Source organism: Rhodococcus sp. IEGM 1372 (assembly GCF_030056835.1).
Lineage (GTDB): Bacteria > Actinomycetota > Actinomycetes > Mycobacteriales > Mycobacteriaceae > Rhodococcoides.
This window is the reverse complement of sequence record NZ_JASHKS010000004.1, coordinates 287,336-345,006: the sequence shown is the minus strand read 5'-3', so window position 1 is coordinate 345,006 and position 57,671 is coordinate 287,336. Positions and strand designations below refer to the sequence as shown.

The 57,671-nt window shown below is 65.4% G+C and carries 52 protein-coding genes and 1 riboswitch (2 of these 53 running past the window's edge); of the genes, 15 read left to right on the top strand and 37 right to left on the bottom strand.

Annotated elements, in window-relative coordinates:
- Together QM590_RS07955 and QM590_RS07950 are read right to left on the bottom strand one after the other, a co-directional pair.
- Positions 1–589: the 5' portion of a response regulator transcription factor gene (locus QM590_RS07955; protein ID WP_269596793.1), read on the bottom strand. 86 nt of this gene lie to the left of the window's left edge; 589 of the gene's 675 nt are visible here — the first part of the coding sequence; its start codon is at positions 587–589; its stop codon lies off the left edge, out of view.
- 133 nt (positions 590–722) lie between these two features.
- On the bottom strand, positions 723–1,862 hold the full coding sequence (locus QM590_RS07950) for an MFS transporter (RefSeq protein ID WP_269596799.1): 1,140 nt from the start codon (positions 1,860–1,862) through the stop codon (positions 723–725).
- A 355-nt stretch (positions 1,863–2,217) separates the two neighbouring features.
- Positions 2,218–2,340: riboswitch (SAM riboswitch) on the top strand.
- A 172-nt stretch (positions 2,341–2,512) separates the two neighbouring features.
- On the opposite strand from QM590_RS07950, the gene QM590_RS07945 reads away from it, so the two are divergent.
- Together QM590_RS07945 and metX are read left to right on the top strand one after the other, a co-directional pair.
- Positions 2,513–3,862: a bifunctional o-acetylhomoserine/o-acetylserine sulfhydrylase gene (locus QM590_RS07945; protein ID WP_269596794.1), complete on the top strand. Its 1,350-nt coding sequence runs from the start codon at positions 2,513–2,515 to the stop codon at positions 3,860–3,862.
- Positions 3,856–5,004 carry a homoserine O-acetyltransferase MetX gene (gene metX / locus QM590_RS07940; protein WP_373557636.1) on the top strand — a complete coding sequence of 383 codons (1,149 nt, stop codon included), beginning with the start codon at positions 3,856–3,858 and terminating at the stop codon, positions 5,002–5,004. The genes QM590_RS07945 and metX overlap by 7 nt, the downstream gene beginning before the upstream one ends.
- Positions 5,005–5,040: 36 nt before the next feature.
- Here metX and QM590_RS07935 read toward each other — a convergent pair whose 3' ends face one another.
- The 3 genes from QM590_RS07935 to QM590_RS07925 are packed head-to-tail and all read right to left on the bottom strand — an operon-like array spanning position 5,041 to position 6,892.
- Positions 5,041–5,358: a DUF3017 domain-containing protein gene (locus QM590_RS07935; RefSeq protein WP_068051743.1), complete on the bottom strand. Its 318-nt coding sequence runs from the start codon at positions 5,356–5,358 to the stop codon at positions 5,041–5,043.
- An 11-nt stretch (positions 5,359–5,369) separates the two neighbouring features.
- Entirely contained in the window at positions 5,370–6,227 is an 858-nt protein-coding gene (locus QM590_RS07930) for a bifunctional methylenetetrahydrofolate dehydrogenase/methenyltetrahydrofolate cyclohydrolase (RefSeq protein WP_269596795.1), read from the bottom strand.
- 56 nt (positions 6,228–6,283) lie between these two features.
- The gene (locus QM590_RS07925; RefSeq protein WP_269596796.1) at positions 6,284–6,892 is read right to left on the bottom strand and encodes a pentapeptide repeat-containing protein; all 609 of its coding nucleotides are present in this window, start codon (positions 6,890–6,892) and stop codon (positions 6,284–6,286) included.
- Between the two features lie 33 nt (positions 6,893–6,925).
- Here QM590_RS07925 and QM590_RS07920 point away from each other — a divergent pair, with 33 nt between their 5' ends.
- Positions 6,926–7,390 (top strand): tRNA (cytidine(34)-2'-O)-methyltransferase, encoded by a 465-nt coding sequence (locus QM590_RS07920; protein WP_188078563.1) that lies wholly within the window; start codon positions 6,926–6,928, stop codon positions 7,388–7,390.
- A 104-nt stretch (positions 7,391–7,494) separates the two neighbouring features.
- On the opposite strand, the gene QM590_RS25930 is transcribed toward QM590_RS07920, so the two are convergent.
- Positions 7,495–7,725 carry a DUF4349 domain-containing protein gene (locus tag QM590_RS25930; protein ID WP_411741304.1) on the bottom strand — a complete coding sequence of 77 codons (231 nt, stop codon included), beginning with the start codon at positions 7,723–7,725 and terminating at the stop codon, positions 7,495–7,497.
- A 329-nt stretch (positions 7,726–8,054) separates the two neighbouring features.
- Between QM590_RS25930 and QM590_RS07915 the strand changes: the two genes are divergently transcribed.
- The 3 genes from QM590_RS07915 (at position 8,055) to QM590_RS07905 (ending at position 12,415) form a co-directional block, all read left to right on the top strand.
- Positions 8,055–8,609, top strand: coding sequence for a DUF6764 family protein (locus QM590_RS07915; RefSeq protein WP_269596797.1), 555 nt, complete (start codon positions 8,055–8,057; stop codon positions 8,607–8,609).
- 395 nt (positions 8,610–9,004) lie between these two features.
- Positions 9,005–11,293, top strand: coding sequence for a DUF222 domain-containing protein (locus QM590_RS07910; protein ID WP_283279008.1), 2,289 nt, complete (start codon positions 9,005–9,007; stop codon positions 11,291–11,293).
- Positions 11,294–11,461: 168 nt separating this feature from the next.
- Positions 11,462–12,415, top strand: a complete 954-nt coding sequence (locus QM590_RS07905) for a methyl-accepting chemotaxis protein (RefSeq protein WP_269594444.1) — start codon at positions 11,462–11,464, stop codon at positions 12,413–12,415.
- Positions 12,416–12,428: 13 nt separating this feature from the next.
- On the opposite strand, the gene QM590_RS07900 is transcribed toward QM590_RS07905, so the two are convergent.
- Both QM590_RS07900 and QM590_RS07895 read right to left on the bottom strand, forming a co-directional pair.
- Positions 12,429–13,358, bottom strand: coding sequence for an SDR family oxidoreductase (locus QM590_RS07900; protein WP_269594443.1), 930 nt, complete (start codon positions 13,356–13,358; stop codon positions 12,429–12,431).
- Positions 13,359–13,478: 120 nt separating this feature from the next.
- Positions 13,479–14,318 (bottom strand): helix-turn-helix transcriptional regulator, encoded by an 840-nt coding sequence (locus QM590_RS07895; RefSeq protein ID WP_269594442.1) that lies wholly within the window; start codon positions 14,316–14,318, stop codon positions 13,479–13,481.
- Positions 14,319–14,396: 78 nt separating this feature from the next.
- On the opposite strand from QM590_RS07895, the gene QM590_RS07890 reads away from it, so the two are divergent.
- Positions 14,397–15,122 (top strand): SDR family NAD(P)-dependent oxidoreductase, encoded by a 726-nt coding sequence (locus QM590_RS07890; RefSeq protein WP_068051766.1) that lies wholly within the window; start codon positions 14,397–14,399, stop codon positions 15,120–15,122.
- Between the two features lie 14 nt (positions 15,123–15,136).
- Here QM590_RS07890 and QM590_RS07885 read toward each other — a convergent pair whose 3' ends face one another.
- From QM590_RS07885 to QM590_RS07860, 6 genes are all read right to left on the bottom strand, one after another.
- Positions 15,137–15,637, bottom strand: a complete 501-nt coding sequence (locus QM590_RS07885) for a metallophosphoesterase family protein (RefSeq protein ID WP_068051769.1) — start codon at positions 15,635–15,637, stop codon at positions 15,137–15,139.
- Between the two features lie 27 nt (positions 15,638–15,664).
- Positions 15,665–16,423: an iron ABC transporter ATP-binding protein gene (locus tag QM590_RS07880; protein ID WP_269594441.1), complete on the bottom strand. Its 759-nt coding sequence runs from the start codon at positions 16,421–16,423 to the stop codon at positions 15,665–15,667.
- Entirely contained in the window at positions 16,420–17,439 is a 1,020-nt protein-coding gene (locus tag QM590_RS07875; RefSeq protein ID WP_269594440.1) for an iron chelate uptake ABC transporter family permease subunit, read from the bottom strand. Before QM590_RS07875 ends, QM590_RS07880 begins: the two co-directional genes overlap by 4 nt.
- Positions 17,426–18,394, bottom strand: coding sequence for an ABC transporter permease (locus QM590_RS07870; protein ID WP_269594439.1), 969 nt, complete (start codon positions 18,392–18,394; stop codon positions 17,426–17,428). The genes QM590_RS07875 and QM590_RS07870 overlap by 14 nt, the downstream gene beginning before the upstream one ends.
- Before the next feature lie 33 nt (positions 18,395–18,427).
- The gene (locus QM590_RS07865) at positions 18,428–19,396 is read right to left on the bottom strand and encodes a siderophore ABC transporter substrate-binding protein (RefSeq protein ID WP_269594438.1); all 969 of its coding nucleotides are present in this window, start codon (positions 19,394–19,396) and stop codon (positions 18,428–18,430) included.
- 77 nt (positions 19,397–19,473) lie between these two features.
- A complete protein-coding gene (locus QM590_RS07860) occupies positions 19,474–22,749 on the bottom strand; it encodes an error-prone DNA polymerase (protein ID WP_269594437.1) in 3,276 nt (1,091 codons plus the stop codon).
- Between the two features lie 124 nt (positions 22,750–22,873).
- On the opposite strand from QM590_RS07860, the gene QM590_RS07855 reads away from it, so the two are divergent.
- Both QM590_RS07855 and QM590_RS07850 read left to right on the top strand, forming a co-directional pair.
- Positions 22,874–25,003 (top strand): MMPL family transporter, encoded by a 2,130-nt coding sequence (locus QM590_RS07855; RefSeq protein ID WP_269594436.1) that lies wholly within the window; start codon positions 22,874–22,876, stop codon positions 25,001–25,003.
- A gap of 34 nt (positions 25,004–25,037) precedes the next feature.
- The gene (locus QM590_RS07850) at positions 25,038–27,038 is read left to right on the top strand and encodes an SDR family oxidoreductase (RefSeq protein WP_269594435.1); all 2,001 of its coding nucleotides are present in this window, start codon (positions 25,038–25,040) and stop codon (positions 27,036–27,038) included.
- A gap of 9 nt (positions 27,039–27,047) precedes the next feature.
- On the opposite strand, the gene QM590_RS07845 is transcribed toward QM590_RS07850, so the two are convergent.
- From QM590_RS07845 to imuA', 4 genes are read right to left on the bottom strand one after another with little or no spacing between them, the layout of a single operon-like run.
- The gene (locus tag QM590_RS07845) at positions 27,048–27,557 is read right to left on the bottom strand and encodes a hypothetical protein (protein ID WP_269594434.1); all 510 of its coding nucleotides are present in this window, start codon (positions 27,555–27,557) and stop codon (positions 27,048–27,050) included.
- A gap of 11 nt (positions 27,558–27,568) precedes the next feature.
- Complete coding sequence (locus tag QM590_RS07840; RefSeq protein ID WP_411741300.1) at positions 27,569–28,333, bottom strand: alpha/beta fold hydrolase; 765 nt, start codon at positions 28,331–28,333, stop codon at positions 27,569–27,571.
- Between the two features lie 22 nt (positions 28,334–28,355).
- A complete protein-coding gene (locus QM590_RS07835; protein WP_269594433.1) occupies positions 28,356–29,945 on the bottom strand; it encodes a DNA polymerase Y family protein in 1,590 nt (529 codons plus the stop codon).
- Complete coding sequence (imuA', locus tag QM590_RS07830) at positions 29,942–30,754, bottom strand: DnaE2-dependent mutagenesis accessory factor ImuA' (RefSeq protein WP_269594431.1); 813 nt, start codon at positions 30,752–30,754, stop codon at positions 29,942–29,944. The genes QM590_RS07835 and imuA' overlap by 4 nt, the downstream gene beginning before the upstream one ends.
- A gap of 205 nt (positions 30,755–30,959) precedes the next feature.
- Here imuA' and QM590_RS07825 point away from each other — a divergent pair, with 205 nt between their 5' ends.
- Positions 30,960–32,183: a serine/threonine-protein kinase gene (locus QM590_RS07825; RefSeq protein WP_269594429.1), complete on the top strand. Its 1,224-nt coding sequence runs from the start codon at positions 30,960–30,962 to the stop codon at positions 32,181–32,183.
- 134 nt (positions 32,184–32,317) lie between these two features.
- Here the strand turns inward: QM590_RS07825 and QM590_RS07820 are convergent, their stop codons facing one another.
- From QM590_RS07820 to QM590_RS07810, 3 genes are read right to left on the bottom strand one after another with little or no spacing between them, the layout of a single operon-like run.
- On the bottom strand, positions 32,318–33,325 hold the full coding sequence (locus QM590_RS07820; protein ID WP_269594428.1) for a DNA polymerase III subunit beta family protein: 1,008 nt from the start codon (positions 33,323–33,325) through the stop codon (positions 32,318–32,320).
- Between the two features lie 51 nt (positions 33,326–33,376).
- On the bottom strand, positions 33,377–34,024 hold the full coding sequence (locus QM590_RS07815; RefSeq protein ID WP_068051262.1) for a response regulator: 648 nt from the start codon (positions 34,022–34,024) through the stop codon (positions 33,377–33,379).
- Positions 34,021–35,373: a sensor histidine kinase gene (locus QM590_RS07810; protein WP_269594427.1), complete on the bottom strand. Its 1,353-nt coding sequence runs from the start codon at positions 35,371–35,373 to the stop codon at positions 34,021–34,023. Before QM590_RS07810 ends, QM590_RS07815 begins: the two co-directional genes overlap by 4 nt.
- A 147-nt stretch (positions 35,374–35,520) precedes the next feature.
- Between QM590_RS07810 and QM590_RS07805 the strand changes: the two genes are divergently transcribed.
- Together QM590_RS07805 and QM590_RS07800 are read left to right on the top strand one after the other, a co-directional pair.
- Positions 35,521–36,909, top strand: coding sequence for a PspC domain-containing protein (locus QM590_RS07805; RefSeq protein ID WP_269594426.1), 1,389 nt, complete (start codon positions 35,521–35,523; stop codon positions 36,907–36,909).
- Positions 36,906–37,160 carry a hypothetical protein gene (locus QM590_RS07800; RefSeq protein WP_317813155.1) on the top strand — a complete coding sequence of 85 codons (255 nt, stop codon included), beginning with the start codon at positions 36,906–36,908 and terminating at the stop codon, positions 37,158–37,160. The genes QM590_RS07805 and QM590_RS07800 overlap by 4 nt, the downstream gene beginning before the upstream one ends.
- Before the next feature lie 5 nt (positions 37,161–37,165).
- Here QM590_RS07800 and guaA read toward each other — a convergent pair whose 3' ends face one another.
- From guaA to guaB, 4 genes are all read right to left on the bottom strand, one after another.
- Positions 37,166–38,755 carry a glutamine-hydrolyzing GMP synthase gene (gene guaA, locus QM590_RS07795; protein WP_032397497.1) on the bottom strand — a complete coding sequence of 530 codons (1,590 nt, stop codon included), beginning with the start codon at positions 38,753–38,755 and terminating at the stop codon, positions 37,166–37,168.
- Between the two features lie 30 nt (positions 38,756–38,785).
- Positions 38,786–40,540, bottom strand: coding sequence for an FAD-dependent oxidoreductase (locus QM590_RS07790; protein WP_269594425.1), 1,755 nt, complete (start codon positions 40,538–40,540; stop codon positions 38,786–38,788).
- A 186-nt stretch (positions 40,541–40,726) separates the two neighbouring features.
- Positions 40,727–41,866 (bottom strand): GuaB3 family IMP dehydrogenase-related protein, encoded by a 1,140-nt coding sequence (locus QM590_RS07785; RefSeq protein WP_037188243.1) that lies wholly within the window; start codon positions 41,864–41,866, stop codon positions 40,727–40,729.
- A gap of 57 nt (positions 41,867–41,923) precedes the next feature.
- A complete protein-coding gene (gene guaB, locus QM590_RS07780; RefSeq protein WP_188078559.1) occupies positions 41,924–43,447 on the bottom strand; it encodes an IMP dehydrogenase in 1,524 nt (507 codons plus the stop codon).
- Between the two features lie 299 nt (positions 43,448–43,746).
- On the opposite strand from guaB, the gene QM590_RS07775 reads away from it, so the two are divergent.
- Positions 43,747–44,151, top strand: a complete 405-nt coding sequence (locus QM590_RS07775) for a DUF5319 domain-containing protein (protein WP_032378069.1) — start codon at positions 43,747–43,749, stop codon at positions 44,149–44,151.
- Between the two features lie 80 nt (positions 44,152–44,231).
- Here QM590_RS07775 and QM590_RS07770 read toward each other — a convergent pair whose 3' ends face one another.
- The 3 genes from QM590_RS07770 to QM590_RS07760 all read right to left on the bottom strand — a co-directional run bounded on the left by QM590_RS07770 (position 44,232) and on the right by QM590_RS07760 (position 46,783).
- Positions 44,232–45,248 carry an anti-sigma-D factor RsdA gene (locus QM590_RS07770; RefSeq protein ID WP_269594424.1) on the bottom strand — a complete coding sequence of 339 codons (1,017 nt, stop codon included), beginning with the start codon at positions 45,246–45,248 and terminating at the stop codon, positions 44,232–44,234.
- Complete coding sequence (locus QM590_RS07765; protein WP_032397500.1) at positions 45,241–45,819, bottom strand: sigma-70 family RNA polymerase sigma factor; 579 nt, start codon at positions 45,817–45,819, stop codon at positions 45,241–45,243. Before QM590_RS07765 ends, QM590_RS07770 begins: the two co-directional genes overlap by 8 nt.
- Positions 45,820–45,955: 136 nt before the next feature.
- Positions 45,956–46,783: a hypothetical protein gene (locus QM590_RS07760; protein WP_269594423.1), complete on the bottom strand. Its 828-nt coding sequence runs from the start codon at positions 46,781–46,783 to the stop codon at positions 45,956–45,958.
- Between the two features lie 720 nt (positions 46,784–47,503).
- Here QM590_RS07760 and QM590_RS07755 point away from each other — a divergent pair.
- The gene (locus QM590_RS07755; protein WP_027496361.1) at positions 47,504–47,797 is read left to right on the top strand and encodes a WhiB family transcriptional regulator; all 294 of its coding nucleotides are present in this window, start codon (positions 47,504–47,506) and stop codon (positions 47,795–47,797) included.
- A 65-nt stretch (positions 47,798–47,862) separates the two neighbouring features.
- Here QM590_RS07755 and groL read toward each other — a convergent pair whose 3' ends face one another.
- Positions 47,863–49,476, bottom strand: coding sequence for a chaperonin GroEL (gene groL, locus QM590_RS07750; protein WP_149405362.1), 1,614 nt, complete (start codon positions 49,474–49,476; stop codon positions 47,863–47,865).
- A 98-nt stretch (positions 49,477–49,574) separates the two neighbouring features.
- Positions 49,575–49,874, bottom strand: coding sequence for a co-chaperone GroES (gene groES / locus QM590_RS07745; RefSeq protein ID WP_008718149.1), 300 nt, complete (start codon positions 49,872–49,874; stop codon positions 49,575–49,577).
- 521 nt (positions 49,875–50,395) lie between these two features.
- On the opposite strand from groES, the gene QM590_RS07740 reads away from it, so the two are divergent.
- Positions 50,396–52,060, top strand: coding sequence for an Hsp70 family protein (locus QM590_RS07740; RefSeq protein ID WP_269594422.1), 1,665 nt, complete (start codon positions 50,396–50,398; stop codon positions 52,058–52,060).
- Here the strand turns inward: QM590_RS07740 and tsaD are convergent.
- The 7 genes from tsaD to QM590_RS07705 form a co-directional block, all read right to left on the bottom strand.
- Positions 52,045–53,082, bottom strand: a complete 1,038-nt coding sequence (tsaD, locus tag QM590_RS07735) for a tRNA (adenosine(37)-N6)-threonylcarbamoyltransferase complex transferase subunit TsaD (protein WP_269594421.1) — start codon at positions 53,080–53,082, stop codon at positions 52,045–52,047. The two genes, QM590_RS07740 and tsaD, sit on opposite strands and share 16 nt — an antisense overlap.
- Positions 53,079–53,570 (bottom strand): ribosomal protein S18-alanine N-acetyltransferase, encoded by a 492-nt coding sequence (rimI, locus tag QM590_RS07730; RefSeq protein ID WP_269594420.1) that lies wholly within the window; start codon positions 53,568–53,570, stop codon positions 53,079–53,081. The genes tsaD and rimI overlap by 4 nt, the downstream gene beginning before the upstream one ends.
- Positions 53,567–54,238: a tRNA (adenosine(37)-N6)-threonylcarbamoyltransferase complex dimerization subunit type 1 TsaB gene (gene tsaB, locus QM590_RS07725; RefSeq protein ID WP_269594419.1), complete on the bottom strand. Its 672-nt coding sequence runs from the start codon at positions 54,236–54,238 to the stop codon at positions 53,567–53,569. Before tsaB ends, rimI begins: the two co-directional genes overlap by 4 nt.
- Before the next feature lie 64 nt (positions 54,239–54,302).
- Positions 54,303–54,806: a tRNA (adenosine(37)-N6)-threonylcarbamoyltransferase complex ATPase subunit type 1 TsaE gene (gene tsaE / locus QM590_RS07720; protein WP_149405357.1), complete on the bottom strand. Its 504-nt coding sequence runs from the start codon at positions 54,804–54,806 to the stop codon at positions 54,303–54,305.
- Positions 54,799–55,818, bottom strand: coding sequence for an alpha/beta fold hydrolase (locus QM590_RS07715; RefSeq protein WP_269594418.1), 1,020 nt, complete (start codon positions 55,816–55,818; stop codon positions 54,799–54,801). Before QM590_RS07715 ends, tsaE begins: the two co-directional genes overlap by 8 nt.
- A gap of 3 nt (positions 55,819–55,821) precedes the next feature.
- Positions 55,822–57,024: an alanine racemase gene (gene alr, locus QM590_RS07710; RefSeq protein ID WP_411741301.1), complete on the bottom strand. Its 1,203-nt coding sequence runs from the start codon at positions 57,022–57,024 to the stop codon at positions 55,822–55,824.
- 80 nt (positions 57,025–57,104) lie between these two features.
- Positions 57,105–57,671, bottom strand: the final stretch of a protein-coding gene (locus tag QM590_RS07705) for an NAD(P)H-hydrate dehydratase (RefSeq protein ID WP_269594417.1). The gene runs 867 nt beyond the window's last position; 567 of the gene's 1,434 nt are visible here — the last part of the coding sequence; the start codon falls outside the window, past its right edge; its stop codon occupies positions 57,105–57,107.

Here is a 57,671-nt window from a genome sequence, read left to right as displayed (position 1 = left end):
GAGAATCGACCGTCCTGCTGCTGGCTGAATCGTCCCAGCCCCAGAGTTCGGACAACAGGGTCTCCCGCGAGACCGCAGTGCGCGGCCGAGCAGCCAGATAGGCGAGGATGTCGAATTCCGTTCTGGTCAAGTGGATGTCACCGGAGGAAGTGGTCACCCGCCGTTCCCGGTGATCGATCTGCACGTCACCGACTCGAACCGCTTGCGGTTCGGCTTCCACCGCTCGCTCGGCACGCCGAACCAGGGCGTGCACGCGAGCGACCAACTCGCGCATACTGAACGGCTTGCCGAGGTAGTCGTCTGCGCCGACGCCCAGGCCCACGAGCATGTCCGTCTCGTCGGACTTGGCCGTCAACATCAACACCGGGACCGGGCGGGACGCCTGAATACGGCGGCACACCTCGAGCCCGTCGAACCCGGGCAGCATCAGATCGAGCACCACCACGTCGGGATCGATCCTGGCGCACGCGTCGACGGCAGCCGGACCGTCGGCGGCAGTGACGACCTCGTACCCTTCGCCGCGCAGCCGAGCGGCAACGGCGTCGGAGATCGTGGGCTCGTCGTCGACGACGAGAACTGTGCGGCTCATGAGAACTGACCCTAGAGGGCGCACGTGGAGGAGCCCGTCGGGAAATGTGGAGGTTCGGTGAAGGTTGAGCCAGGCGTTTCACATCGCACTCGGTGGAACGCCGGTAACGATCACCGGCTGATCCTGGGCGCTCCTACGCGGCGGAACGCTTGTCCATCCACATGGCGGTGGCCAGTACACCGAGACCGGCCACCGCCAGGCCCGAGCCGACGGCGGCGGGTGCCGTGTACCCGAATCCTGCGGCGATCACGGCACCACCGACTGCCGCTCCGATGGCGTTGGCGAGGTTGAACGCGGCATGGTTGAGCGATGCGGCGAGCGTCTGAGCGTCCTCGGCCACGTCCATCAACCTCGTCTGCAGACCGGGGACCACAGAAGAGCCGGACGCGCCGATGAGGAACACCAGCAAGAGTGCGGTGATCGGATTGTGTGCGGCCACGACGAACACCGCAAGAGTTACCGCAGTAGCGGCCAGACCGACGAAGGTGCCCTTGAGCTGGTACCGGTCGGCGAGCCAGCCGCCGGCGTAGTTTCCAACGACCATTCCGAGTCCGTAGATCATCAGGGCGACCGGAACGAGTGCGCGGGCGAGACCGGCAACGTCGGTCAGCGTCGACGCGATGTAGGTGTAGACCGCGAACATGCCGCCGAATCCGACGATGCCCACGAACAATGTCATCCATACCTGGCTGCGGCGCAGTGCGCCCAGCTCGGTGATGGGGCTGGTGGTCGGCATCGCGTCGAGTCGTGGCATCCAGAGGACGAGCGCGGCGACCGTGAGGGCACCGATGACAGCCACGAGGGTGAATGCACTGCGCCATCCCAACGCCTGCCCGATCCAGGTCGCCATCGGGACGCCGACGACGTTCGCGACCGAGAGTCCCATCATCACCATCGCGACGGCCTTGGCTCGCTTGCCCGGTTCGGCGAGGTGAGCAGCCACCAGGGCCGCGACACCGAAGTACGCACCGTGCGGTAGGCCGGCAACGAAGCGCGAGGCGACGAGTTCGTTGAAGCTGGGCGCGAACACCGTGCCGAGGTTGCCGAGCGTGAAGGCCACCATCAGCGCCAGCAGCAACATCCGCCGGGGCACGCGAGCAGCCAGGGCTGCGATGGTCGGCGCACCGACCACGACGCCGAGCGCATACGCGGAGATCATGTGGCCGGCCGAGGGCTCGGAGATCCCCATCGTCGTGGCGATGTCCGGCAACAGCCCCATCGACGCGAACTCCGTGGTGCCGATCCCGAAGCCGCCGATGGACAGTGCCAGCATCGCGAGCTTGCGGCGGGTGGAGTGCGGTCGGTGACTGACACTCAGGCCACTCGACACCTTGCCGCGCACAGCGCTGACTCGGGCAAGAGCGGAATCGGTGACAGTCACAGCAGTACAACCTTCGTGTGCAAATCGGGGGCAGAGGAAGCGGCCGGAATTCGAGCCTGCGGTCGGGGACCCACCGGGTCCGACCCAGAAGGCAACGTCGCTCCCGTCAATTGTCTTCCCGAGGGCAGATTGTTTCGCGCAGATGCACGGTGATTGTCCTCACCCGAACATCTGCGCGAGCTCGCCCCGATCGGACGCCATGCCCTCGTTCCGGTGGGGTGGCCGTTACCCGCTACGATGTTCGCCAGGTCATGAGTGCCAGCATCGAGCCCCGGCTTGCTGGCCGGCAACCCTCCAACCGCGGTGGGGTGCCCCGGGTGAACGACCAGGCCGATACGGCACGCGAGTGCCGTTTCGACAAGCGCGGGTCCGCAGGAAGCGGACCCACTGAACCTTCGGTCCCCAGGGGCCGAAGCCTGTCAGGAGGTTCTTCCATGTGTTGCTGTACCGATACGCCCCGTAGCGCTCGACTTCTCGAGCTCGATTCGACATTCGATTCGTCTCAGACACACTCGTCTCAATAAAACGGAGTATCACCAGCCATGACCGATTCCACCCCCGACGTCGTCGACGCCACCGGAGTACCCACCGAGGATCCGTTCACCGATCCCGCAGCCGACTGGAGCTTCGAGACCAAGCAGATCCATTCGGGTCAGACACCGGACGGCACCACCAGGGCTCGTGCGTTGCCCATCTACCAGACCACCTCGTACACGTTCGACAACACCGATCACGCCGCCGCCTTGTTCGGTCTGGCCGAGCCCGGCAACATCTACACCCGGATCATCAACCCGACACAGGATGTCGTCGAGCAGCGCATCGCGGCCCTCGAAGGTGGCGTCGCGGCATTGCTGCTCGCGTCGGGGCAGGCCGCCGAGACGTTCGCGATTCTCAACCTCGCCGAGGCGGGCGACCACATCGTGTCGAGTCCGCGGCTCTACGGCGGCACGTACAACCTGTTCCACTACACGCTCCCCAAGCTGGGTATCACCGTCTCGTTCGTCGACGATCCCGACGACCTCGAGCAGTGGCGTGCCGCGATCACTCCGTCGACCAAGGCGTTCTACGGCGAGTCGATCTCGAACCCCAAGAACGACATCCTCGATATCCCGGGGATCTCGGCAGTGGCCCACGAGAACGGCATCCCGCTGATCGTGGACAACACCGTGGCGACGCCGTACCTGCTGCAGCCGTTGAAGCACGGTGCCGACATCGTGGTGCACTCGGCGACGAAGTACCTCGGCGGACACGGAACAGCCATCGCGGGCGTCATCGTCGACGGTGGCACCTTCGATTGGACGCAGGGCCGTCATCCCAACTTCACCACCGCGGATCCGAGCTACCACGGCGTCGTGTTCGCCGATCTGGGCGCGCCCGCGTTCGCATTGAAGGCACGCGTCCAACTGCTGCGTGACATCGGTGCTGCAGTCTCGCCGTTCAACGCCTTCCTCATCAGTCAGGGTCTGGAGACGTTGAGCCTTCGGATCGAGCGGCATGTGGCGAATGCGCAGAAGGTCGCTGCCTTCCTCGCCGGTCGCGACGACGTCGTCTCGATCAACTACGCCGGACTCGAATCGTCGCCGTGGTACCAGCGTGGGCAGGAATTGTTGCCGAAGGGGCAGGGCGCGATCATCGCGTTCGAGCTGAAGGGCGGTGTGGACGCGGGCACGAAGTTCGTCAACGCTCTCACTCTGCACAGCCACGTCGCTAACATCGGAGACGTGCGCTCACTCGTCATCCACCCGGCATCCACCACGCATTCCCAGCTGACTCCAGAGGAGCAGCTGGCATCGGGCGTCACTCCCGGCCTGGTCCGTCTCGCCGTGGGCATCGAGGGGATCGACGACATCATCGCCGATCTCGAGGTCGGATTCAGCGCGGCGGCATCTTGAGCAACAGCTGCGACACAGGCGTTCGTCCGGAGGCGGTTCTTCCGTCTCCGGACGGGCGGTTGGGCACCATCGACATCGGTGGTCTCGATCTCGAGAACGGCGAGCGAATCCCCCAGGTGACCGTCGCGGTGCAGCGGTGGGGTGAACTCGCCACCGACCGCAGCAACGTCGTGCTCGTCGAACACGCCCTCACCGGGGACTCGCACGTGTCCGGTCCGCCGGACGCAGATCACGCCCTGCCCGGGTGGTGGAACGGAATGGTCGGTCCCGGTTGCCCTATCGACACCGACGAGTGGTGCGTCGTGGCGACGAACGTGCTCGGCGGGTGCGGCGGGACCACGGGCCCGAGCAGCGTCTCGCCCGACGGAACCCCCTACGGGTCTCGCTTCCCGGACATCTCCATCCGCGATCAGGTCGCTGCCGAGGCGGCCGTGGCCGACGTCCTCGGAATCGAGCGGTTCGCAGCCGTCGTCGGCGGCTCGATGGGCGGTATGCGCACCCTGGAATGGATCGTGGGACATCCCGACCGAGTGGCGGCGGCGTTGGTCCTCGCGGTCGGTGCCAGGGCGACCGCCGACCAGATCGGCACCCAGACAACACAGATCGCCGCGATCAAAGCCGATCCGGGATGGCTCGGCGGCAACTATCACGACACCGGCACCTCACCGTCGGCCGGACTCGGCATCGCGCGGCGCATCGCGCATCTGACGTACCGGACCGAGAGCGAACTCGATATCAGGTTCGGAAACTCACCGCAGAACGACGAAGACCCGTGGGCCGGTGGCAGGTACTCCGCGCAGAGCTACCTCGAGCATCAGGCTGCCAAGCTCGTCAACCGGTTCGACGCGGCGACGTACGTCCTGCTCAGCGAAGCGATGAACCGACACGACGTAGGCCGTGGCCGCGGCGGAGTGGCCGACGCTCTTGCGTCCACATCTGTCCCGACCATCGTCGGCGGAGTCGACTCCGATCGCCTGTATCCGCTTCGACTGCAGAAGGAGATCGCTCGCGAACTCCCCCAGTGCCGCGGACTCGAAGTGATCCAGTCGCGTGACGGACACGACGGCTTCCTCACCGAGGCCGATTCGGTGGCCAAGCTGCTCGCCGAGACGATGGAGCTGGCCCGCCTCGGTCGGCGCTGACACCGCACTCGTTCACCGGGTGCTTCAGCGCCGAGGTCAGTCGGTTCCCAGCGGATCGATCGACAGCGACAGAAAGACAATGGCTCCGCCGACGCCACCCAGCGCCAACACATCGAACACGCGACTGCGCACTTGCAGTGTGCCGACACGTGTTTCGGGCAGACACAGCCGCAGGACGGCCGCCAGCAGCGCTGCGCATCCGAAGATGAACGCGCCGCGCCGCCAGCGATCGGCCAGCACCAGAATCAGCGCGGCGAGGACGACGACCGAGACTGCGACGATCGGTAGGTTGCGCGCGACTGCCGCGCGAAATCCCGGATCAGGCTCGCTTCGCTCGTCCTCTGCATCGTTCACGTCGGGTCCGCTCAGCTCTCGGCGGCGACGCGTTCGGCGCGCTCGACGACATTGGTGAGCAGGAAGGCCCGCGTCAGCGGTCCGACACCACCGGGGTTGGGCGAGAGGAACCCTGCCACCTCCGCGACACCGTCGGCGACATCGCCGCGCAATCCGTCCTCGGTGCGGGTCACCCCGACATCGAGCACAGCAGCACCAGGCTTGACCATGTCCGCAGTGATCAATCCGGGCACTCCGGCAGCGGCGATGACGATGTCCGCACGTGAGACCTCGGCGGCCAGATCACTAGTTCCGGTGTGGCACAGAGTAACGGTCGAGTTCTCCGAACGCCTCGTGAGCAGCAGGCCGATGGGTCGCCCGACCGTCACACCGCGGCCGATGACCACCGCATGCGCGCCGTCGAGAGCAACGTCGTAGCGGCGCAGCAGATGCACGATCCCGCGAGGTGTGCACGGCAGTGCGGCGTCCTTGCCCAGCACCAGACGGCCGAGGTTGATCGGGTGCAGACCGTCGGCGTCCTTGTCCGGATCGATTCGCTCGAGCGCAGCGTTCTCGTCGAGATGCTTCGGCAACGGCAATTGGACGATGTAGCCGGTGCATTCGGGGTTGGCATTGAGTTCGTCGATCACGGCCTCGAGATCTGCCTGGGTGATGTCCGCGGGTAGGTCGCGACGAATCGACGTGATGCCTACCTTGGCGCAGTCGTTGTGCTTGCCCCGGACGTACGCAGCCGAACCCGGATCGTCGCCCACCAACACGGTCGCCAGACCTGGGGTGATGCCCTTCTCACGCAGCGTTGCCACGCGGGCGGTGAGATCGACGAATATCTCGTCACGGGTCGCTTTGCCATCGAGAATCGTTGCAGTCACCCGGTCATTGTTCCAGGTTCTGCGTCAGCAGCGGCGCACCGGTCCAATCACCGCCGTCAGCCCTCGACCACGAGCCCGTGCGCTCCTGCATATGCGACGGCCTGCATCAGCTCGATCTTCGTGTTGCGCACGCTCGCGCTGACCCACAGCGATGCGTCGGCGACGGCTCCGCGCAGATCTGCCTCGTCGAACTTCGCGTCGACGGTGCGGGCACCGGTGAAATCGACCGAGCGCACCGTGGCCTTGCGGAAGTCTGCGGATACGAGGTTGGCCTCCCGCATTCGGCACCCCGTCAGATCGAGGCCGCGAAGGTCGGCCCTGCCCAATGACGCGAGCGTGAAGTCGACCTCGTCGTACGTCGCGGGACGCATACGACTGTCGACGAACATCGATCCCATCAGAGTCGAATGGCGAAAAGTGCTGTGCTGCAGATTGGTACGAGTGAAAGTGCAGGATCGAAATGCGGAGTTCGTGTGAATCGATTCGGTGAGGTCCGTGCCGGTGAAGTCGCATTCGGTGAACACCACCGAGTCGGTTCGGACGCCGCTCATGTCCGCATCACGAAAGGTGCACCGAACGAACTGTCTACCGGTCCACTCCTGCCCGTCCAGTCGCGTGTCGGAAAAGTCCTCGCCGATCGTCTGTTCGTCGTCCACCTGCCCCATACTTCCCGGGCTGGAGATGGCAGAGTGAACCGGGTGTTTCGACTCATGTTCTTCGAGCCCCGCATCCCGCAGAACACCGGCAACGCGATTCGCCTGGTCGCCGGGACCGGTTGCGAACTGCACCTGGTGGGTCCGCTCGGCTTCGACATGTCCGAGCCGAAGCTCAAGCGGGCAGGCTTGGACTACCACGACCTGGCGTCGGTGACGGTGCACGATGACCTGCCCTCGGCGTGGGCCGCGCTGGCACCGACTCGCGTGTTCGCCTACACCGCCCACGCGGCCCGGTCCTACGCCGACGTCGCATACGAACCCGGTGACGTCCTCCTGTTCGGACCGGAACCCACTGGATTGCCCGACGACGTTCTGGACGACCCGCACGTGACCGATCGACTGCGAATCCCGATGATTCCCGGCCGCCGATCGTTGAATCTGGCGAACGCGGCAGCAGTGACGATGTACGAGGCATGGCGCCAGCACGGATACGAAGGCAGCGTCTGACGGGTTTGCGTTCGACCGCGCTCGAACGCCCTAGCTGTCGGAGCGCGCACTGACCGAAGGTGCGTTGGCGGCGGGCGAAACTCTGGTCGCGTCGGTTCGTGAGGTCAGGTCTTCGACCATCGACGCAGACGGCCAGCATCTTCGGCCTCGGAGGTGAAACTGATTGTGAGCGTCGACAAATCGATCCGGTACGCGAGGTAGTTCTTCTGTGACACCGACCTGTCTAGTTCGCCCTGTCGGCTCGACCGTGTCGATTCCACCTCGACGAGATCGGCAGTATTCGACGCGGCCGCGGTCGGATCGTCGGCTCTCGTCGAGAGCCGTCCGGTAACGATTTCCTTGCATTAGATCGGCGCCGGGGCCCGCTGCCGTGCGGAGTCGCCTGCCATCTCGTGCGCGAGCGCCGGCCCTGCCAGAGAAGCCGAACAGTCAAGTGGTGGAGGCACATTCGATGGATCGGAAGCGGAGCACAACAGCAACACGAACGCGCATCCGGGTACCGCGACCGCTGCAGTCAGGGTGCGGAGAACCGGACTTCTACGACGATTCATCCCCGGATGCCAGCGGCACCGTTACACAAACCTCACCGGCTTGCTGCCATGGACTCGCGGGGCGGGGTACCGTGTGCCGCACCGGCCCGTTTCGCTCGTGAAGGAGCTTTCTTTTGTTCTCTGTTTCCCTCCCCCGTCTCTCGTCCTCCACCTCCTCCTCCGCGCGCACGTCCAGTCGGTTCGGTAGTCGAATTGCCCGCACCGCAGCAATATTCGCCATGGGCTCGGGATTGACGGTTGCAGCCCTGTCGGGCACGGCCACTGCGTCGGCAGCCCCCGTCAACTGTGTGTCTCCGCCCTCGGCCAACGACATCCAGGTCGACGACACCGCGAGCTGCGGAGCAACCTCGAACGGAACCGGACGGGCCACCGCAGGTGCTGCCGACAGCGGCACCGCAGTCAGCGTCAACGACGGCCCGGGCGCGACGACCACCTACGCCAACGGATACGGCGTCGCCCTCGGAGCGAGCAAGAATGCAGGGACGGCGTACGCACTGGCACTCGGCGGCGGAATCGCTCATTCGTGGGCAGACGCCGGACAGACGACACTCGCTGTCGCCGGGTGGGGATCGGGCGCTACCTCCGAGGCTCAGGGCGTCGACTGCGTCGGCCCCCTGTCACTGGCACTGAACCTCACGAGCGGCCAGTTCTGCGTCCTCGGTAGCTGATCGCCCGGTTGCAGACACAAATCCGGTCTACGGAGCCGATTACCCCGACACGAACTTGTCGAGGTAATCGGCTCCTCCTACATACACGGTGTGACCGGACCGCCTGGGCCGCTCCGCACATCCCTCGGGGAGCCGCGGCGCGGCCCGTTCGGTTTGCTCGAGGACTCCGACGGGCACCTGTTGCCTCCTCGAGACTTGGCAATGATTTGGGGCCGGCCACTCGAACCAGTCTGGCGATGGGCGCAACGATGGAACGAGGGTGCCGGCCCCGATCACCAGCTCTGACCAGCAAGCCAGCTGCCCCGAAGCGCCTTTCCGTTCTTGTCGGTGGGTCGAGATAGTCTTCTTTCAGTTCGAACGCACGTTCTGAATGTTGCTCACCGGGGGGTGAAAAGATGGGTGCAGTACCGACCGTGTCACTGGAGGCGTTGACCGCTGCCGCGCGTGAAGAGAATCGGCAGGCGGCCCGCAAGATCACCGCCTGCTATCGCGTGCACTGCGACTGGATCACCCGCGACACCAAACACAAGCATTACAGCCGATACGGGCGCACGGAAATGTCAGTGGCGTTGGGCTGCTCGGCGACCGTCGCCGAAGCGTATGTCTCCGTCGGCGTTGCTCTGCACACCCGGATGCCGCTGCTACGGGCAGCGTTCGAGACCGGTGAGATAGACCTTCCCCGTGTGCGGACGGTATGCCGGATCCTCGACAACCTCTCCGACGACATCGTCACCCGCGTCGAAGCCGAGGTGGTCGAAGCGGCGCGGAGATCGTCCCCGGGCCCGCTCGAACAGGCCATCTGGGACATCCTGCTGCGCGTCGCACCCGAGGAAGCCGCAGCGCTGCGGGAGTTCGCGAAGAAATTCCGCACCGTCACCTACAGTCCCGCCGGCGAACTCGCCCGCATCCGAGCAGAGCTGACCGCACCCGAAGCCGCCGCCGCATGGCAACTCCTCGAAGAGATGGCCGACACCCTCTGCCCGAAAGACCCGCGCGGGAAGAAAGAACGACTGTGCGATGCATTCATGGCCCGCATGCACGGCGAACCCCGACTGAGCTGCCTGTGCCAACGCACCGACTGCCCCAAAACCGAGGCAGTGCTGCCGGATCGGCGGGTGCCGCTCACGATGATCACCGTCGACATCGCCACCCTCATCGGGCTACTCGCCAACCCGGCCTATCTGGCCGGGCACGGTTCCATCGACCCCGACCTCGCACGAGAGTTGGCACGCAACAGTCACTGGCAGATCCTGCTCACCGAAGCAGTGACGCTGGCGGAGAAACTCGGGCTCGCTGTACAGAACCCAGACACCGGGGAATGGGAACGAACACCGAAAAACCCCACGCCGGAAACAGAAGAAGATACGGATCCGCCGACGAACACCGACCCGGCAGCATCAACGGCAGCGTCATCGGCATCGGTAGCGAGCACCGGCTCGGCAGCACGCGGGAACAGGACTCGTAGAGACACAGCATCGGCAACGGACTCCGAGACCGGATCCGGCACTTCCACCGATACCGATGCGACCACTGCACCGGAAACGGAACCGGCGAACGAATCCGCCGCAAGCAATGACCCCGACACCGAATCAACCACCGCACCATCACCCACCCCGGCTTCTTCGCCGACACGCGTGACGGCAACGGCCACTGCGCCAGCACCGGCGACAGCAGCGGACTCGGCCTCCGGCCCGGGGACAAATCCCGGCCGTGGCTCCGATGCAGCACAAGTACCTGCGCCGATTGCGGAGACGGCACCCAACGTTGCGTCCGATACACGTTCAGCTGCAACACAACACGAACGGTCCGACACCGCAACGGCGGCACCGACGGATGAAACTTCAACAGCAATGGAGGACGGACCATCGAGTCCGAGCGCTGACACATCCCCACACACAGCCGACAGCCGCGACAACCAGCGTCGCCCGCAATCGCTGACCTCCGCCGCAGCCCTGTTCTGCACCCACACCCCCCTCGCCCGGGGCACACGGCACAGCTCTGCCCTCGACCTGGACGACATCAGACATCCCGCCCACAACATGAGAGCACTCGACCTACGCTCGGCAATCCGGCCGAACAACCGAACGATCCCCACTGCAGGCCACACACCCGCAAACCGCACACCCTCAGGCATCTACCTCGGCAACGCCTCCCTCGCCGCAGCACTCGAAGCCGCCATCGCCGCAGACCCCACCCTCGGCAAATCCGTACCCCGCGACCCACTCACCGACCGCGCCCTGATCTACCGACCCGACGCCCTCACCACCGCAGCCGTCCGCCTGCGAGACAAACACTGCCGCTTCCCCGGCTGCCACCGACCCGCCGCACGCTGCCAACTCGACCACATCGTGGCCTTCGACCACGCCAACCCACGCGGCGGCGGCTGGACCACCGTCAACAACCTCCAATGCCTCTGCGACTACCACCACTCCGTCAAAACCGCCGGCTACTGGACAGCCGTCATGCTCCCCGGCGGAGCGATCCTGTGGACATCGACATCCAAGACCACCCGAATCACCCTGCCCACCAACGCAACATCCGTACCCATCCTCGGCAACGACCTCAGACCACACATCCCCACCACACCGAAACGATCCGGCCACATCGCCTACCCCAACCCACCCGACAACCTTGAGCCCGAAACAGAACCAACAGCCGAAGACACCGACACCCCGCCCTTCTGAAGATCGGAGTTTCACGGAAGTACGGCGGACCCATGCCGCGCGTGCACCAGGGCCGGGGAGCCGAACCCCGCTGCACGAACCCGCTCGGCCCCGACCGTCGCCGAACGTCGACGTCGGCCCACGCGGCCTGCAGAGTGGCCCTCGCTGATCGACCGGCATACTCGAGAAATGAGCAATCCACGTGCAACCGCTCGCCCCAGAGCACTGACGTTGCACGGCCGCATCCGAGTGTTGACGATGAGCGTGGCAGCCCTGGCGGTCGCAGTGAGTGCTCTCGCGATCTATCTCGTCGCGGAGCAGGCCCTCCGCTCACAGATCGCGGACCGCGTGGAACGCAACAGCGACGCCATCATCGCCAGCGCGGCAACGGGGGTTCCGGCCAATCTGCTCGGCTTCGCCATCGGAGACACCGAGGGCACCGCAGTGAAGGTCGCCTTCGCGACGACTGACGGCGCATTGGTGACGTCGACGAACGGCTCCGAGCCGTTCACCAATTCCGACGGCGTTCTGGACGCCGCGGAAAGATCGGTCATCGACGGCGACACCGATCAGTCCCTGCGCGAGGCGCGGGGCTATTACATTTCGGCCAAGCGCACCGACACCGGCGAAACGATCCTGGTGGCCGAATCGCTCACGTCGGCGTCACCGCTACTCGGCAAACTCACGCTGGCTCTCGTACTCGTCGGGGCGTTTCTCGTCGCACTGGCAGGTGTCGCTGGCGCGGCCGTGGCACGCACCGGACTCCGCCCGGTCAGGCGACTGCGGGCCGGTACCGAACGTGTTGCCCGCACGGGAGCTTTCGAGCCCATCGACGTCAACGGGGACGACGAACTGGCATCACTTGCCAACAGCTTCAACGAGATGTTGGCTTCCCTGTCTCGTTCACGAGCGCGGCAGGGTCAGCTGATCATCGATGCCGGTGCGGAACTGATGGAGCCGCTGACGGCGTTACGCACCAACATCGATCTACTGATGTCACTCGACCGGCCGGATACTCCGGATATGCCGGAGGACCAGCAGGACCGATTGCGCGTCGAAGTCATCGCTCAGATGGACGTCATCATCGGGCTGGTGCACGACTTGGTCGACCATGCCCGGGAGCCCTCGCCGACCCCTCGGTGACGACCGAGAACTTTCAGGACGAGAGCCGCACGCCGGTCAGGTGTTCCGAGGCGTCCCAGAGGCGACGCGCATCGTCCATCCTGCGCATCGGCTTCCACATGCCGACCTCGGTCGGTGGCCCGCCGATGACTCGCTTGGGGCCGAAGAACTGATCCCCACCTGCGTCGCTACGAGCGGCCGCAACGAATCCCGGCTGCGCTGCGCTGTCCACAGTGCCGGCAATGCCGAGGCGGGCAAGAACGCCGATCAATCGTCGGCCGGCAGAATCCTTCGGTCGCCCCAATCCCGGTTGTGCCGCAAGCAGATTGGTCGGCGAAATCCCCGGGTGAGCGATATTGCTGGTGATTCCCCAGCCGCCTGCCCTACTACGAGCCTCGAGTTCACGTGCGAACAGAGCCACCGCGAGCTTGGATTGGCTGTAGGCCTTCATGACGTCGTAGGAACGCTCCCAATTGAGGTCGTCCCAATTGATGGTCGCCGATCGCGCCGCAATGCTCGTCTGATGGGTGACCCGCGCACCACCCTTCCGCAGCAGCGGCAGCAGACCGAGGGTGAGCGCGAAATGGCCGAGGTGATTGGTACCGAACTGCAGCTCGAACCCATCCCGGGTGACCTGACGCTCGGGCGGCTGCATGACGCCGGCGTTGTTGACGAGAATGTCGATCGACCGGCCTTCCGAGACGAGTTCGCTCGCCAACGCTGCCACCGAGTTCAGTGACGACAGATCCAACGTGCGGGTGCTGATCTGTGCGCCGGGTACTGCAGTCCGGATCGACTTCGCAGCACGCTCCCCCTTGGCGGCGGAGCGGACCGGCATGACGACCTCGGCTCCGGAGCGGGCGAGTTGCGTGGCGATGACCGTTCCGATCCCGTCGCTTGCTCCCGTGACGACGGCAATCTTCCCCGTCAGATCGGGAAGTGAGGTGTGTGTTTCGCGGCCCATGACAAGCTCCTGTGCTGGTGTCGATCTGCGGATTCGATCTGCAGAACCCATGTTCGACGATCACTCCGAGCTCATCCAGGACTTCCCGATCCACTGATACGGCCGAGACCGTGGATCACGTCAGGACAGAACCTGGGTTCCCACCACCGCGAGCAGCTCCAACTTGGCGTAGCTTTCGCTGCCGGGGACTGCCGTGTACACCAGCAGCCGATGCGCTTGCTCGGGGTCCAGAAGGGTCTGACAGTTCAGCTCCAGCAGACCGACCGTCGGGTGCAGAAATCGCTTGAAATCGGGCGGGCGAACCCCCACTTCGCGCTTCGCCCACAGTGTTCGAAATTCCTCGCTGACCTCGAGGAGCTCTGTGGAAAGCTGAGCAGCTGTCGACTCGGGCCCGCGAAGAGTGACGATTTCGCGCAGACCCGACGCGTACACCCGAGACAGCGCTGCACGCTCCTCGGGCGGATACGACCGCCGGGCCTCGGGGTCGGTGAACCAGCGATACCCCAGACTTCGCTCGGGGCCGGTGCGCTGCGAGGCATCGCCGGTCAGCGCCGCACCCAGCGGCGTCTGACGGAGCGTCTCTCCGAGTTCGGACACGATCTCGGCGGGCGTGTCGTTCAGTCGATCCAGAATGCGTAGTAGTCCTGGGCTGATGTGGTCGCTCGACGACCCACGCACAGGAGGATTGTGCCCGGCGAGCCGGAACACGTGATCACGCTCGCCGAGCGACAGATGCAATCCCTGCGCGATGGAGGCGATCATCTGAGTCGACGGGGCAGGTCCGCTGGCCCGTTCGAGTCGTGCGTAATAGTCGGTCGACATGTGGCACAGTTCTGCGACCTCCTCGCGGCGGAGGCCTTGCGTGCGTCTGCGCTGCCCCCGTGGCAGACCGACGTCCTCCGGCTGCAACGACTGCCGTCGCTGCCGGAGAAACGCCGCCAATTCCGGTCGATCGATCACGTCGGTTCCTCCTTTCCCGCGTGTGCGTATCGCGTCTGCAGTGCATTGTGCCTGCTGCGCGATGGTTATTGTCGAGAGATGAATGCTCCCTTGACCGTCGTCACCGGCGGTAGTCGCGGAATCGGCGCGGCGGTGTCCAGGCGGCTGGTGGCCGACGGGCACGATGTGGTGATCGGCTATCGCTCCGACGCCACTGCCGCGGAAGCGTTGGCCGCCGAATTGTCGACCGACGGCCGAACGGTGATCGCCGTGCAAGCCGATACCACCGACGAGCAGGCGGTGATCGATCTGTTCACCGCAGCCGCCGAGATCGGCGCAGTCACCGGTCTGGTGAACAACGCCGGTTCGGCGCGCGCCGTGGGCGCGCTGGTGGACAACGACATCGAGACCATCAGAGCGGATCTCGACGTCAACCTCGTCGGGGTTCTCACCTGCTGCAAGTACGCGATCGCGGCGATGGCCGAATCAGGTGGCTCTATCGTCAACATCTCCTCCGCCGCCGCGACACTGGGCAGTCCGGGCATGTACGTCCACTACGCGGCAGCCAAGGCCGCCGTCGATACACTGACGGTCGGACTGTCGAAAGAAGTTGCCGCGCAGAACATCCGCGTCAACGCAGTGGCACCCGGGATCATCGAGACCGACTTCCACCGAGATCGTGAGCGGCCACAGAAGATGGCGTCGAGCATTCCCCTCGGTCGCCCCGGTGTGCCGGACGAGATCGGCGGTGCGGTGTCGTGGTTGTTGTCCGAGGATGCGCGATACGCGACCGGAACCGTCATCAGGGTGGCCGGCGGAATGTGAGTACGTCGACTCCTCTATCGAGGGGCGATGCGGTGCAGCTCCACATCCGTCAGCGCACCACCTTCGGCCGTGGCCGTCATGTACGTACAGAACGGTTGCCGACGCCGATCCGTCGGCGATCCCGGGTTGAGCAGCCGTAGGCCGTTGTCCGCGACCGTGTCCCACGGTATGTGACTGTGGCCGAACACGAGCACGTCCGTCTCCGGGTACGCCGCTGCCATTCGTCGTTCACGTCCCGTCGCGGCACCGGTCTCGTGCACCACGCTGAATCGGACTCCGCCGAGCACGACGTCGGCGCGTTCGGGCATCAGAGCCCGCAACTCTTCGCCGTCGTTGTTGCCCCAGCATGCAACCAGTCGACGCGACCGCTGCGAGAGTTGCTCGAACGCAGCCAGGTTCACCCAGTCGCCTGCATGGATCACCACATCGGCGTCGTCCACAGCCGACCACACCTCGGCGGGGAGATCACGAGCGCGCTTCGGGAGATGAGTGTCGGCAATCAGCAGCAACTTCACCACTCGATTGTGCACGTCGGCGATCCACTACCGCACATAGACAGCAGTGCGGTGCCCCTCGACGACGTGGACGCGAACCGGGGTATCGAACACCTCGGTCAGCACGTCGTCCTGCATCATCTCCTCGGCGGTGCCCGTGTTCACGATGCCGCCGTCACGCATCGCAACGATACTGTCGGAGTAGGCAGCTGCGAAGTTGATGTCGTGCACTACGAGCACGATCGTCTTGCCCAGTTCGTCTGCAGCACGACGCAATTGCTTCATCATCAACACCGAATGCTTGAGATCGAGATTGTTCAGGGGCTCGTCGAGCAGAAGATATTCGGTGTCCTGAGCCAGCACCATCGCCACGAACGCTCGTTGCCGCTGCCCACCGGAGAGTTGATCCAGAAATCGCGCTTCGAGGGCCTTCAGGTTCAAGAATTCCAAGGCGTCGTCGACGTGCGCCTCGTCCTCGGGACCGAGCTTGCCCTTCGAGTGCGGGAACCGGCCGAACCCGACCAGCTCACGGACCGTCAACCGCGCGGTGATGTGGTTCTCTTGACGCAGGATCGACAGGTGTTTGGCGAGTTCCCGAGACTTCGTGACGCGAACATCCATCCCGCCCACGGTGATCGTGCCCGAGGTCGGATCGAGCAATCGCCCGATGATCGTCAGCAAGGTGGATTTTCCTGCACCGTTCGGTCCGACGAGCGAGGTGATCCCGCCCTCGGCAATGGCGCCGGTGACAGGACCGAGGACGACCACGTCCTGATAGGACTTGGTCACATCACGAAAGTCGATCACAGCGTGCCCCTACGAAGAATCATGATCAAGAACAGGATGCCACCGGCGAATTCGATGATGACAGTGAGGAATCCGCCGGCGTAGAAGATGTGCTGCATGACGAACTGCCCGAGCAACAACGTCAGGAAGCCCAGCAGGAACGCCATCGGGAGGACGTAGATGTGCTTGTAGCTGCCGGTGACCTGGTAGGCCAGCGTCGCCACGATGAAACCGAAGAACGTCATCGGTCCCACGAGCGCCGTCGAGAACGCCACCAGTAGAGCGATCAACATCAGCATCGACGTCAGTTCGCGCTTGTACGACACCCCGATCCCCATGGCTGCCTCCCGCCCGAGAAGCAGTGCGTCCAGGTGGTGTCGTCGCTTCCACAGCACGATTCCGGCGAACAGGCACACCCCGAACGCCAACGGCAGGTAGTCCCCCTTCACCGCGCTCAGTCGGCCGAACAGCTCGACCGAGAGCATGTCGTATTCGGTGGGTGAGAGCAGGCGTTGCAGAAACGTCGAGATACTGTCGAACGCCAACCCGAGCACGACGCCGACCAGCAGCATCAGGAACAGGCTGCCGAGCTTTCCGGAGAACAGCCAGCCGTACAGCACGGTGGCCAGTGCCACCATCAATGCCGTCTGTGCCAACAGCTTCGGGATCCCTTCGGTGTCGGCGATGACGGTGCCGCCGAAGACGAACACCATCAGTGTCTGCATCAGCGTGTAGAGCGAATCGAACCCGATGATGGACGGTGTCAGAATGCGGTTGTCGGTGACGGTATGAAAGACCACCGTGCCGAGGCCGTGCGTGAACGCCGCAACGGCCATGGCTCCCACCATGTTCAGCCGCCGAGGGAACGCGAATGCGAACGATCCGCGCACGAACAGGAACAGAAAGCACACGATGGCGATCGCCACGATCACCGAGAGCACCGCCAACCGCATCCTCGGAGTGAAGCGCGAGGCCTTGGGTCCGTCCAGAACCGGGCCGGCGATGCGCGGGGCCACTCGGGAACTAAGCACTGACATACCGGCGCTGCCTCACGATCAGAACGACGAACACGACTGCCCCCAGAACTCCGAGAACGACCGATGCGGGAATTTCCATGGGTGCCACAACTGTTCGACCGACGAGATCGCATGCCAGCAGCAGACCGGCGCCGACGAGCGCCACCCAGGGGAGGTTCTTGCGAACGTCGTCGCCGAGCATCATCGACACCAGGTTGGGCACGATGAGTCCGAGAAACGGAATGAACCCGACGACGACCGTGGTGACGCCGGTCGCCACGGCAACCATGGCGACTCCGACCAGAACGATCTGCTCGTACCTGATACCGACGTTGGTCGCGAGCTCCTTACCGAGCCCGGCAACTGTGAAGCGATGCGCCAGCAGGTATGCCAGCACCGCAATGACGATCACCGCCCACATCGGTTCGTAGAACCCGCGCACGATGCCACTGAACCCTCCGGACCGCCAGGCCGACATCGCCTGCAGCAGATCGAAAGTCCCGGCGAGGAACGTGGTGACGGCCCCGACGACGGCCCCGAGCATGATGCCGACGAGCGGCACCACCAACGTCGTCCGGACCGACAGTCGCCGGAGCACGCCGACGAACAGCAGCGTGCCGACCAGAGCGAACACCGTGGCGATGAGCATCTTGGTCATCGGCGGGGCGTCGGGCAACACGATCAATGTGGCCAGAACGCCGAGGCCGGCCCACTGCGCCGTACCGGCGGTGGTGGGCTCGACGAACTTGTTCTGGGTGATCATCTGCATGATCACCCCTGAGATGCTCATGGCCATGGCTGCGAAGATCAACGCCAGCGTGCGCGGAACCCGCGAGATCAGGAACATGTTTCTGGCCGCGGGATCGTCGACCATCGAAGCGACGGTGATGTCGTATCCACCGACGAGTAGCGACGCGACGGTCAACAGCGTCACGACCACCACGATCGCGGCAAGCAGGAGTCTCTTGTTCGTCATGTCGGCAATGCGTCGAACGGTGTTCGCCGGGGCCTACGCGGCGTTCTCGAACGCGTCCGAAATCGATTGGAATGCTTCGGTGTACGCCTGGATTCCCTCGCGGGTGTAGAAGAACGGATCGAGGTAGATGATCTGGTCCTCGGTGGTGAAGGTGGTGTCGGCGAAGGCTTCCTGTGCATCGAAGACGGCCTTGGCGGGGGACGAACCGGGCTCACCCGCTGCGGCGTCGCGGTCCAGAACGATCACCCAATCAGGGTTGGCCTGAGCGATGGTCTCCGGTGCCAGACCCGAGTCACCATGGACATCGCCTGCCTGCCCTGCGAATACGTCGGTCAATGTGAGGGGTTCGAGGAGACGACCGATGCGCGCTGCACCGTTGTCGATCTTGCCGCCGTTGACGTTGGCAAGAAACACCGTCTGCCCGGTGGTCTGCGCCGCGGCGGAAGCCTCCGCAGCGTCGAGGGCCGCGATGATCTCGGCCGCCCGGTCCTCCTTGTCGAAGATGACGCCGAGTGTCTCGGTCTGGGTCTTCAGAGTGTCGACGAAGTTCTCCTCGTCGGGCGAGATGTCGATGGTCGGCGCGATCTGGCCGAGCTCGTCGGTGTACTCCTGAAATCGGTAGCCACCGATGATGAGATCGGGTTCTGCTTCGCTGACCACTTCGAGGTTCGGTTCGCGATGAGTTCCGACGTCGAGAATGGCATCGTTGTCGATCCACTCCTCGAAGCCCGTCGACGGCATGATGGGTTTGGGCAGAGCGACCGGCTCGATACCGAACGCCCGAAGCGTCTCGAACGAGGTGTTGTCCAGTGCTGCCACGCGCACCGGATTCGCGGGAACCTCCATGCTGCCGTTGTTCGTCTCGATGGTGACGGTTGCGGCGTCGGTCGACTCACCTGTGGCCGAGTCGGTGCTGCACGCACCGAGCACGAGCAGCGAGGTCGCGGCGGCTGCGACAAGCAGGCGGGGGGCGCGGAACGTTCTCACTTCGGTGTACTCCATTGCTCGATCTTTACTGGAACTTTGGTTGAGCAGTAAAGTAGCACTTAGGCAAGGCTATGCAAATTTTAGCTCGAGAATCAGCGAAAGTCCCTGGATCTGGATGCGACTCGAAGATCCATCAGTTGCAGATGATCGGCCACCACGGTCACCGCACCCTCGGCGTTCTGCACCTTTCCCCGAATCAGCAGCGCCGGAGCCGTGATCGCCAGCTTGCGGTACTTGGCCCACAACCCGACCGAGCACACCACGTTGACCATTCCGGTCTCGTCCTCGAGGTTGATGAACGTGACACCTCCGGCAGTTGCCGGCCGCTGGCGATGCGTCACCGCTCCGCCGACCAGCACTCGGTCTCCGTCCGGAATCTGCAGCAGCCGGTTCGCGGGAATCACGCCGAGCGAATCGAGCCGATCTCGAAAGAACTGCGTGGGATAGGAATCCGGTGACACACCTGTTGCCCAGACATCGGCCGAGGCCAGGTCGAGATCCGACATTCCCGGTAGCGCAGGCGCTTTCGTCGACGCACCGATGCCGGGGAGCAGTCCCGGACGCTCCCCCGCCGCTGCACCCGCAGCCCACAGTGCTTCTCGGCGAGTGATGCCGAAACACCCGAGTGCGCCTGCCGTTGCCAGCGACTCCGCCTGCGCCACCGACAGTTCGACGCGTCCTGTCAGGTCCAGGAACGAGGTGTAGGGCCCGTGTGCGTCTCGTGCGTCGACGATCTTCTGGGCCACTGCGGTCCCGATGAACTTCACATCGGCCAACCCCATGCGAATCTCGAGGCCATCCGCCTCGAGATTCGCATGGCCGAGACTGGCGTTCACGTCTGCACCGTGGACGAGCACACCGTGCCGCCTGGCGTCGGCGACCAGGGATTGCGGTGAGTAGAAACCCATCGGTTGAGCGCGCAGCAGGCCGGCACAGAATGCCGCCGGGTGGTGCAGCTTGAACCACGAGGAGTAGAACACCAGTGAGGCGAAACTCTGCGAATGGCTCTCGGGGAAGCCGAAATTGGCGAATGCGGACAGCTTTTCGTAGATTCGGTCTGCCGCCGCGCCGGTGATGCCGTGAAGATCGCGCATCCCGTCGTAGAACCGCCCACGCAGCAGTTCCATCTTCTCCGGTGATCGCTTCGACCCCATCGCACGACGCAGTTGATCGGCATCGGCGGCACTGAAGCCGGCGACGTCGATGGCCATCTGCATCAGCTGTTCCTGGAACAGCGGAACTCCGAGTGTTCGATCGAGTGCCTTCTTGAGCGACGGATGCTCGAAGATCACCGGCTCGAGTCCGTTGCGGCGCTTGATGTACGGGTGCACCGAACCACCCTGGATCGGACCGGGACGGATCAGCGCGACCTCGACCACCAGATCGTAGAAGTTGCGCGGCTTGAGCCGCGGCAGAGTGGCCATCTGCGCGCGAGACTCGACCTGGAACACCCCGACCGAATCGGCTCGCTGGAGCATCTCGTACACCGCAGGCTCGGACAGGTCGATCGAGGCGAGTTCGATATCGATGCCATTGTGCTCGGCGATCAGGTCCATCATGTAGTGCAGCGCCGAGAGCATGCCGAGCCCGAGCATGTCGAACTTCACCAAACCCACTGCGGCACAGTCGTCCTTGTCCCACTGGAGCACACTGCGATTCTCCATCGTCGCCCATTCCACCGGGCAGACGTCCGCGATCGGCCGATCGCAGATCACCATGCCACCGGAGTGAATGCCGAGGTGCCGGGGGAAGCCCTCGATCTGCCGCGCGAGTTCGAGAACCGATTCGGGAATACCGTCGCCCTCCTGATCACCGATTCCGGACCAGCGGGTGATCTGCTTGCTCCATGCGTCCTGCTGCCCCTGCGAGAAGCCGAGCGCACGGGCCATGTCTCGCACGGACGACTTGCCGCGGTAGGTGATGACGTTGGCCACCTGAGCGGCATGAGTGCGGCCGTACTTGGCGTAGACGTGTTGGATCGCCTCTTCTCGACGATCGGATTCGATGTCGATGTCGATGTCCGGAGGCCCGTCGCGCTCGGGTGCGAGGAACCGCTCGAACAGCAGCTTGTTCGCCACCGGGTCGACGTTGGTGATGCCGATCGCGAAGCAGACAGCCGAGTTGGCCGCCGAACCTCTTCCCTGACAGAGGATGTCGTGTGTCTTGCAGAAGTGGACGATGTCGTGGACCACCAGGAAATAGCCGGGGAATTCGAGCCTCTCGATGATGTCGAGCTCGTACTCGAGCTGCGAGTAGGCCGCCGGGTTCGCCGACTGCGAGCCGTACCGACGGGCGGCCCCCTCGAACGTGAGTCGACGCAGATAGCTGATCTCGGTGTACCCGTCGGGCACCTCGAAGGGCGGGAGGCGTGGCGCGATCAGCTTCAGATCGAACGAACACTCACGACCGAGCTCGACGGCACCGCGCACCGCGCCCGGATAGTGCTCGAACAGTTCCGCCATCTCCGCTCCGGACCGTAGATGTCCGCCGCCGGTCGGTGCCAACCAACCGGCGGCCTCGTCCAAACTGCTCCGAGCGCGCACAGCGGCCATCGCCATGGCCAATCTCCTGCTGCGCGGACTGGCGTAGTGCGCGGCCGTGGTCGCGATCGTCGGAAGACCGTACTTTCGAGCCAGCATCGCCAGCGCATCGTTGCGCTCGTCGTCGTCGGCAATTCCGTGCCGGGTGAGTTCGACGGTGACGCGATCGGCCCCGAAGCGATCGACGAGAGTGCGCAGCGCGGACTCGGCCGCCTCCGGACCACCGCGCGAGAGTGCCTGCCGAACATGGCCCTTCCGACAACCGGTGAGAATCTGCCAGTGCCCGCCCGCTGATTCGGTGAGTTCGTCGATGTCGTACTGCGGCTTGCCTTTGACCCCACCGGCCAGGTGTGCGGCCGCGATCCGACGCGAGAGCCGGCGATACCCCTCCTGGCCGCGAGCGAGCACCAGTAGATGAGTGCCGTCGGGATTGGTCTCCCCGGCTCGGGATCGATGCGTGTCCAGTGAGAGTTCGGCACCGAACACGGTTCCGATGCCGAGAGCTCTGGCCGCCTCGGCGAAGCGCACGACCCCGTAGAAACCGTCGTGATCGGTGATGGCGATGGACTCGAGGCCCAGGCGTACCGCCTCCTCGACCATCTCCTCGGGCTGCGAGGCACCGTCGAGAAAGCTGAACGCCGAGTGCGCATGCAATTCTGCATACGGCGTCGTGGACAGCACGGGCTTGTCGATGGTGCGGTCGTAGACGTCCCGCTTTCGCGACCAAGCCGGGCTGTCGCCACCGTCGCCCTCGGCCGCCGGCTTGGGACGTCCGGACAGGACGCGCTCCATCTCCGACCACGTGGGTGGTCCGTCGTTCCATCCCATCGAGCCCTCCCCTCACCGCATCGCCGTTGCATCGAACACTTGTTCTAATGAGAGCACGAGGGTCCGACACGATCAACTACAGTCGAGTCGCCACTGACCCCTTCCACAGAGCCGGAGCACCGTCGTGACCCGTTGGGCCTCGTTCGTCGTATCGCACAAACGATGGGTACTGGCTGTCGTCGTCGCCGTCGTCACCGTCGGCGGGGTGTTGGGACTGAGCGTCTTCTCGAAACTGAGCGAGGGCGGCTACGCAGACGCCGGCAGCGAATCGTCCGAGGTGGCACGGCTCGTACAGGGCATCGGCCAACCGACTCCCGACATCGTGGCGATCTACACCGCACCCGAGGGCGAGACGATCGACGACATCGGCCCCCGAGTGCAAGCGACGATCGACGAGTTCACCGGTCGATACACCCTCGGCAACGTCAACTCGTACTGGACCGCAGACCCGGTCAGCAGAGAATTTCTGATCTCGAAAGACCGAACCAAGGCCTTGGCGACGGTATCCCTGGGGGCGAACTCTGGCGTCACGTTCAACACCTTCGGCGACCTGCCGCCCCAGCTCGAAGTACCCGGCATCGAATCGCAGTTCGCCGGCGCATCGGTGGTCGGGGTATCGCTCAGCGAGACCCTCGAACGCGACCTCGTCCGCTCCGAGATCATCGCTGTTCCCATCACGTTGCTGCTGCTGATATTCATCTTCGGCGGCGTCGTCGCCGCAGCGGTCCCGGTGTTCGTCGGCATCCTCAGCGTGCTCAGTTCACTGGCCATCCTGCGGGTGCTCACCGAGTTCACCGAAGTCAGCTCGTTCTCCATCAATGTCGCGTCGCTTCTGGGGCTCGGCCTTGCCATCGACTACGGACTGTTCATCGTCAGCAGATTCCGCGAGGAACTACGCGGCGGGTCGACGCCGTTCGACGCGACCGTCCGCACGGTGTCCACCGCAGGCAAGACCGTCGTCTTCTCCGGACTGCTGCTGATCTGCGCATTCGCGGGCATGCTCGTCTTCCCGCAGGCGGTGATCCGATCCCTCGGGTTCGGGGCCATGGCGGCGGTGGCGAGCGCGGCCGTCCTGTCCCTGACCGTGATTCCGGCGCTGCTCGTAATCCTCGGCCCCCGCATCAACTCCTGGACGTGGTCGCGTACCGCGTCCGATCGCAGCGATGCACGGGCACACAAGTTCTGGGGCGGCGTCGTCACCCGCGTGATGAAGCATCCGGGAATCGTCGCGGCCGTCATCGTCGCCGGGTTGCTGATCATCGCCACCCCGATCCTCAAGGTCTCGCTCGGCGAGGTCGACTACACGGCGCTGCCGAAGGACAATCCTGCGCGCATGGCGTTCGAGACGCTCGGCACCGACTTCGAATCCACCGGCGAGGGTGCCACCGTGGTTCTTCGCGGCCTGGACGGCGTCAAGCCTCAGGGCGCACCCATCGCAGCCCTCACCTCGGCTGTGGAATCCACACCGGGTATCGCTCGCGCCGAATTCCTGGGCTCCAAGGACGATTTCGTGACACTTCAGGCGTCCTACAGCGAGCCGAGCGGCGGCCTGACCGAGGCCGAATCTCAATCCGAGGCAGTGTCTGCACTGCGCTCGATCGCCCCTCCCGACGGCACCGAGATCCTCGTCGGCGGCGGACGAGCCAACGTCGACGACGGCAATGCTGCCATCGCGAAGTGGCTACCGGTGATGATCGCCATCATGGTCGTCTCGACGCTGGTGTTGCTGTTCCTCGCGTTCGGCTCGATCGTGCTGCCCGTCAAGGCCGTACTGATGGCCGGACTGAGCCTGGGCGCAACCTTCGGCGCACTCACGTGGGTGTTCCAGGAAGGCCACGGAGCCTCCCTGCTCGGCGTCACCCCAGGACCGCTCGAGTCGACGTTCGTCGTTCTCATCCTCGCGGTCATCTTCGGCTTGTCGACCGACTACGAGGTGTTCCTGATGTCGCGCATGGTCGAGGCCCGCGCGGCGGGAGCGACTACCGAGGAAGCGGTGATCTTCGGTGCCCAACGCACCGGACGCATCGTCACTGCGGCGGCGTTGATTCTGATCGTCGTCACCGGTGCCTTCACCATCTCGGGTCTGTCGATCATGAAGTTCCTCGGCGTCGGAGTCATTCTGGCTCTGATCATCGACGCGACGATCATCCGTATGTTGCTGGTTCCGTCCTTGGTCAAACTCATGGGCGAGGCCAATTGGTGGGCACCCGCCTGGATGAAGAAAGTGCACGAAAAAGCCGGTATCGGGCACTAGCACCGGAACTTACTTCAGAGTAGGGTCGGCTCGCATGGCGAACTTCATCGTAACCGGCGGTACCGGGTTTCTCGGGAAGAACGTGCTGCCCCGATTGCTCGAACGCGATGCACTCGCGGCAATCCACGTGCTGGTGCGTCCGAGTTCGGTGGCACGACTCGAGCGACTGGCACAGCACCTCGACGGCGGCGACCGAATTCATCCGCTGGTCGGCGACCTCACCGAGCCGGAGCTCGGACTCCGAGACGTGCCTTCCGACATCGACCACATCCTCCACCTCGGAGCCGTCTACGATCTGACCGCGGGCGACGAGCAGACCCCGACCAACGTCGCCGGAACGGCCTCGGTGATTCGTCTCGCCAAGAAGACGGGGGCTCGCCTGCACCACATCTCGTCGATCGCCGTCGCGGGCGACCACCGAGGAACGTTCTCGGAGAACGACTTCGACCTCGGGCAAGCCTTTCCGACGGCGTATCACCGCACCAAATTCGAGTCCGAGAAGCTGGTGCGAGACAGCGCTGTGGACTGGCGGGTCTACCGGCCCGCCGCGATCATCGGCCACTCGGAGACCGGTGCGATCGACAAAGTGGACGGGCCGTACTACTTCTTCCCGTTCTTCGCCGAACTTGCCAAGCTGCCTTCTGCCATACCGATCACGGTGCCGAAGATGGGCTCCACCAACCTCGTTCCGGTCGATTACGTCGCTGACGCCATCGTCGAGCTCGTACATCGAGACACCTCTTCCGGCAGCGTGTTCCATCTGGTGAACACGAGTCCGCAATCCATGGCCGAGGTGTATTCCGCATTCTCGTCGGCAGCCGGATCGCGAGCGAAGATCGTCGACGTGCCGGGTGCACTGGTCGCTCCGGTCGTCTCCCCCAAGTACCGAGCCGTACGCAAGCAACGCGACGCCGCCCTCCGTGATCTCGGCGTACCTCCGGTGATGCTCGAGCACTTGACCCTGCCCACGGTGTTCGAGTCGGCAGCGACACAGAAAGCATTGCAGGGCAGCTCGATTGCACCGCCTCCACTGCGCACGTACGCCGATCGCGTGTGGACCTACTGGCGGGAGAACTTCGATCCCAAGCGCAATCGCCGAAACGATCCGCGCGGACCACTGTTCGGTCGTCACATCATCATCACCGGCGGCTCCTCCGGCATCGGCCGGGCCAGTGCCGAGGCGGCCGCACGCAAGGGCGCAGTGGTCATTCTTCTCGCACGCGGGCAGGATCAACTCGACGACGTGGTCGAAAGAATCCGCGAATCAGGTGGCACCGCATACGGTTACCCGTGCGACGTGACCGACAGCGAGTCGGTCGAGCACACCGTGAAAACCGTTCTGAGCGAACACGGTCATGTCGACATGCTGGTCAACAATGCCGGGCGATCCATCCGCCGCTCGCTCTATCGGTCCACCGATCGGTTGCACGATTACGAGCGCACCATGGCCGTCAACTACTTCGGGGCAATTCGGTTGGTGCTGGCGCTGCTGCCACACATGCGCGAACGTCAGTTCGGGCACGTGGTCAACATCTCCAGCGCTGCCGTCCTGGGACACCCCCCGCGGTTCTCCGCCTATGTGGCCAGCAAGGCAGCGCTCGACGGGTTCACCGATGTTGCTGCGGCAGAAACACTCTCGGACGGAATTACGTACACCACGATCCACATGCCGCTGGTGGACACTCCGATGATCACCCCGACGGGCGACAAGAACGTCGGCCCGGTGTTCTCACCGGAGAAGGCCGCGGCCATGGTGATCCGCGCATTGAGCGACAAGCCCAAACGCATCGATACGCCGCTGGGAACGCTCGGACAGTTCGGAGCCATCTTCGCCCCCAAGGGCAAGGACCGCACGATGCACCAGCACTACCGCACGTTCACCGAGTCCGCGGCTGCCAAAGGAGAAGCGCAGGTACCCCTCGAGGACGGAAAGGTGCCCTACCGAGTCCGGCCGTACGATCCGAAAGCTCCGAGCGCACGCATCGGCAAAGTGATCCGTCGCGCCGGCAGATTGGTTCCCGGCACCAGCTGGTGACCGGCGGGGTCAGCGCAGCAGTGCCTTTCCCCAGACTCGCAGGAATCCCTGACTCAGGTATGCGAGAGTGGCGATGGCCAGCACCCATTTGACGGTGCTGACCACGGTGGTGGCGCGAACGACGGTGTCGGTGATCTGTTCACGGTTGTCGACCAGTATCAATCCGACGATGTTCTCGATGTAGTCGCCGGCGGCAGAGGCCACGGGTGCGACGGCCAATGCCGTCGTCGCTGCAGGGCTCAGCGGCGTCTTGTCCGCCAGGCTCCTCGCGCCGGCACGCAATGCAACGGCGTAGATCGCCGGATGGACGAAATCGGGCAGATAGTGGCTGCGGAACCGGGCGATCTCGGTCTCGTCCATGCTCGCCAGGATCTGCCGATAACGCTCGGCGGACCACGCCGTCTGCACGGCAAGCACTTTCGGAGCTGCTGGGCCGAGCAGTCGGGCGATGTTGGCCTGGGATACGACGAACAGTGCCGACCAGCCCAGCATCCTGCGATCGAGCGCACCGATAGTCATGTCCGAAGACACTAGTGCTTCAGAAACGGGAGGACGGTGGCCTCGAACGCCGAGTAGCCGTCGCGATGAATGCTGTGTCCGGTGCGAAACGCCTCGACGCGGCAGGTCGAGATCTCGGAGACCATCGCGTCCAGTCGTTCCGGATCGACCATGCCGCCGGGACCGCCGCGAAGCACCAACGTCGGAGCAGCGATGTCGGCCAACGACTCCCACCACTGCGGATTCGGCCGACGGAACTGCTCGAGAGCAGTGGCGGTCATCGAGCGATCGAAGGCGAGTACCGCGCGGGGATGCAGAACGACGCTGCTCGCTGCGTGCCAGAGCTCGGTGATCGACGGCATCTTGCCGGTCAGCGTCGGCGGAGCGTCCCCCGGCCTGATCGGTATCGGGAGCTCTTCGAGTACCAGACGCCGAACGAGCTCCGGGCGACGTTGCGCGACGAGCGAGACCGCGTATCCACCGAGGGAATGGCCGACGAGATCGACTTCGTTCAGCCCGAGGTGGTCGATCAGGGCCAGCAGGTCTGCCCCGAAGGAATCGAACTCGTACGTGGACGTGTGCGCACTCTTGCCGTGTCCGCGCAGATCGACGGTGATCACCCGGCGGCCCAGCGCGGTGAGTGCCCGGGTGAACCGATCCCAGGTTGTGCTGTCACCGCCCATGCCGTGCACCAGCATCACCGGTGCCGATTCCGAGTTCGCATGCCCCAGCGGGGTGAACGACCGATACGCGATATCGACGCCATCGAGGTCGACCGTCTCCGACATCATCTGCATTCCCTCGACGGTAGCGGTGCCGCTATTCGTAGATTCCTTCCACCCGCCACCGACCCTCGTCGAACACCAGCAGCAGGGCCCTCTCGTCGTCGAGCACCACCTGGGCTCGCGCCGTCGGACCCGTCGCCGCGTGGCCACTGTCCCACCATCGCTCGTCCACCGGCCACGGTCCCGCCAAACCCGTCAACTCCCATTCCTTGGTGCCCCAGCGCAACCGCGACGGGGGCGCATCGAACACACCACGATCGGTGACGCCGATTCCGGTTCCCGCTCGATTCATCAACGTCACTGTCGGACGTGTCTCGATCACTGCCGCCGGAGCAGGCTCGGGTAGCCGTCCCGGCCAAGGAGCCGACGGGTCGGATATCGGCACCAATTCGTCGCCGAGCGGACGCAACGTGATCCGCTCGGCCGGCCCACGACCCCCACTGAGCACACCACCGAGCACCGATTCGCCACCGAGCAGACCCTGCACGCGCACCAACGCCCGGCGCGCCCTCTCGTCCTCGTCGCCGACACTGCCCCACAACCCCAATTGCAGCTCACTTGCGGCCACCACTTCGATCGGTTCGAGCCGCAGCACGGTGATCGCGGACGTCGGCTTGTTCTCGCTGCGCCCGGTGATCCAGCCGTCCAGTTGCCACCGCACACGATCGGCTGTTCCTTCCGGCGTCAACGGCTCCGCGCAGCGCCAGATCCGCGACAGGTTCTCACCGTTACCGGTACTGGCATGCACCAGCAGCCGAGTGCACGCAACGGCAGCGGCGGCAAGCTTGGTGTGCAGCTGCTCGGCCAGGCCGCGCCCGGCGAAGGCAGCGGCGTCGACCCGATCGATCGGTGGGTCGCACAGGTACTCCACATCCAGGTCGGGTGGAAGAGCCCTGGCCGACGGCGGACGCTCGGGCTCGCCTCGTGCACTGCGATGCGCCAACACCGCGTCGGTACCGAACCGGGACGCCACATCCCCCGGAGACAGCGCAGCGAAGTCGCCGATGGTTCGTAGACCCAAGCGCCGCAACAGATCCACCAGCTCGCCGCGATCGGCAGCGGACATGCTCGGTTCCGCCGAGAGTTCCGCCACCGGCAACGGCGCGAGGAAGCCTGCACCCCCGCCGCGCGGCACCACCTGCGCATACCGCGCGGCGACGACCGCGGTGGACAGCTCGTCGGCGATACCGATCTGACATTCCACTCCGGCAGCCGACGCTTCGTCGATCAGCCGTTCCGCGGCCCGATGCTCGGTACCGAAATACCGTCCGACGCCGCGGGCAGAAAGAACAAGCAGGCCAGGTCGCAGTACTTCGACTCCCGGTGCGATGGCGGCGATCGCCGAGACCACGGGCTCGAACAGCCGCGCATCACGATCGGTATCGGCCAGAGCGACATGCACTTCCGGGCACCGCGCCTGCGCTTCCCGACGGCGCAGGCCGCGCTTGATGCCCGATGCCCGTGCCGTCGCCGAGCAGGCGACGACCCGATTGGCCGAGGTGACGACCACCGGATGCGTTGCAGGGAGATCGGCCTGGGCAGCAGCTGCAACTGCAGGCCAATCGGGGCACCACAGTGCCAGAACACGGTTGGCATGAACACGGCTGGAGCGGTCGATGCTCATGTCGAGACCGCGATCGACAACGGATTCTGTTCGCGCCCCTCGGCATGCCACTCGATGCGGCCGTTCTCCGAACGCAGGTCGAGTCGAACGGTGCGGGGCCGCATAGCCTTGCCGCGAGCGCACACCGACAAACGGACGCCGCGCAGTCGGCCGCGACCCAGCTCCCGGCCCGTGCCGAGACCGTCGTATCCGTGGACCGATGCGTCCAGTCGTAACTCTGCCCCGTCCCAGTGCCCATCGGTCACCAGCAGCGTCGAGCCCTTGCTACGCGCTCTGGCCACCACGGCCCTGGCCCGAGTGGGCGATACCGACAGACCACCGAGACCGAGCACGACGAGGTCGACACCGTCGAGCAGAATTGCCGCCACTTCCACCGGATCGGAACCGGGATCGGGAATCAAGGCCAGCTTGCTCAGCTGTGCACCCATCTCGACCGCGGCCAGAATCCCGAAACGGGGCTGCCCGATGACGGCGACATGCCCACCGGCACCGGTCACCGCAGCCACCAACCCGATCAGGAGCGAGCCTGCACCGGATACCGAGGCCACCGTTCCACGCACCAGGCCGCCGTGCGGTAGTACCTCGATCAGCGCGGACGGCACCGGGAGAACGGGCCGCTGACGGGTTGGACGCTGCGTCGACGGTTCCTGAATCACGGGCTCGACAGGGTCCGAATTCTCGATGCGCACCGATGCCGTTTCGCCCCGAGAAGGCACGGCAGCCATCCGGCTACGCAGCAACGCCACGCGCTCCGGCAGCGACAACCCGTCGAGCGCATCCGGCGTGACAGAAGCTCCCGATACAGTCATGTCACTCCCCTTCGCGGCGTAGAAAATCGAGCCGAAACTTCGGTGTTCGACGGACGCGGGAAGTGGCGCATTCGAACACAATTTCGATCTGCACTCAGTAAAGCCGCTCGGACGGCAACTCGTCAAGGTGATGCCGAAGCCCCTGGTAGATGCCTCCGTTCCGTGGCTGCAGGCACGTCCCGCCATCGTCAACTAACCTGTGGACGTGACGGATCAGCAGCGTGTTCGACGGGGCGTCGGGCCCGACTACCTCCTGGCAGGCAGATACCGCCTGGCCGGCAAACTCGGCGGTGGAGGCATGGGCGCGGTATGGCTCGCCACCGACACACTTCTGCACCGTCAGGTGGCCGTCAAGCAGGTCACGTCCACCACTCGACTGACCCCTCAGCAGGCCGAGGAAGTACGCAACCGGGCCATGCGCGAGGGTCGCATCGCTGCCCGACTCTCCAGCCCGCACGCCATCGCGATGCACGACGTCGCTCTCGTCGACGGTGAGCCGTGGTTGGTCATGGAATACCTGTCCTCGCGCAGTCTCGCGCAGGCCCTCGGCACCACCGATTCGCTACCACCGTTCGAGGTAGCACAGATCGGCGCACAGATCGCCGATGCACTGACCGAGGCGCACGAGGCCGGAATCGTGCACCGCGATATCAAGCCGGGCAACATTCTGATCGCCGATCGCGGCAAGGATCTGGGCATCGTCAAGATCAGCGACTTCGGTATCTCCCGCGCCAAGGGAGACGTCGAAGAAGCCGACGACAGCGTGATCACCGGTACCCCCGCTTATTTCGCCCCCGAGGTCGCGCGCGGACAGGACCCCACCGCGGCCAGCGACGTGTTCTCCCTCGGCGCAACGCTGTACACGGCCATCGAAGGCAAACCGCCGTTCGACATCGATCACGATTCGATCGCACTGCTGCACCGAGTTGCCAAGGGGCAGATCATTGCTCCCACCCGCAGCGGCGATCTCACGGGACCGTTGCTGCACATGCTCGAGCCCGATCCTGCCCGACGCCCCACCATGGCGCAGGCGCGCGACGAGATCATCGTCGCCGCGATCAGCAAGCGCGGCACCATAGCTCAACTGCGCGGGGCACCGCTGACATCTGCGGACGGTGTGGTCCCGGCATGGGCCAGGCGCTCGACACCGGTCTCAGAATCTCGCCGCCCGTCGCGGGAGTTCGGAAGAACCATCGCGGGCCTACCGGCCGTGCAACCCGGTGAGAGCCAAGCCAATCCGGTCCCGTCCACGTATTCGCCACCACCGTTCGACCTGCCGAAAAAGAAGAAGAACCCGATCGACGACGTCCTGATGCGCATCGAGGACGTCATCGGTGATCGAACGTCGATTCCATCGACCGCAATCCTCGCAGCACTCGTGCTCGCCGTCGTGGTCGTTCTCGTTCTCGTGATCATGCTTGTGATCTGACCCTCGACACCGATCTCCGCATCCGATTTCCCCGCCCCGACAGCACCCGCAACCACGCGCCGACGATGGGATCGGCAAGTACCCGCCATCGAAAGTCGATGTAGCCGAGAACTTTCGGGCACGTCGCCCATCGATCAGCCGAGAACCGGCATCACCAGCGTCGTCAGAGCGCCGTCGACTGCCGACCGCACCAGCATCGGCTGATCCGGCGCGGCGATATCGAGCATCAGGTCCGGCCCAACGGCCGATGCGACGGCAGCCTGCAGGACGGCCGCGTCGAAGAACACCGTCATCTCGGAACCGGTGACCCGTGCGGGGACGGCAACTCCCTCGACCGTCAGGCCGTCCGGGCCTGCGTCGATCCGCAGCGTGCCGCTGTCGAGGGGAACGAAATCTCGTTGCACCACAACCCGCGTCGCAGTTGGAGCCAGACCGTCGACCATCGTCCGCCAGTCGGGGAAGTCGCCGTCGACGAGATCCACGGTGTGCTGGACGCCTTCGGACTCGAGCATCATCGCGTCGTCGGTTGCCGTCAACGCACAGTTCCCCGACGCGGGTAGAGACCCGAGGGAGCCGACCGCTGCGATACGCGACCAGGATGCACCGGGTGAGCTCTGCGCGACGAGGCTTCGAGTGGAGAGTCGGTACCGATCCGTCGCGGTGAGCGTGACAGTGCCACCGTCCACCTCGACCAACACGCCCCGCAGCACCGGAAACTCCTCGCTCGTTCCGGCCGCCGACGCGACCTGTTCAACCGCCGACGCGAAGTCGGCAGCAGATACCGTTGCTGTGCAGTACTTTTCGTCGAACAACCGGCGAATGGAGACCGCAGCCTCGGCTGCTGCCCGGGCGCGCGCGGCAAGCTCCTCGACGTGCCGATCCACCATCTCCACCGCTGCAGCTCCGTCGCCGTCGAGGGCGGAGGCCACGGTGTCGAGCGGCATGCCGATTTCACGCAGTTGGCGGATGATGTTCGCTCGCTTCGCTTGTGCTCGGGTGTAGTAGCGATAGCCGGACTTGGCCTCGATGGATGCCGGCGCGAGCAACCCACAGTCGTCGTAGAAGCGAAGGGCACTGGGGGTCAGCCCGCTCGCGCGAGCGAACACGCCGATGGTCAGGAATTCTTGGTCCGAATCAGTCATGGGGAAATCCTGAGGCTTCGGGTAGGTCGAAGGTCAAGCGCGATCGGTCACCTAGTCGATTCGACGCTTGTGCGCCCATCTGGTGAGCGCATTCCTGTTGGACTGCTGAGTCTTTCGGAGAACGTTCGAGGCATGCGTCTCGACGGTCTTGACGGAGATGAACAGATCCTCGGCGATCTCACGATAGGTGTACCCGCGCGCCAACAACCGCAGCACCTCCAGTTCACGGGGCGTCAGCGAATCCAGTTCCGGATCCAGCGGGGGCTCCGGGGCGGCACTGCGACCGGTGAACGAGTCGAGGACGAACCCGGCAAGGCGGGGGCTGAACACGGCATCTCCCCCGGCGACGCGTCGAACACCGTCGGCGAGCTCCGAGCCGGAGATCGTCTTGGTGACGTATCCCCTCGCCCCGGCACGGATGACGGCGATGACGTCCTCGGCGGCGTCGGACACACTCAGAGCGAGACACACCGGCCCCTCGGAGATGCGGTTCAACACGGCCACGCCGCCGCCGTCGGGCATGTGCACGTCGAGCAACACCACGTCCGGCTTGGTCGATTCGATTCCCGAGACCGCCTCGGCGACGCCTCCCGCTTCCCCGACGACCTCGATGTCCGCCTCGCGGCCGAGTTCGGCTCGCACACCGGAACGGAACACCGCATGGTCGTCGACCAGGAAAACGCGGAAAGGTTCGGTCACGTCGGCTGCTCCTGCTGAGTGGATTCGGATGATTCGGTAGTCACGGAGGCACCGTTGCGGGGCATGAATATTCGCACTTCGGTTCCCTTGCCGACGGTCGACCGTACCTGCACCGTGCCGCCGCGGCGCTCGATGCGTCCCCGAATGGACTTCGCCAGGCCCTGTCGATCCTCGGGTACCGCGGACTCGTCGAATCCGGTGCCGCGGTCGCGAACGAAAACACTGACCTGGTCCGGTTCGGTTTCGGCGTACAGGTCGATATTGGTCTCACCGGAGTGCTTGGCCGCGTTGACCAGTGCTTCTCGGGTTGCACCCAGCAGAGCGGTGAAACTTTCCCTGGACAGGCCGGATTCGACGTCGTCGGGCAGTAGTTGCACGTCACCGACCGTGATCGGTCTGACGGTGACACCGTGCTGATCCTCGACCTCACCGGAGATGGTCTCGAGCGCATCGGACAAGTTCGAGTTGTCGGTGTCGCCGCCGTCGAACAGCCATTTGCGTAGTTCACGCTCCTGGCCGCGCGCCAACCGCATCACCTCCTGCGGATGATCGGATTGCTTCTGGATCAGGGCCAGTGTCTGCAACACCGAATCATGCAGGTGCGACGCGATTTCCTCGCGTTCGTCGTTGCGGATGCGCGCAGCCCGCTCGGCACCGAGCGCACGCCAGGTGCGCAACCAGATGGGAACCGTCAACAGGCCGACGCCGACGAGAGTGACCACCACCGCCAGCAAGGACGAGCGCAGCGCCGCCAGATCGACGCGGGCGAGCACCACCACGGCCAGACCGAGCACGATCAACGTCGCTCCGCCGACGACCCTCGCCCAACTCAACACGGTCGGATGCTTGGGGAGCCCCAGAGCCGTTCGCGGCCCCTCGGAGTCGAACTCGCGCCATACCAGGGCAGCACCGATCACCACGACGATGACCGGCACGATGACCGAAGCAGCGGTGCCGCTGAGCAGCCAGGCGAGCCCGACGGCGAGGCCGAGACCGATCGCAGCCAACCCGAGCGCACGCTGACGTTCGGCGGCACTCGGGTGCGCAGTGTCCTCGCCCGCGGGCGTGAACATCCAGATCAGTCCGTAGGCGGCAATGCCTGCACCGGCCGACGCCGCGAGCAGTGCGAAAGCGACCCGAACCTTGAACACGTCGACGCCGAGATGGTCGGCGAGACCGCCTGCGACCCCGCCGACGATGCGTCCGCCGCCGCGTCGTTGGAAGGCGGCAGGAGCGGAGCCTGCAGAAGCGACAGGGAAAAGAGGAACGGCATGGGTGACCGGCACGTCGCCGGCTTCGGAAGATGTGTTGCGGGCGGCGTCAACGGGTGGATTGTCGACAGGGTGCACGCCTCGATCCTGGCACGGACCGGGTCGGTGTCGCATCAGGGTTCGCCCTGATGTTCTCGCGCGTTCACCGACGTCCGATCACGCTCGGGGTGGATATCAGGGGTATCCCTGATGTGCTTCTCGGCCGGCACCGCCACGATGGTTGGCATGAGCAACGTGACCGTCTCGGATCAACTTCAGCAGATGTGGCGCACCCGTCCGCACCGCTTGCCGCAACGCGGGCATGTGGCGGGTGTTGCGGCCGGTATCGGCTACCGCTACGACGTCGACCCCGTTCTGATTCGGATCGCGTTCGTCGTCTCCACCTTGTTCGGCGGTACCGGCATCGTGCTGTATCTGGCGGGATGGCTGGTACTCAACCGCGCCGGTGACACGGCGTCGGGTGCGGAGTCGCTGGTCGGGCGTGGGAACAGCTCCGATTCGACGACCAAGATGGTGGTCGTGGCCGTGGCCTTGGTCATCGCGGTGTCGACCATCGGCCCGGTAGGTGTCGGACTCGGCGGTTCGGGGCTGATCTCACTGGTGGCGATGCTCGGTGGACTGTGGCTGCTGCACCAACGGTGCCCGGAGCCGCCGCCGTACATGCGGACGGCGGAGTTCTCCCGTAATCGCTACGCTCCGATGCCTTTCGGCTCGACCAGCACATCGGCCGAGCAGTGGACGGCCGCGCAGTATCGTCCGCCACAGTTCCAGCACGAGCGCTACACCCCGTACACGACCCTGCCGAAAAGCTACGTTCCGACGCCGAAGCGCATCGAGCACAACGGCATCGACGCCGACGCGCTCACCGTGAACCTGAGCAAGTCGACCGCATCCGCCGAGAAGCCGGCCGACCTGCCCACCGACCTGCCGACCGTGACTCCCCCATCGTGGGATCCGCTCGGTGTGGCCCCGTTCGCCTGGGATCTTCCCGAACCGGCAGGCACCTTTCCGCCTGCGGCGATCGAACGCAAGCGCCGATCACGTTGGACAGCAAGCTTTCTCGGCCTGGCTCTGCTCGCTGCCGCAGTCACCGCGGCAGTCGGTTCGGCTACCGGCGGAGACTGGGCATCACCGGGCCGTGTCGGTGCCGTCGCTCTGGCAGTCATCTCCGTGGGACTCGTATTGGGCGCGTTCCTACGCAAGGGCTACGGACTGCTGGTGGTCGCAGCACCATTGGCCGGCTTCGTCGTCCTGGCGTCGGCGGTCGGTCCGGTAGACCTCAGCCAACGGAACTCGGGCAATCAACTGTTCGCTCCGATCAGCGCCGCGGACCTCGAACCCTCGTACACCAATGCGCTCGGCAACGTGACGCTGAACCTGGGCGCGGTGACACTGACCGAAGACCGCCGGGTCGCCATCGACGTCACCGCCGGCAACGCAACGATCACCGTTCCCGACACGATGAACATCGACGTCCAATGCAGCGCGACGCTGGGAACGACCGACTGCGGCCTGGGTGGCATACAAATCGGTTCTGCTGCCACAGCCGACGCGCCGGTGTTGACGATAGACGCGAACGCGACCTTAGGAAACATCGAGGTAAAACGAGCATGAGCAGCGACAAGCGCACCGCACACGCCTACGGCGACAGCGATTCCGACACCGAAATGCAGAACTCGAACCGAAGGGGACCGTCGGCGCTGCTGTTGATTGCCGGCCTGGCCGCCATGATCGTCTCGGTCGCAGCACTCATCGGTCGAGATGCGATCGCGGCACTGGGCGACGTCCAGTTCCGCTGGGTGTTCGTCATCGCCGCGGTGGTCGTGGGCTTCGTGCTTCTACTGGGCCCCAGCAGGAAGAACTGACGCCGTCACTCCCACTCGATGGTGCCCGGCGGCTTGCTGGTGACGTCGAGAACGACTCGGTTGACCTCCGGAACCTCGTTGGTCACCCGAGTCGAGATCGTTTCCAACACGTCGTACGGCAGCCTGGTCCAGTCCGCCGTCATCGCGTCCTCGCTCGACACCGGACGCAGCACGATCGGGTGCCCGTAGGTACGGCCGTCGCCCTGCACTCCCACGCTACGCACGTCGGCCAAGAGCACCACCGGGCACTGCCAGATCTGCTGATCCAAGCCCGCGACCGTAAGTTCTTCTCGGACAATCGAATCGGCATGGCGGAGCGTATTCAGACGGTCGCGGGTGATCTCACCGACGATGCGGATCGCCAGGCCGGGTCCGGGGAACGGCTGCCTGCCGACGATGTCCTCGGGCAATCCCAGTTCGCGTCCGACCGCACGCACCTCGTCCTTGAACAATGCACGCAGCGGCTCCACCAGGGCGAACTGCAGATCGTCCGGCAGTCCGCCGACGTTGTGGTGACTCTTGATGTTCGCGGTACCGGACCCGCCGCCGGACTCGACGACATCCGGGTACAACGTGCCCTGCACCAGGAACTCGACGGCGTCGCCGTGCTCGGCGTTCTCGCCCAGTACCTCGGCCACGGCACCTTCGAAGCTCCGGATGAACTCGCGGCCGATGATCTTGCGCTTCTCCTCCGGGTCGGAGACGCCCTCGAGCGCGCCGAGGAAGGTATCGACCGCATCGACCGTGACGAGCTTGGCTCCGGTCGCGGCCACGAAGTCCTGCTGCACCTGCTCACGCTCGCCGGCGCGCAGCAGTCCGTGGTCGACGAAGACACAGGTCAAACGGTCACCGATGGCCCGCTGCACCAGTGCCGCCGCCACCGCGGAGTCGACGCCGCCCGAGAGGCCACAGATGGCCTTGCCCGTGGGGCCCACCTGCTCCTGCACTGCGTCCACCAGAGCGTCGGCGATATTGGCCGCAGTCCAGTCCGGGGCGATGCCCGCCGTTTCGTGCAGGAATCGGCTGAGCACCTGCTGCCCGTGCGGGGAGTGCAGAACCTCGGGGTGATACTGCACGCCGGCCATGCGCTTGCCCTCGTTCTCGAAGGCAGCGACCGGCGCGCCTGCGCTGGTGGCCGTGACCGTGAAGCCTTCCGGGGCCGCGGTGACCGCGTCACCGTGACTCATCCAGACCGGCTGCGTTGCGGGCAGACCGTCGTGCAGACGACCGCCGTCCACGCTGAGTTGAGTGCGTCCGTACTCCCGGGTTCCCGTGTGTTCGACGGTTCCGCCGAGGGCCTGGGCCATGGCCTGGAATCCGTAGCAGATGCCGAACACGGGAATGCCGAGGTCGAGGAGAGCGGAGTCGAGCTCGGGCGCGCCCTCGGCGTAGACGCTGGAGGGTCCACCGGAAAGCACAAGCGCGACAGGGTCCTTCGCCGCGATCTCCTCGGCCGTCGCGGTATGCGAGATCACCTCGGAGTACACGTTGGCCTCGCGCACACGGCGGGCGATCAACTGCGCGTACTGGGCTCCGAAATCGACGACGAGAACCGGGCGTGCGTGTGCGGGATCGTGTGCAGAGGAGTCGGTCACCAGGTCAGTCTAGTGGGACTGTTCCAGCACTCATGCAACACCCGAATGCTCGACGGGCATCGCCGAGGAACCCGACCGAATCTCCACGATCGGCAGTCGCAGACCGCCCGGAGCATCCACCGGGACGACCGGAGAGTTCGGGGCGATCGGATCGAGACGCTGGTACGGCAGCCCCTGTGCCGGACGGAGATCCAGCTCGCCCTTGTTCGGCCACAGTGCCGCGGAACGCTCGGCCTGCGCGCTGATGGTCAGCGACGGGTTCACTCCGAGGTTGGCCGATACGGCAGCCCCGTCGACCACGCTGAGGGTCGGGTAGCCGTGGACGCGGTGGTACGGATCGATGACGCCGTGCTCGGAGTCCGTGGCGATGGCGCAGCCGCCGAGGAAGTGGGCCGTGAGTGGAATGTTGAACAGTTCACCCCAGGTACCGCCCGCGACGCCGCCGATCTTCTTGGCGATGCGTCGGGTGGCGTCGTTGCCCTCGGGGATCCAGGTCGGGTTGGGCTCACCGTGACCCTGTTTGCTCGAGATCTTGCGGCCGAACGGCCCGCGCTTGGTGAACGTGGTGATCGAGTTGTCGAGGTTCTGCATCACCAGCGCGATGATGGTGCGCTCGCTCCAGTGCCGGACGTTGACGACGCGGACGAACTGGATCGGATGCGCGATCAGCGCGAACACGAACTTGAGCCACCGTGGGATTTTTCCGCCGCCGTCGGTCATCAGCGTCTGCAGCATGCCCATTGCGTTCGAGCCCTTGCCGTAGCGGCACGGTTCGATGTGGGTGTTGGGGCTGGGATGGAACGAGGACGTGATCGCGACTCCGCGGGTGAGGTCCATGTTCGGATCGACCGCCAGCTTGGCCGCTCCGACGATCGACTCGGAGTTGGTGCGCGTCAGCTCCCCGAGCGTGTCCGACAGACGGGGCAGCGCACCCGTGTCCTTCATCTTGTGCAGTAGGTTCTGCGTGCCCCAGGTGCCTGCGGCGAGAACGACATTGGCTGCGCTGTAGGTCTTGCGCCCCTTGCGAAGCCGAGCGCCGGTGCGTTCGGTGTCGACGTCCCAGGTGCCGTCGGATCGAGGGCGGAGACCGGTGACGGTCGTCATCGGCACGATCTCGGCTCCTGCGCGCTCGGCCAGGCCGAGGTAGTTCTTCAGCAGGGTGTTCTTCGCTCCGTGGCGGCAACCGGTCATGCACTCACCGCACTCGATGCATCCGGTGCGCTCGGGGCCTGCACCGCCGAAGTACGGGTCCGGGACTGTCTTTCCGGGCTCGTCTCCGAAGAACACGCCCACCGGGGTCTGAATGAAGGTGTCGGCAACGCCCATGTCCTCGGCGACCGACTTCATCACCTCGTCGGCGGGGGTCATGTGCGGGTTGCGCACGACGCCGAGCATGCGGGTGGCCTGGGCGTAGAACGGGGAGAGTTCACTGCTCCAGTCGGTGATGTGCGCCCACTGCTTGTCCTCGAAGAACGGGGCCTGCGGCTTGTAGAGGGTGTTCGCGTAGTTCAGCGATCCGCCGCCGACTCCGGCACCGGCGAGGATGAGGCAGTCGCGCAGCAGGTGCACGCGCTGGATGCCGTAGAGGCCGAGCTTCGGTGCCCACAGGAAACGCTTGAGGTCCCAGCTGTTCTTCGCGAAGTCCTTGTCCTCGAAGCGCTGCCCGGCTTCCAGGATGCCGACGCGGTATCCCTTCTCCACCAGGCGCAGCGCGGTGACACTTCCGCCGAAGCCCGAACCGACGATCAAGACGTCGTAATCCGTGGCGCGAACAGCTGAACCCATGGTGACCTCCGCTACATCCGATGCTGTCGAACAGTATGCACACCCCCATGTGACTACCGCCACAAGCGATTCTAGCTGTTACGAGAGGTATCACCAACCCAGGGTCGACTTACGTGGACGCAATGCAGCAGAAAGGGCGCGCACCCCCGTGTGAGAGGAGTACGCGCCCTGCTGGAACAGACGTCGTCAAGCCCTGACGTTCAGGCCCACCTTCTGGAATTCCTTGAGATCGGAGTATCCGGACTTCGCCATCGACCGACGCAGTCCGCCGACGAGGTTGATCGAGCCGTACGACTCACGCGACGGTCCGTTGAGCACCTGATCCAGGCTCGGACGGTCCCCCGCCGACATCGGCAGCAGCGCACCGCGCGGCATGGACGGGTGCGCCGCGGCGGACGGCCAGTACCAACCTCCGCCGGGAGCCTCGGCAGCGACGGCCAGCGGAGCACCGAGAACCGCAGCATCGGCCCCGCAGGCGATGGCCTTGGCGAGTGCACCGGAGGTGGTGATGTCGCCGTCGGCGATGACGTGCACGTAGCGCCCGCCGGTTTCGTCCAGGTAGTCCCGACGCGCCGCGGCCGCATCGGCGATGGCGGTGGCCATCGGAACGCCGATTCCGAGCACCTCACCGGTGGTCGTGCCACCTTCGACCGAGCCGTAACCGACGATGACGCCTGCCGCACCGGTACGCATCAGGTGCAGTGCGGTGCGGTGATCGCTCACGCCGCCGGCGATGACGGGAACGTCGAGTTCCGCGATGAAGGTCTTGAGGTTGAGCGGCTCGTCCTCGCCATGTGCCACGTGCTCGGCGGAGATGATCGTGCCCTGGATGACCAGCAGATCCAGGCCCGATGCCACGAGGGCAGGGGTGAGCGAGCGAGCGTTCTGCGGGCTCACCCGAACGGCGACGGTCACCCCGGAGTCACGGACCTGACCGACCGCTGCGGCCAGCAGATCCGGCCGAAGCGGCGCGGCGTGCAGTTCCTGCAGGAAGGCGATCGGCGCGTCGGGATCGAGATCGGTCTCGGCGATGTGGATCAGCTGATCGATCTTGGCCTGCACGTCCGAGTGGCGCGCCCACAGCCCTTCACCGTTGATGACCCCCAACCCACCCTGTCGACCCAGCTCGATCGCGAACTCGGGCGAAACCAGAGCATCGGTCGGATGCGCGAGGAGGGGAATGTCGAAGCGGTACGCGTCGAGCTGCCATGCCGTCGACACCTCCTTCGACGACCGGGTACGACGGGACGGCACGATGTCGATGTCGTCCAGCTGGTAGGTGCGGCGGGCTTCTCTGCCCATGCCGATTTCAACGAGGTCGCGCACGCGCGCACCTTTCTACTTCGAGAGCGAATCGAATCGGCCCAGGACAGGCCGAAGCGACTATCGGGTGGTGTAGTTCGGGGCCTCTGCGGTCATCGTGATGTCGTGGGGGTGGCTCTCCTTGAGCCCGGCCGCCGTGATCTGCACGAACTGAGCCTTCTGCAGGTCCTCGATCGAGGTGGACCCGGTGTACCCCATCGCAGCGCGCAGACCACCGGTGAGCTGGTGAATGACCTGGTTCAACGGTCCGCGGTACGGGACGCGACCTTCGATGCCCTCGGGCACCAACTTGTCCTCGGCCAGCACGTCGTCCTGGAAGTAGCGGTCCTTGGAGAACGACTTCGCTCCCCCGCGTCCCTGCATCGCGCCGAGCGAACCCATTCCGCGGTAGCTCTTGAACTGCTTGCCGCCCACCAGGATCAGCTCACCCGGGGACTCGGCGGTTCCGGCCAGCAACGATCCGAGCATGGCGGTCGAGGCACCGGCAGCGAGAGCCTTGGCGATGTCGCCGGAGAACTGCATACCGCCGTCGGCGATGACCGGCACACCGTGCGGCTTGCACGCGGCCACGGCTTCGAGGATGGCGGTGATCTGTGGAGCGCCGACACCCGCGACCACACGGGTGGTGCAGATCGATCCCGGTCCGACGCCCACCTTGACCGCATCCGCGCCTGCCTCGACGAGAGCGAGTGCGCCCGCGCGGGTGGCAACGTTGCCGCCGACGACCTGAACGCGGTCGCCCACCTCCGCCTTGAGCTTGCTGACCATCTCGAGCACCTGCGAATTGTGGCCGTGTGCGGTGTCGACGATGATGACGTCCACCCCGGCGTCGGTCAGCGCCATCGACCGAGCCCAGGCATCCTGCCCGACGCCCACAGCGGCACCCACCAGCAGACGACCGTCACGGTCCTTGGTGGCATCGGGGTGCTGCTCGGTCTTGACGAAGTCCTTCACGGTGATCAGGCCGGTCAACGCACCTTTGCCGTCCACGATCGGCAGCTTCTCGATCTTGTGACGGCGCAGCAGGCCGAGCGCCGCTTCCGCAGTCACGCCCTCCTGTGCGGTGATCAACGGGGCCTTGGTCATCACGTCGGCGACGCGGCGATTCTGATCGACCTCGAATCGCATGTCGCGGTTGGTGATGATGCCGACCAGTGCGCCGGTCTCGTCGGTGACGGGAAGACCGGAGATACGGAACCGCGCACACATGGCGTCGACCTCGGCCAACGAGTCGGTGGGCTTGCAGGTGACGGGGTCGGTGACCATCCCGGCCTCCGAACGCTTGACCGTCTCGACCTGGGATGCCTGATCCTGCAGTGACAGGTTGCGGTGCAGCACGCCCATACCGCCTGCGCGGGCCATGGCGATGGCCATCCGGGCCTCGGTGACGGTGTCCATGGCCGAGCTGACCAGCGGCACTCGCAAGCGGATCTCGCGGGTGATCTGGCTGGACGTATCGACCGAGCTGGGAATCAGATCCGAAGCGGCCGGCAGCAGCAGGACGTCGTCGAACGTGAGGCCGAGCATCGCGACCTTGTTGGGATCGTCGCCGCCTGTGCGGACGTGGGCTCCGGGACTACTCATGCGAATCTGGCCCTCCCTAGAGCCTGGTTGCACTTCGGCGCGGCGTGCGGCCGGTGAGAGCTCGCAGGCGCACCGCAGTGCGGGATTGGAGAACGGATGGAGTTTCGGCACTTGCACTCATCTGTTCAGCGCCGTGAACCATGGTATCGGCTAGGGCACAACCAGTGCGAATGCGTCTCGCTGTCAGTGGCCTGCGAGCCCCGAAACGACGGTCCTCGGCGTTGTCGGTGGCGGGTACGTCCGGCATGTCGCGTTCGAACGGCTGGCGCAGACCCACCAGTCCTGCGTACCGTGGAGGCGTGCGCGATCAACTGCCTCCCGGTCTACCCCCGGATCCGTTCGCCGGAGACCCAGCCGACCCGTCGGCCGCCCTCGACGCCATCGAGCCAGGCCAGCCCCTCGATCCTCAGGAGCGCCTGGCCGTCGAAGAGGACCTGGCGGACCTGGCTGTCTACGAGGCTCTCCTGGGCCACCGCGGCATCCGCGGTCTCGTCGTGTGCTGCGAGGACTGCCAGCAGGACCACTACCACGACTGGGACATGCTGCGCGCGAATCTGCTCCAGCTGCTCGTCGACGGAACCGTCCGGCCGCACGAGCCTGCCTATGACCCTGTACCCGACGCCTACGTGACCTGGGACTACTGCCGAGGTTTCGCCGACGCTTCGATGAACGACGCGTTGCACGGCGACGGATTCGACAGCTGAACCCTGACTTCCGACACGAAGAAGCCCGACACGATGATCGTGTCGGGCTTCTTCGTTGCCGGTGAAGGATCGAAAACCTGTCAGCTGCCGCCGGATGGAACCGACATACGGTCGCGGTTCTCCGAGGAGCTGCTGCCGCCGGCGGTTGCCGTCGGCTGACCGGGCTCTTGCAGCACCGTCGGCACGACGTCGGTGGTCGTTGTCGGGCTCGGCGTCGTCGTCGTGGGCGGGACCTCGGGCGTCGTCGTTGCCGGAGCCGGAGTGCTCGGCACGCCCGTGGTGTCGGGCGTGACCTGCTCCACCGGTGCCGGTGGCACGAAGACATCCGGACTGGGGACCGGAGCCGGGACGACCTCCGCAGGGAGCGGAACAGGAGCAGGCAGCGTCAGAGCCTGCAATTCCTGCAGCAGACGTTCCAGCCACTGGTCCAGCTCGGCGCGCTGACCGTCGTCGAGAACAGCGGAACTGCTGTTCGACGCGCCGTCGAGGAGTGCGCGAGCGGCAGTGGTGTCCCCCGAGGACAGGAGATTCTCCGCCTCTTGCAACTTCGACGTCGTATCGATCTGAGCGACAGTCGAATCCGCCTGCTCGGAGAAGACGACCGACTTGACGCTCCAGAGCGGATCGTCCGGTGTCGAGTTGTACGAGATGACCACCAGGCCACCCATCACGACGGCGATCGCGGCTGCGGCACCGGCGATGGGACGCAGCAGACGCATGCGTCCACCGCGGTTGGCCGAGCTCGAGCGCGCCATGTCGGCGGCGAGCTTCTCGCGTTCGACGGAGGCGACGACCACGTCGAGGGAGGGTCCGGCCGGCATCGCCGGCGTGATCACGTCTGCTCGCCAATTGGCCAACAGAAGGGCGAGTTGGTACTCGTCTGCGTCATCGGTGGCAATCGGTCCGTCGCCACTGATCGCGTCGATGAACGCATCGTCACGACGTACGGCGACGAGGTCCACAGGACCACCGTCTGCGCCGATGTCGGCATAGGGATCGTTCTGCTTCGGTCCAGTGGAGTTCACGTGCTCACCGATACGCGAGATTCCGCGACGCGGCGTCTCACCGGGGCCACCGTGACCATTGTCCCTAGCCATACATTTCACCTGCTCTCACAACTTCGTTCTTCAGTTTTGCGATAGCTCGGTGCTGAGCCACGCGGATAGCGCCTGCAGTGCTGCCGACGGCGGCTGCTGTTTCCTCGGCCGACAATCCGACGATGAGTCGGAGCACCAGAATTTCGCGGTGCTTGGCGGGCAAGGTGTCCAGCAGTGCAGTCATCTGTCGACTCGACTCGGATTCGAGAGCGCGTTGCTCCGGTCCGTGCTCCATCGACACGACATCTGGTACTTCGGCGGCCGGGTCCGATTTGTTACGCGAGGCGCTGCGATGGGCGTCGGCGACCTTGTGAGCCGCGATGCCGTACACGAATGCCATGAACGGACGACCTTGATCCTGGTATCGCGGCAAGGCGGTCATGACTGCCAAACAGACCTCCTGCGCCACGTCGTCGGCCGAAAGCTGACCGCGCTCAGCCGAACCGACCCGTGCCCGGCAGTACCGAACGACGAGTGGTCGGATGAATTCCAAGACCCGGGACAGAGCCAGTCGATCGCCTTGCGCTGCGGCAACGACGAAAGAGTCCAACTCCTCACCCGCACTGTTCATCGTCGACAAATTTCCCCGCGTTACAGGTACGCACCCGCATGGGAGCGCTTCCACGTGGTGGTGGAACGAGACCAAGGATAGCGACACCACCCGGCCACAACCGAACCAATCGGTCCGCCTTCGACCCAGGTCCTGGTCAACCGACCGTCGAACCACCCAGGCGATCGATCGCGGCGGCCAGGTCGGCGGACGAGGCCATCCCGGCGTCGACCCCGCCGGTTCCTTCGCAGAGCATCGTGGCGGCCCAGCGCAAGGGCAGCAGCCCGGCCATCTCCGCAGCGCAGGCCACCTGAACGGCCGACTCACGAGCACGTCCGGTCTCACCGATACAGCTCAGCGCCGCCGCAGACACCAGGTCGGTCTTGACGATGTGGCGTAACGAATCGGCATCGTTGGCGAGAGCCCGAGCGTTCTCGGCGTGTCGGACCGCCCCTGGCCCGTCGCCGCGCATCATCGCCAGCTCGGCCGCTACCCACGACGCCCGTAGTGCCGGACGCCACAGCCCTCGACCGGCGGGGTCCTGCCGCTGCTCCGCACTGCGGGCCAACAGGGTGTCCGCGAGGCCGAAACGTCCGATTCCCAACGCATCTGCGGCCAGGCCGGTCAGCGCATCGCTCCGGGCCTCCACCGAGTCCGTCGATCTCGGCGGTCCCCCGAGTCCGACGAGAAGGACCGCGATGCCGTCCCAGTGGCGGGCTCGCTCGTGTTCGCCCACCTGACGCAACCACGACGCCGTGGTCGACGCGTGCAGCGATCGAAGCTCCGCGCTGCGGGGTCGATACCGCCGAAGCTCGACTCCGGCGGCGCTGTACCGGCCCTGCCCTGCCAACGCGACACTGCGAAACCAGCTCTCTCGCGGATCGGTGGCTGCGGGCAGCGGGAATCGGCCGGGTTTGCCGCCGAATGCGGCGTCGAAGAGTTCGGACTGCGTCGCGGTGGACAGCGAGCTCTGCTCTGAAGGCACGGAGGCAAGGGTAGGGCCATCGCCGATGACGAACGGCGTCCGAGTCCTACCGATACGACGCGACGCAATTGCGTGGGGCGAATTCACTGTCGGTACGAAAAGGGACAACAGCGCGTCGTTTCGCGTGAACAGAATGCAGTTTTCAAGGAATTAACAATGTGAACGCAGCCGACTCGAAGACGAGAATCTGAACGCTGTGTGGCGAATAGGTTAATCGGCGCAGTCGGTCACACGATCGGCAACCGATGCGTCGCAAGCCGTCCGTGCGCCCCTTCGGTCGCCGTACGGCGATCCGCGCAATCGTGTCGGACACCTCGCGCGGCCTCGACCGAATGGATCGACGCCTCACCCGACGCGTGCATCGGAGCTGCCCCGAAGCACCAACGAAACGCCTGTGATCAGGCGAAACACCAACTACGTCATGCCGGTCGCATCGAGCGATCACCCTGACGACCGACGCCCGACAACTGAGCTCCGCGACTTCGCTTCGACAGCCGGAATGCCGATGCCCTTCCCATCGTCTCCCGCGTCGACGGATTCTTCAACAGGAAGGACACGCACGCGGGTGAGTCGAAGTAAATATCGCCCGTGTTAATTCTTTGCCCCATAACTATGCATTTGCACACGACAGAGAACTATTGACTCGATTTCGTCGATCCACATAACGTTGTCGGCATTCGGATCACGAATCCGAGAAGCCACACCACCCTAGGAGTTTCCATGCCGCAGCCGAATCACCTCCCTGGGCCGAACGCCGACATTTGGGATTGGCAGATGCACGGCCTGTGCCGTGGCGTCGATTCGTCCATGTTCTTCCACCCGGACGGCGAGCGGGGCCGGGCACGAGCACAGCGCGAGATGCGGGCGAAGGAAATGTGCCGTAGTTGCCCCGTCCTCGCCCAGTGCCGTACACACGCTCTCAACGTCAGCGAGCCCTACGGGATCTGGGGCGGAATGTCGGAGACCGAGCGAGAACTGCACGCTCGTCACAACCGCCGCCGCATTGCGGTGTAGTCACCCGAACACACGAGAAAGCCCCCAACCCGAAAGGGGTTGGGGGCTTTCTCGTGTCATGAACGTCAGTGAGCGTGTCCGTGCCCGGAAGAAGGCTCGGAGGCCTCTTCCGGCTTCTCCACGATCGCGCTCTCGGTCGTCAGGATCATGCGTGCAACCGACGCGGCATTGACCACAGCGGAGCGAGTCACCTTGACCGGATCGACGACGCCGTCGGCCAGCAGGTCGCCGTACGTCAGGGTCGCGGCATTGAATCCGTGTCCCTTCGGCAGTTCTGCCACCTTGCTGACGACGACGGAACCGTCGATGCCCGCGTTGGAGGCGATCCAGAACAGCGGTGCGTTGAGTGCGTTGCGCACCACGGCCACACCGGTGGCTTCGTCGCCGGTCAGGCCGAGGTCGTCGGCCAGAGCCAACGCTGCCTGAGTCAGAGCCGAACCGCCGCCGGGGACGATGCCCTCTTCGACGGCGGCCTTGGCCGCAGCCACAGCGTCGTCGACGCGGAACTTGCGTTCCTTGAGCTCGGTCTCGGTGGCAGCGCCGACCTTGATGACCGCGATGCCGCCCGAGAGCTTCGCCAGACGCTCTTCGAGCTTCTCGCGATCCCACTCGGAGTCGGTGTTCTCGATCTCACGGCGGAGCTGACCGACGCGCGCGTCGATGTCGTCCTGCGTGCCCGCACCGTCGACGATGGTCGTGTCGTCCTTGGTGACGACGACGCGACGAGCGCGACCGAGCAGCTCGAGTCCGGCTTCCTTCAGGCTCAGACCCACATCGGCGGTGATGACCTGGCCGGCCGTCACGACCGCGAGATCGTCGAGGAACGCCTTGCGACGATCACCGAAGAACGGTGCCTTGACCGCCACGGCCTTGATCGTCTTGCGGATGGAGTTGACGACCAGCGTCGAGAGAACTTCACCTTCGGTGTCCTCGGCGATGATGAGCAACGGCTTGCCGCTCTCGGCAACCTTTTCCAGCAGAGGCAGAAAGTCCGGAAGCGAGGTGATCTTCTCGCGGTACAGCAGGACGTACGCGTCCTCGAGAACTGCTTCCTGCGCGTCGACGTCGGTGACGAAGTACGGCGAGAGGTAGCCCTTGTCGAACTGCACGCCTTCGGTGACCGAGAGCTCGGTGAGCAGCGTCGAGGACTCCTCGACGGTGACGACGCCGTCCGCGCCGACGCGGGTGAGCGCCTCGCCGACGAGTTCACCGATCTCGGGGTCACGCGAGGACACGGTGGCGACCTGAGCGATCGCCTGCTTGCCCTCGACCGGGGTTGCTGCGGCGAGCAGAGCCTCGGCGACCTTGTCGGCCGCCTTGGAGATGCCGGTGCCGAGCGCGATCGGGTTGGCACCTGCGGCGATGTTCTTGAGACCGCCACGCACGAGCGCCTGCGCGAGGACCGTCGCGGTGGTGGTTCCGTCGCCTGCAACGTCGTTGGTCTTGGTGGCGACGCTCTTGACCAGCTGCGCGCCGAGGTTCTCGAACGGATCTTCCAGGTCGATCTCACGAGCGATCGAGACACCGTCGTTCGTGACGGTCGGACCGCCGAATGCCTTGGACAGGACGACGTGGCGTCCCCGCGGCCCGAGCGTCACCTTGACGGCGTCGGCCAGCTTGTCGACGCCGCGTTCGAGTGCGCGGCGCGCTTCCTCGTTGAATTGGATTTGCTTTGCCATGTTTCGGTGTTACTCCTTCGAGTAAAGAAACTCGATCGAACGCACACCGCCCCGGGACCGACACGAAAATCGGATACCGGGGCGGGATGCGTTGTGGCCTACTTGGCGATGACAGCCAGCACGTCGCGTGCCGACAGAATCAGGTACTCCTCGCCGGCGTACTTGATCTCGGTGCCGCCGTACTTGCTGTAGATGACGGTGTCACCTTCTTTGACGTCGACCGGGATGCGGTTGCCCTTCTCGGTGACACGGCCTTCGCCTACGGCGACGACGGTGCCCTCCTGGGGCTTCTCCTTGGCTGTGTCGGGGATGACCAGACCGGAGGCGGTCGTCGTCTCGGCCTCGTTGGCCTGGACGAGGATCTTGTCCTCGAGCGGCTTGATTTTCACGCTCGCCACGTTGAGCCCTCCAAAGTTATGGGGTACGCGTCCGGGGTCGGATCCCCGGACAGCTGTGTGTAAGTACTTCTCCTGCGGTTCTGACAATCACGGCCTGAACTCGTTCCCGTCGTCGCGGGTGCCGGGACTTCGCTCGGTGCCAACTAGCACTCTATACACGAGAGTGCCAGCACTCAAGGGCTGGGTTCGCCAGGTTCGTGACGCGTGGGTCGCACGCGTGCGCACGCGCCCTCCCGCACCACCACAAAGATCCGAAAACGGGCGAATCAGGACCCGAAACGCCGAACACCGGAGTCGTTTCCCGCTGTTTTACCGGCGTCCGCGAAGTCATCGAACGACCAGGTAGGAGGCTATGAACTCTCACCGAAGAACCTACCGAGCGGCATATTACGCTCGCGATGAGGCACGAAGTAACGTTACGATAACGGAGCTGTCCGAGCGATAACGGTCGACAGCCGTGCCGCGACATGGCACACAGAGCAGTCGATTCCGGACAGGTACACAGGGGCGGGAGGTGCAGCATGCGAGTAGGCGTGGGTATATCCACCGGATCCGAGGTCGTGTGCGCAGCCCTCGTCACCGTCGACACCGACGGTAGTCGCACGGTCGAGTACCGCACCGTATCCACCGATCGCCAAGCGAACACCGACATCGGCGATCTGGTCACCTCGGCCATCGAACTGATGGCCTCTCTGATTCCCGGTCACCGGTCGCCCGACGCGATCGCCGTCACCTACCGCACCGAGGAGCACGCTGCGGGTATTCGCGCCGCGCTGGCCCACACCACCCGCGATGTTCGACTGGTACCCGAGTCCGCTGCCGCGTCCGCGCATCTGGCGACCACCGGCCTGATCGATCGATACGACACGATCGCGCTGGTCGATCTCGGTGCCTCGGGCATGTCGGTCACCGTCACCGATCGGACCACCGACAAGGTACTGGCGCACGGCCGATCGGACGCCGTCGGCGGCGACGCACTCAACGTGCTCGTCAGGAACCTCGTGCAGGACATGACCCGTGACAACCTTCGGGACGACATCCGCGACGACCGCGGAATCGGGTCCGCGCGGTACCGATCGGTCAAGGAACAGCTGTCCCACTCGGACGAAGTCAGCATCGCGCGTTACAGCGGAATCCCGCTGACGGTCACCCGGGACGCGTTCGACACCGCCGCGACCCCGATCTTCGGCACCGCCGCCGAGTTCGCCCGAGACGTGTTCGACGAGAGCACTCACGAACCCCAGGTCATCGTGCTGATCGGTGGAGGGGCGCACATCCCCTTGCTCGCCGCCACGCTCACCGACATGTTCCACGCCCCGGTCGTTCGAATGTCCGAGCCCGACGCCGTTCTTGCCGTCGGCGCTGCCTCCGTTGCCGCGTCGGCCGACGGCGGCGGCTACCAACTCGTCTCGGCCACGCGCAACACCGCGACCCGGATGAGCCGATACTCCGGTGCGATCGCGGCCGCCGTCGTCGCAGGTGGTCTCGTTCTCGCCTACGGCGTGCAGACGATGACGCCTGCCGACGATGCCAGCGTCTCTCCGGCCGGAAGTACCGCGCGATCCGCGACCGAATCCAGCGATACCGGTACGCCGGCCACCGGGGGCTACTCCCCCGACGAGAGTCCGACGACGGCAGGACGCACCCCTGGGGATCGATCCGACCCCACGGCGACCTCGGTCGACGCCACCGGATCGTCGGCGCGGTTCACCACGACCGCTCCGCCGACCAGTACCCCGACGCTGCGTCCCGCACCGGACCTCCCGCGGATCGACTGGCCGATCGACCCCACCACGAACCCGGCGTCCCCCGACGCCACCACCGGGATCCCGATCGAGCCGCCGACCTCGGTCACCACGACTCCGGTTCGACCCTCCGAACCGATCGAGTCCTCGGACCCGAGCGATACGACCGAGATCGTTCCCGGCCCGACGCCCGAGCCCACTACCGAGGTCACACCCGAGTTCACTCCGGTGCCGACCGAGTCGATCACCGTGCCGACCACCGATGTCAGCGGTTCGGAACCCACCCCGGAACTGACGGCACCACCGACGGTATGGTCGCCGCCGGTCGTAGCTCCCGCGGCGTCCGGATCCCCGACCGATCCACTGTCGGCAGCCGAGCCGTCGGCTCCGCGTTCGTCCGAGACCACAGCCGCAACGCAGGACGCTCAGCCGGGCACCTGACTGGTCGCGACCGAGAGGCCGGGGTCGGTCACAGCGGTCAACGCCGACGGCTCGGCTCCGCCCGCAACCAGGTGGGCACCCAGTGCTGCGATCATCACGCCGTTGTCGGTACACAGTCGGGGCTTCGGAATTCTCAGCGTCAAACCCTGCTCTGCACAACGACTTTCGATCAGCGAACGAATGCGAGAGTTGGCGGTGGCACCCCCACCCAGCACGATCGTGTCGACATCGACGTCGGTTGCCGCGCGAACGGCCTTCATCGTCAGGACATCGGCGACGGATTCCTGGAAGGACGCCGCGATGTCGGCGACAGGAATCGGATCTCCCGCACGTTGCCTGGCCTCGACGAATCGAGCGACCGCCGTCTTGACCCCGGAGAAAGAGAAGTCGTAACGGGCATCGCGTGGGCCGGTCATGCCTCGGGGAAACGCGATCGCAGCCGGATCACCGTCGCGCGCAGCGTCATCGAGTGCCGGACCACCCGGGTACCCCAATCCGAGGAGCCGCGCAACCTTGTCGAAGGCCTCCCCGGCTGCGTCGTCGACCGTGGTCCCGAGCTCGGCGATCGGCCGGGACAGATCGTCGACGTGCAGCAGATGAGTGTGACCTCCGGAGACCAACAGCGCCACGCACGACGGCATCGGGCCGTGCTCGAGCGTATCGACCGCGACGTGGCCACCGAGATGGTTGACCGCATAGAAGGGCACGCCCCAGGCCGCGGCGTACGCCTTCGCAGCGGCAACCCCGACCAGCAACGCCCCGGCCAGCCCCGGCCCGATCGTCACCGCGACGGCGTCGGGACGCTCGATGTCCGCGGCCGCCAGAGCCCGCCGCATGGTCGGCACGATCGCTTCGAGATGTGCGCGCGACGCCACCTCGGGCACCACTCCGCCGTACCGCGCGTGTTCGTCGACGCTGGAGGCGACCTCGTCGGCCATCAGCTCGCACGTCCCCGCTCCGCCCCAGCGGACGATCCCGACTCCTGTTTCGTCGCAGGAACTTTCGATACCCATGACGATCATCGGGCCGATCCTTTCGTCTTCTGGGGCCGACGCATGGTGAAGGCGTCGGCCCCGCTCGGCTGGTAGTACCCGGCCCTGGTGCCCACGATCTCGAACCCTTCACGTCGGTACAGCTCGATGGCGGGCTCGTTGTCGGTGCGCACCTCGAGAAAGACCGGCCCACCGTGCTCGTCGGCCACGCGCAGCAGTTCGTCCAGCAAACGCCCGCCGATTCCCCTGCGGTGATGCGACGGATCGACTCCGATGGTGTGCACCTCGGACTCACCGACGACGAACGCTCCGCGGCTCGGCTGCCCCAGCAGCGAGATGCCTGCGTAGCCGACGACCTCATCGTTCTCTCGCGCGGTGACGTAATGATTGTGTGGCGCGGCCAATTCCGCGATGAATGCATCCTCGGCCCACGGGTCGTCACCCGGGAACAGCACGGTCTCGAGATACGCGCACCGAGCAGCATCCGCCGCCGTCATCGACTCGATCGACACGGTCACTTCAGAGCCTTCGCTGCGGCACGCTCGTCGAGCGTCTTGGCGTCGGGGCGGCGCAGATACAACGGGACGAGCGGGCCGGGGACGATCCCGCTGCCGATATCGGCGGCGGCCACCGCGACCAGTCCGGCCGGAGACGGTGCCTGCACATCACGAATCGGAAGCTCGAATGCCGCTGCATGCGGTGCCGATCCGGCGACCGAATCGACCCCGACACGGTCCAGTTCGGCCGGGGCCACAACGTCGGGTCCCGCGACTCGCACTCCCGCTTCGTAACGCGCCCAATAGATTTCGCGTCGACGCGCATCGGTCACCACCAACAGGGACCCGGGTTCGGAGACATCCGAGGCAATGGCGTCGAGACTGCAGACGCCGAACACCGGAAGACCGAGTGCGTCACCGAAGGCCGCTGCCGTCGCCATTCCCACCCGTAAGCCGGTGTAGGGCCCTGGACCGACGCCGACGACGACGGCACCGAGATCGGCGGCGGTGATCTGCGCCTCGGACAGGCACTCGAGGATGTTGGGGGTGAGTATTTCTGCATGCGATCGCGCGTCCACCCGAACCCGCGTGGCGAGCGTCGTGGCCACTGCACCGACGGCGGACTCGGTCAGACTCACCACACCTGCGGTGACGGCGGGGGTCGAGGTGTCGACGGCAAGTACAAGCACGATGTTTCAGATTACCCGCACGCTCGCATGCCGACTCACTGCCGTCGTGCACAGCCGGCCGAGCTCAGTGCTGCGGCGTGACCACCGATTCCACGCGGCGTGCCGTCGCGCGTCGAACGTCGGAGTCCGGGTCACGCGTCAGACGAACCGACACATGGCCGTCCGACAGCTTCTCGACCAATCCCTCACCCCACTCGACCACGACCACGGCGTCCGTGAGGTCGGTGTCGAGGTCGAGGGCATCGAGTTCGTCGAGCGCCGACTGCCCCGTCATCCCCAGCCGATACGCATCGACGTGGACGAGCGCAACCGGCGGCAGACCACGGGGCCGCGACCCGGCCCGGTGCTCACGGGCGATCACGAACGTCGGCGAGGTGACGCGGCCCTGCACACCGAGTCCGGCCGCAATCCCCTTCGTCATGGCTGTCTTTCCGGCACCGAGCGGGCCGTCGAGAATCACCAGATCGCCGGCGACCAGAACGTCCGCAAGCCGTGCACCGAACTCGGCAGTGTCTGCGGCAGTGGCCAATTCGACATCCACCGGCAAGATCAGCGGCTCGTCAGACAACGCCCCACCGCCGCTTCTTGCCCGCGGCCTCCGTTGCCCGTGCCACGAGGCGCGCGATCGCACCGTTGACCTGTTCCGGAAATTCGAGTTGAACCAGGTGCCCGCCCTGGCGCACACGCACCATCTCCGAACGCGGCAGGGCCTGAGCCAGAGCCTCCGAGCTCGCGAACGGAATGATCCAATCCTCGTCGCCACACACGACCGATACCGGAATGTTCTCGAATTCCAGCAAGGCCTCGGACTCGTCGTGCAACTCGAGCGTCTCGAGGAAATTGACGATCGTGACGACGGACGTGTCGTCGATCATCGACTGGGAGAATGCCACCAGTCGTGGGGACACCCTGGTGCCGTAGGACGCCGCGCGCAGTACCGGTGAGATGAGCGCGCGCACAGCTCCGCGACCGAACTGCACGAAGCCGGGCGACGTCCGCACCGCGAGCCGGAACGCGTCGACCGCCGGATTCTGCAGACTACGACCCACCCCGGATTGCGCGAGACCGGCAGCTGTCGTCGAGATCAGGACTGCGCCGATCACTCGCTGGCGCAGCACGTCCGCTCGTTGCCGCGCCATGGACAGGATCGACATCCCGCCCATCGAGTGCCCCACGAGAACGATGCGGCCCTTGGGTACGACAGAGCGAATCACCGCATCGAGATCGAGGCCGAGTTGACCGATGGTGCAACTCTCCGGGCTCGGTACTCCCGACCGCCCGTGACCGCGCTGGTCGTAGAAGACCATGCGGACCGTCGAACCCCATTGCTGTTCGAGTGCACGCCGTTGGAAATGCCACGACGACGTGCGAAGGCAGTAACCGTGTACGAATATCACGGTCAGTTCGGCATCCGACGGACCGACTTCGCGAACCGCGAGCGGCACGCCGTCGTCAGCGGTGACGATACTGCCTCGGTCGGCATCCATCAGGTCGAGATTCTCGGTGGCCAGTGGATCCTTGTTGGACCGGAACGCCGTCTCGCGCACCACAATTGCAATACTCTGCAGCAATCCGAGCATGATCTATTTCGTCGCCTCCCCTGAGTGTTCGGCGACGAACCGTCGTCGAACACGTCCACGAATGCCGGTGACGACCTCGTAGCTGATTGTGTCGAGCGCATCCGCCCAATCCTGAGCGTGCGCTTCTCCCCTGTCCCCTGGCCCGAACAGTAGCGCCTCGTCGCCGACCGCGACACCCGAGCCGCCGCCACCGAGGTCTACGACGAATTGATCCATGCACACGCGCCCCACCGAGGGGTAGCGGCGACCTCCGATGGTCACCTCGAACCGCCCGCTGAGGCGGCGAACGACACCGTCTGCGTAACCGAGAGCGACGAGTGCGACCACGGTGTCTGCGGGAGCGGTCCAGGTGTAGCCGTAGGACACCGATTCACCTTCGCTCACCTTCTTGATGTTCGCCACCTGCGCCGACAGCGTCATGACCGGACGCAGTCCGAACGTTCCCAGCTCGGGCACCGGCGACAAGCCGTACAGAGCAATACCCGGGCGGACCATGTCGAAACCGAGATCGGGTCTGGTCAACGTGGCAGCCGAGTTGGACAGATGCACGACGGCGGGAGGTGTTCCGCGGCGGGTGGAGCGCCGCACCGCGTCTCGAAGCCGCTCCGCCTGGGCATCGTTGGCCGGATGACCCGGCTCGTCGGCGCATGCCAGGTGCGAGAACATTCCGGTCAACCGAACGGTGCCCTCCGCGACGGCAACCGCCGTCGTGTCGAGGACGTCGTCGAGATCAGCCTCCGCGACCCCGTTGCGGTTGAGCCCGGTATCGATCTTGAGCGAGAGATCTGCGGTTCGGCCGACTCGACGCGCGGCGTCGACCACGGCATCGAGCTGGGCGGCCGTGGACACCGCGATCCCCACCTGCTGGGCGATTGCCGCAGCGAAGTCCGAATCCGTTCGATGCAACCACGCCAGCACCGGGACCGTGATTCCCGCTGCCCGGAGTTCGAGGGCCTCGCCGATGGTGGTGACGCCGAGCTCCTGCGCCCCCGCTGCCACTGCGGCGCGTGCGACTTCGACGGCACCGTGGTTGTATCCGTCGGCCTTCACGACCGCCATCACAGCGGCGTCCCCGGCGAACTGCTGCAACACGTGGACGTTGTGAGCAACTGCGTCGAGGTCGACGGACGCCACAGCGCCCGAACCCGTCCGAGGATCGGTCCTCTCGTCGTCGCAGCCGATAGTCACAACATTCGATAGTGCCATCCGGGCCGCCGATACGACGGATCAGGGTGCCACAACTCGTGACACACCTGGTGTCGGACGTGGGCCACGCACGACCACGGTCACAGAGTGAGTGAGCGCACTGTTCGGATCGCGTCGGGAATGGCCTCACACAGCGGGCTCGCAGAAATGGGTGCCGCGAACTCTCCGCCCGAACCGTGAGCCGCACGTGCCGCGGCCAGGGCGTGGACCTTCGCTCCGCAGGCAGCCGCCGTGGACGGTGCCATTCCCGACGCGAGCAGGGCCCCGAGAATGCCCGACAGTACGTCGCCCGAGCCGGCCGTCGACGCGGCCGATTCTCCGGCATCGCTGACGAACGTGGTGCCGTCCGCATCGGCCACGATCGTCGCCCGTCCCTTGAGCAGAACGGTGACGCCCCAACGCGCGGCGAGATCTCGAACCGATCCCACTCGGTCGGGTGCGGGGTCGGATCCGGTCAGGCGGGCGAATTCTCCGGCATGCGGGGTCAGCAGGGTCGGTGCGGCGCGTCCGGCAACCCAGCCTTCGTTCTGTGCGAGGACAGTGAGCGCATCCGCGTCGACGACCACCGGCAGGTCCGTGTCCAGAACTCGACGCACGATCTCCGCGGATCCCTCGTCGGTGCCGAAACCGGGACCGACCACCCACGC

Coding starts and splice junctions, on each gene's coding strand:
- QM590_RS07950 (WP_269596799.1), bottom strand. CDS start 1,862: ATGCTGGCACTGTCCATCGGCGGCTTCGGGATCGGCACCACGGAGTTC.
- QM590_RS07945 (WP_269596794.1), top strand. CDS start 2,513: ATGACCGATTCCACCCCCGACGTCGTCGACGCCACCGGAGTACCCACC.
- QM590_RS07925 (WP_269596796.1), bottom strand. CDS start 6,892: ATGGGGCAGGTGGACGACGAACAGACGATCGGCGAGGACTTTTCCGAC.
- QM590_RS07910 (WP_283279008.1), top strand. CDS start 9,005: ATGGGTGCAGTACCGACCGTGTCACTGGAGGCGTTGACCGCTGCCGCG.
- QM590_RS07905 (WP_269594444.1), top strand. CDS start 11,462: ATGAGCAATCCACGTGCAACCGCTCGCCCCAGAGCACTGACGTTGCAC.
- QM590_RS07900 (WP_269594443.1), bottom strand. CDS start 13,358: ATGGGCCGCGAAACACACACCTCACTTCCCGATCTGACGGGGAAGATT.
- QM590_RS07890 (WP_068051766.1), top strand. CDS start 14,397: ATGAATGCTCCCTTGACCGTCGTCACCGGCGGTAGTCGCGGAATCGGC.
- QM590_RS07875 (WP_269594440.1), bottom strand. CDS start 17,439: ATGTCAGTGCTTAGTTCCCGAGTGGCCCCGCGCATCGCCGGCCCGGTT.
- QM590_RS07870 (WP_269594439.1), bottom strand. CDS start 18,394: ATGACGAACAAGAGACTCCTGCTTGCCGCGATCGTGGTGGTCGTGACG.
- QM590_RS07865 (WP_269594438.1), bottom strand. CDS start 19,396: ATGGAGTACACCGAAGTGAGAACGTTCCGCGCCCCCCGCCTGCTTGTC.
- QM590_RS07860 (WP_269594437.1), bottom strand. CDS start 22,749: ATGGGATGGAACGACGGACCACCCACGTGGTCGGAGATGGAGCGCGTC.
- QM590_RS07850 (WP_269594435.1), top strand. CDS start 25,038: ATGGCGAACTTCATCGTAACCGGCGGTACCGGGTTTCTCGGGAAGAAC.
- QM590_RS07845 (WP_269594434.1), bottom strand. CDS start 27,557: ATGACTATCGGTGCGCTCGATCGCAGGATGCTGGGCTGGTCGGCACTG.
- QM590_RS07840 (WP_411741300.1), bottom strand. CDS start 28,333: ATGCAGATGATGTCGGAGACGGTCGACCTCGATGGCGTCGATATCGCG.
- QM590_RS07835 (WP_269594433.1), bottom strand. CDS start 29,945: ATGAGCATCGACCGCTCCAGCCGTGTTCATGCCAACCGTGTTCTGGCA.
- imuA' (WP_269594431.1), bottom strand. CDS start 30,754: ATGACTGTATCGGGAGCTTCTGTCACGCCGGATGCGCTCGACGGGTTG.
- QM590_RS07820 (WP_269594428.1), bottom strand. CDS start 33,325: ATGACTGATTCGGACCAAGAATTCCTGACCATCGGCGTGTTCGCTCGC.
- QM590_RS07805 (WP_269594426.1), top strand. CDS start 35,521: ATGAGCAACGTGACCGTCTCGGATCAACTTCAGCAGATGTGGCGCACC.
- QM590_RS07800 (WP_317813155.1), top strand. CDS start 36,906: ATGAGCAGCGACAAGCGCACCGCACACGCCTACGGCGACAGCGATTCC.
- QM590_RS07790 (WP_269594425.1), bottom strand. CDS start 40,540: ATGGGTTCAGCTGTTCGCGCCACGGATTACGACGTCTTGATCGTCGGT.
- guaB (WP_188078559.1), bottom strand. CDS start 43,447: ATGAGTAGTCCCGGAGCCCACGTCCGCACAGGCGGCGACGATCCCAAC.
- QM590_RS07770 (WP_269594424.1), bottom strand. CDS start 45,248: ATGGCTAGGGACAATGGTCACGGTGGCCCCGGTGAGACGCCGCGTCGC.
- QM590_RS07765 (WP_032397500.1), bottom strand. CDS start 45,819: ATGAACAGTGCGGGTGAGGAGTTGGACTCTTTCGTCGTTGCCGCAGCG.
- QM590_RS07755 (WP_027496361.1), top strand. CDS start 47,504: ATGCCGCAGCCGAATCACCTCCCTGGGCCGAACGCCGACATTTGGGAT.
- groL (WP_149405362.1), bottom strand. CDS start 49,476: ATGGCAAAGCAAATCCAATTCAACGAGGAAGCGCGCCGCGCACTCGAA.
- QM590_RS07740 (WP_269594422.1), top strand. CDS start 50,396: ATGCGAGTAGGCGTGGGTATATCCACCGGATCCGAGGTCGTGTGCGCA.
- tsaD (WP_269594421.1), bottom strand. CDS start 53,082: ATGATCGTCATGGGTATCGAAAGTTCCTGCGACGAAACAGGAGTCGGG.
- QM590_RS07715 (WP_269594418.1), bottom strand. CDS start 55,818: ATGCTCGGATTGCTGCAGAGTATTGCAATTGTGGTGCGCGAGACGGCG.
- alr (WP_411741301.1), bottom strand. CDS start 57,024: ATGGCACTATCGAATGTTGTGACTATCGGCTGCGACGACGAGAGGACC.